This is a genomic window from Pseudomonas sp. AC136 (assembly GCF_979258585.1).
In genome coordinates this window covers 5,310,347-5,368,017 of sequence record NZ_OZ409865.1, presented here as the reverse complement: position 1 = coordinate 5,368,017, position 57,671 = coordinate 5,310,347, and the positions used below count along the sequence as shown (strand labels likewise).

General features: G+C 52.8%; 45 protein-coding genes (1 of these 45 cut by a window edge). 31 read left to right on the top strand and 14 right to left on the bottom strand.

Features of this window, described 5'->3' with window-relative positions; translation table 11 throughout:
- The first annotated feature begins 799 nt into the window (after window positions 1-799).
- From ACZZZU_RS24085 to ACZZZU_RS24060, 6 genes are all read left to right on the top strand, one after another.
- The gene (locus tag ACZZZU_RS24085) at window positions 800-3,709 is read left to right on the top strand and encodes a ribonucleoside-diphosphate reductase subunit alpha (RefSeq protein ID WP_463552079.1); all 2,910 of its coding nucleotides are present in this window, start codon (window positions 800-802) and stop codon (window positions 3,707-3,709) included.
- A gap of 379 nt (window positions 3,710-4,088) precedes the next feature.
- Window positions 4,089-5,336, top strand: a complete 1,248-nt coding sequence (locus ACZZZU_RS24080; RefSeq protein ID WP_122450433.1) for a ribonucleotide-diphosphate reductase subunit beta — start codon at window positions 4,089-4,091, stop codon at window positions 5,334-5,336.
- Window positions 5,337-5,645: 309 nt separating this feature from the next.
- Entirely contained in the window at window positions 5,646-10,535 is a 4,890-nt protein-coding gene (locus ACZZZU_RS24075) for a DEAD/DEAH box helicase (protein ID WP_463552078.1), read from the top strand.
- A gap of 537 nt (window positions 10,536-11,072) precedes the next feature.
- Window positions 11,073-14,366, top strand: a complete 3,294-nt coding sequence (locus ACZZZU_RS24070; protein ID WP_463552077.1) for a DEAD/DEAH box helicase — start codon at window positions 11,073-11,075, stop codon at window positions 14,364-14,366.
- A gap of 474 nt (window positions 14,367-14,840) precedes the next feature.
- Window positions 14,841-16,124 (top strand): antiviral reverse transcriptase Drt2, encoded by a 1,284-nt coding sequence (gene drt2 / locus ACZZZU_RS24065; RefSeq protein ID WP_463552076.1) that lies wholly within the window; start codon window positions 14,841-14,843, stop codon window positions 16,122-16,124.
- Window positions 16,125-16,154: 30 nt separating this feature from the next.
- The gene (locus tag ACZZZU_RS24060; protein ID WP_463552075.1) at window positions 16,155-17,099 is read left to right on the top strand and encodes a hypothetical protein; all 945 of its coding nucleotides are present in this window, start codon (window positions 16,155-16,157) and stop codon (window positions 17,097-17,099) included.
- Here ACZZZU_RS24060 and ACZZZU_RS24055 read toward each other — a convergent pair.
- Window positions 17,096-17,332, bottom strand: coding sequence for a hypothetical protein (locus tag ACZZZU_RS24055; protein WP_463552074.1), 237 nt, complete (start codon window positions 17,330-17,332; stop codon window positions 17,096-17,098). The two genes, ACZZZU_RS24060 and ACZZZU_RS24055, sit on opposite strands and share 4 nt — an antisense overlap.
- Before the next feature lie 261 nt (window positions 17,333-17,593).
- Here ACZZZU_RS24055 and ACZZZU_RS24050 point away from each other — a divergent pair, with 261 nt between their 5' ends.
- The 6 genes from ACZZZU_RS24050 to ACZZZU_RS24025 all read left to right on the top strand — a co-directional run bounded on the left by ACZZZU_RS24050 (window position 17,594) and on the right by ACZZZU_RS24025 (window position 24,207).
- Window positions 17,594-19,480, top strand: a complete 1,887-nt coding sequence (locus ACZZZU_RS24050) for a DUF262 domain-containing protein (RefSeq protein ID WP_463552073.1) — start codon at window positions 17,594-17,596, stop codon at window positions 19,478-19,480.
- 381 nt (window positions 19,481-19,861) lie between these two features.
- Window positions 19,862-20,047 (top strand): YhhA family cyclophane-containing RiPP, encoded by a 186-nt coding sequence (yhhA, locus tag ACZZZU_RS24045; protein WP_463552072.1) that lies wholly within the window; start codon window positions 19,862-19,864, stop codon window positions 20,045-20,047.
- A gap of 4 nt (window positions 20,048-20,051) precedes the next feature.
- On the top strand, window positions 20,052-22,187 hold the full coding sequence (gene yhhB / locus ACZZZU_RS24040; protein WP_463552071.1) for a cyclophane-forming radical SAM/SPASM peptide maturase YhhB: 2,136 nt from the start codon (window positions 20,052-20,054) through the stop codon (window positions 22,185-22,187).
- On the top strand, window positions 22,177-23,196 hold the full coding sequence (locus ACZZZU_RS24035; protein ID WP_463552070.1) for a hypothetical protein: 1,020 nt from the start codon (window positions 22,177-22,179) through the stop codon (window positions 23,194-23,196). Before yhhB ends, ACZZZU_RS24035 begins: the two co-directional genes overlap by 11 nt.
- Window positions 23,193-23,615, top strand: a complete 423-nt coding sequence (locus ACZZZU_RS24030; protein WP_463552069.1) for a hypothetical protein — start codon at window positions 23,193-23,195, stop codon at window positions 23,613-23,615. Before ACZZZU_RS24035 ends, ACZZZU_RS24030 begins: the two co-directional genes overlap by 4 nt.
- A gap of 4 nt (window positions 23,616-23,619) precedes the next feature.
- Window positions 23,620-24,207: a hypothetical protein gene (locus tag ACZZZU_RS24025; protein ID WP_463552068.1), complete on the top strand. Its 588-nt coding sequence runs from the start codon at window positions 23,620-23,622 to the stop codon at window positions 24,205-24,207.
- Window positions 24,208-24,512: 305 nt separating this feature from the next.
- Here the strand turns inward: ACZZZU_RS24025 and ACZZZU_RS24020 are convergent, their stop codons facing one another.
- Window positions 24,513-26,792 (bottom strand): ATP-dependent helicase, encoded by a 2,280-nt coding sequence (locus tag ACZZZU_RS24020; RefSeq protein ID WP_463552067.1) that lies wholly within the window; start codon window positions 26,790-26,792, stop codon window positions 24,513-24,515.
- A gap of 561 nt (window positions 26,793-27,353) precedes the next feature.
- On the opposite strand from ACZZZU_RS24020, the gene ACZZZU_RS24015 reads away from it, so the two are divergent.
- Together ACZZZU_RS24015 and ACZZZU_RS24010 are read left to right on the top strand one after the other, a co-directional pair.
- Window positions 27,354-29,315 carry a hypothetical protein gene (locus ACZZZU_RS24015; protein WP_463552066.1) on the top strand — a complete coding sequence of 654 codons (1,962 nt, stop codon included), beginning with the start codon at window positions 27,354-27,356 and terminating at the stop codon, window positions 29,313-29,315.
- A 43-nt stretch (window positions 29,316-29,358) separates the two neighbouring features.
- Window positions 29,359-30,153 carry an NYN domain-containing protein gene (locus ACZZZU_RS24010; protein WP_463552065.1) on the top strand — a complete coding sequence of 265 codons (795 nt, stop codon included), beginning with the start codon at window positions 29,359-29,361 and terminating at the stop codon, window positions 30,151-30,153.
- Window positions 30,154-30,315: 162 nt separating this feature from the next.
- Here the strand turns inward: ACZZZU_RS24010 and ACZZZU_RS24005 are convergent, their stop codons facing one another.
- From ACZZZU_RS24005 to ACZZZU_RS23980, 6 genes are all read right to left on the bottom strand, one after another.
- Window positions 30,316-31,482 (bottom strand): hypothetical protein, encoded by a 1,167-nt coding sequence (locus ACZZZU_RS24005; RefSeq protein ID WP_463552064.1) that lies wholly within the window; start codon window positions 31,480-31,482, stop codon window positions 30,316-30,318.
- A gap of 182 nt (window positions 31,483-31,664) precedes the next feature.
- On the bottom strand, window positions 31,665-31,898 hold the full coding sequence (locus tag ACZZZU_RS24000) for a type II toxin-antitoxin system Phd/YefM family antitoxin (protein ID WP_463552182.1): 234 nt from the start codon (window positions 31,896-31,898) through the stop codon (window positions 31,665-31,667).
- Between the two features lie 61 nt (window positions 31,899-31,959).
- Window positions 31,960-32,574 (bottom strand): antitoxin Xre/MbcA/ParS toxin-binding domain-containing protein, encoded by a 615-nt coding sequence (locus ACZZZU_RS23995; RefSeq protein WP_463552063.1) that lies wholly within the window; start codon window positions 32,572-32,574, stop codon window positions 31,960-31,962.
- 74 nt (window positions 32,575-32,648) lie between these two features.
- Window positions 32,649-32,873: a hypothetical protein gene (locus tag ACZZZU_RS23990; RefSeq protein ID WP_463552062.1), complete on the bottom strand. Its 225-nt coding sequence runs from the start codon at window positions 32,871-32,873 to the stop codon at window positions 32,649-32,651.
- A gap of 42 nt (window positions 32,874-32,915) precedes the next feature.
- The gene (locus ACZZZU_RS23985) at window positions 32,916-33,197 is read right to left on the bottom strand and encodes a hypothetical protein (protein WP_463552061.1); all 282 of its coding nucleotides are present in this window, start codon (window positions 33,195-33,197) and stop codon (window positions 32,916-32,918) included.
- 94 nt (window positions 33,198-33,291) lie between these two features.
- Entirely contained in the window at window positions 33,292-33,639 is a 348-nt protein-coding gene (locus ACZZZU_RS23980) for a hypothetical protein (RefSeq protein ID WP_463552060.1), read from the bottom strand.
- Window positions 33,640-33,758: 119 nt separating this feature from the next.
- Here ACZZZU_RS23980 and ACZZZU_RS23975 point away from each other — a divergent pair, with 119 nt between their 5' ends.
- The 8 genes from ACZZZU_RS23975 to ACZZZU_RS23940 all read left to right on the top strand — a co-directional run bounded on the left by ACZZZU_RS23975 (window position 33,759) and on the right by ACZZZU_RS23940 (window position 45,200).
- Window positions 33,759-34,076 (top strand): hypothetical protein, encoded by a 318-nt coding sequence (locus ACZZZU_RS23975; RefSeq protein WP_463552059.1) that lies wholly within the window; start codon window positions 33,759-33,761, stop codon window positions 34,074-34,076.
- Window positions 34,077-34,771: 695 nt separating this feature from the next.
- Window positions 34,772-35,422, top strand: coding sequence for a Tn7 transposase TnsA N-terminal domain-containing protein (locus ACZZZU_RS23970; RefSeq protein WP_463552058.1), 651 nt, complete (start codon window positions 34,772-34,774; stop codon window positions 35,420-35,422).
- A 3-nt stretch (window positions 35,423-35,425) separates the two neighbouring features.
- The gene (locus ACZZZU_RS23965) at window positions 35,426-37,354 is read left to right on the top strand and encodes a hypothetical protein (RefSeq protein ID WP_463552057.1); all 1,929 of its coding nucleotides are present in this window, start codon (window positions 35,426-35,428) and stop codon (window positions 37,352-37,354) included.
- Window positions 37,351-38,304 (top strand): TniB family NTP-binding protein, encoded by a 954-nt coding sequence (locus tag ACZZZU_RS23960; RefSeq protein WP_463552056.1) that lies wholly within the window; start codon window positions 37,351-37,353, stop codon window positions 38,302-38,304. Before ACZZZU_RS23965 ends, ACZZZU_RS23960 begins: the two co-directional genes overlap by 4 nt.
- Window positions 38,301-40,256, top strand: a complete 1,956-nt coding sequence (locus tag ACZZZU_RS23955) for a TniQ family protein (RefSeq protein WP_463552055.1) — start codon at window positions 38,301-38,303, stop codon at window positions 40,254-40,256. The genes ACZZZU_RS23960 and ACZZZU_RS23955 overlap by 4 nt, the downstream gene beginning before the upstream one ends.
- Before the next feature lie 248 nt (window positions 40,257-40,504).
- Window positions 40,505-42,886 carry a P-loop ATPase, Sll1717 family gene (locus ACZZZU_RS23950; protein WP_463552054.1) on the top strand — a complete coding sequence of 794 codons (2,382 nt, stop codon included), beginning with the start codon at window positions 40,505-40,507 and terminating at the stop codon, window positions 42,884-42,886.
- An 81-nt stretch (window positions 42,887-42,967) separates the two neighbouring features.
- A complete protein-coding gene (locus ACZZZU_RS23945) occupies window positions 42,968-43,780 on the top strand; it encodes a hypothetical protein (protein ID WP_463552053.1) in 813 nt (270 codons plus the stop codon).
- A gap of 154 nt (window positions 43,781-43,934) precedes the next feature.
- Window positions 43,935-45,200 (top strand): ComEC/Rec2 family competence protein, encoded by a 1,266-nt coding sequence (locus ACZZZU_RS23940; RefSeq protein ID WP_463552052.1) that lies wholly within the window; start codon window positions 43,935-43,937, stop codon window positions 45,198-45,200.
- A 263-nt stretch (window positions 45,201-45,463) separates the two neighbouring features.
- On the opposite strand, the gene ACZZZU_RS23935 is transcribed toward ACZZZU_RS23940, so the two are convergent.
- Window positions 45,464-45,931, bottom strand: coding sequence for a hypothetical protein (locus ACZZZU_RS23935; RefSeq protein WP_463552051.1), 468 nt, complete (start codon window positions 45,929-45,931; stop codon window positions 45,464-45,466).
- Between the two features lie 390 nt (window positions 45,932-46,321).
- Here ACZZZU_RS23935 and ACZZZU_RS23930 point away from each other — a divergent pair, with 390 nt between their 5' ends.
- The 4 genes from ACZZZU_RS23930 to ACZZZU_RS23915 all read left to right on the top strand — a co-directional run bounded on the left by ACZZZU_RS23930 (window position 46,322) and on the right by ACZZZU_RS23915 (window position 50,085).
- Window positions 46,322-46,762, top strand: coding sequence for a PAAR domain-containing protein (locus tag ACZZZU_RS23930; protein WP_463552050.1), 441 nt, complete (start codon window positions 46,322-46,324; stop codon window positions 46,760-46,762).
- A gap of 4 nt (window positions 46,763-46,766) precedes the next feature.
- Entirely contained in the window at window positions 46,767-48,182 is a 1,416-nt protein-coding gene (locus ACZZZU_RS23925; RefSeq protein WP_463552049.1) for a PAAR domain-containing protein, read from the top strand.
- 999 nt (window positions 48,183-49,181) lie between these two features.
- Window positions 49,182-49,568: a hypothetical protein gene (locus tag ACZZZU_RS23920; RefSeq protein WP_463552048.1), complete on the top strand. Its 387-nt coding sequence runs from the start codon at window positions 49,182-49,184 to the stop codon at window positions 49,566-49,568.
- Between the two features lie 133 nt (window positions 49,569-49,701).
- Window positions 49,702-50,085 carry a hypothetical protein gene (locus ACZZZU_RS23915; protein WP_463552047.1) on the top strand — a complete coding sequence of 128 codons (384 nt, stop codon included), beginning with the start codon at window positions 49,702-49,704 and terminating at the stop codon, window positions 50,083-50,085.
- A gap of 187 nt (window positions 50,086-50,272) precedes the next feature.
- Here the strand turns inward: ACZZZU_RS23915 and ACZZZU_RS23910 are convergent, their stop codons facing one another.
- Entirely contained in the window at window positions 50,273-50,635 is a 363-nt protein-coding gene (locus tag ACZZZU_RS23910; protein WP_463552046.1) for a winged helix-turn-helix transcriptional regulator, read from the bottom strand.
- Between the two features lie 97 nt (window positions 50,636-50,732).
- Between ACZZZU_RS23910 and ACZZZU_RS23905 the strand changes: the two genes are divergently transcribed.
- A complete protein-coding gene (locus tag ACZZZU_RS23905; RefSeq protein ID WP_463552045.1) occupies window positions 50,733-51,536 on the top strand; it encodes an alpha/beta fold hydrolase in 804 nt (267 codons plus the stop codon).
- 35 nt (window positions 51,537-51,571) lie between these two features.
- On the opposite strand, the gene ACZZZU_RS23900 is transcribed toward ACZZZU_RS23905, so the two are convergent.
- Window positions 51,572-52,318 carry a class I SAM-dependent DNA methyltransferase gene (locus ACZZZU_RS23900; protein WP_463552044.1) on the bottom strand — a complete coding sequence of 249 codons (747 nt, stop codon included), beginning with the start codon at window positions 52,316-52,318 and terminating at the stop codon, window positions 51,572-51,574.
- Between the two features lie 92 nt (window positions 52,319-52,410).
- On the opposite strand from ACZZZU_RS23900, the gene ACZZZU_RS23895 reads away from it, so the two are divergent.
- Both ACZZZU_RS23895 and ACZZZU_RS23890 read left to right on the top strand, forming a co-directional pair.
- Window positions 52,411-52,998, top strand: a complete 588-nt coding sequence (locus ACZZZU_RS23895) for a hypothetical protein (RefSeq protein WP_463552043.1) — start codon at window positions 52,411-52,413, stop codon at window positions 52,996-52,998.
- A gap of 268 nt (window positions 52,999-53,266) precedes the next feature.
- Window positions 53,267-53,830 (top strand): hypothetical protein, encoded by a 564-nt coding sequence (locus ACZZZU_RS23890; protein WP_463383102.1) that lies wholly within the window; start codon window positions 53,267-53,269, stop codon window positions 53,828-53,830.
- Between the two features lie 142 nt (window positions 53,831-53,972).
- Here ACZZZU_RS23890 and uraH read toward each other — a convergent pair whose 3' ends face one another.
- Complete coding sequence (gene uraH, locus ACZZZU_RS23885; protein ID WP_463552042.1) at window positions 53,973-54,383, bottom strand: hydroxyisourate hydrolase; 411 nt, start codon at window positions 54,381-54,383, stop codon at window positions 53,973-53,975.
- A 15-nt stretch (window positions 54,384-54,398) separates the two neighbouring features.
- A complete protein-coding gene (locus tag ACZZZU_RS23880; RefSeq protein ID WP_463552041.1) occupies window positions 54,399-54,902 on the bottom strand; it encodes a GlcG/HbpS family heme-binding protein in 504 nt (167 codons plus the stop codon).
- A gap of 138 nt (window positions 54,903-55,040) precedes the next feature.
- Here ACZZZU_RS23880 and ACZZZU_RS23875 point away from each other — a divergent pair, with 138 nt between their 5' ends.
- Together ACZZZU_RS23875 and ACZZZU_RS23870 are read left to right on the top strand one after the other, a co-directional pair.
- Complete coding sequence (locus tag ACZZZU_RS23875; RefSeq protein ID WP_463383109.1) at window positions 55,041-55,712, top strand: heavy metal response regulator transcription factor; 672 nt, start codon at window positions 55,041-55,043, stop codon at window positions 55,710-55,712.
- Window positions 55,709-57,073 (top strand): heavy metal sensor histidine kinase, encoded by a 1,365-nt coding sequence (locus ACZZZU_RS23870; protein WP_463552040.1) that lies wholly within the window; start codon window positions 55,709-55,711, stop codon window positions 57,071-57,073. The genes ACZZZU_RS23875 and ACZZZU_RS23870 overlap by 4 nt, the downstream gene beginning before the upstream one ends.
- A 254-nt stretch (window positions 57,074-57,327) precedes the next feature.
- Here ACZZZU_RS23870 and ycaC read toward each other — a convergent pair whose 3' ends face one another.
- On the bottom strand, window positions 57,328-57,671 hold the 3' portion of the coding sequence (ycaC, locus tag ACZZZU_RS23865; protein ID WP_122495088.1) for an isochorismate family cysteine hydrolase YcaC. It continues 289 nt past the right edge of the window; 344 of the gene's 633 nt are visible here — the last part of the coding sequence; the start codon falls outside the window, past its right edge; its stop codon occupies window positions 57,328-57,330.

Here is a 57,671-nt window from a genome sequence, read left to right as displayed (position 1 = left end):
ACCGCCCGCCGATCAATCCCCTCGCCCCTCGGGGAGAGGGCTAGGGAGAGGGGGGAACGCGCCAGCGCCGCACTCGACCAACCCCACGCATAAAGCCCCTATCCCCTGCAACAAAAAACACAACATATAGTGTTAGCCTCACCACCGCACGATGTAGGACTCGCCCTACAAAACCTGGCATTTCATCAGCGACGAATGGCGTAATCCGGTCAATCCCGCTGATGGTGCGGGCTCAGCGAAGTTACCCCAAAGTAACCCACAGCTTTATCCACAGGTTGTGTGTAACAGTCGCCTTGCAATGCGTCGGTGAGCGCTCTATCTTGTATCCCCATCGCGCCAAACACCTACATGTTGGGTTTTGACCCGTTACCGGACACTAGAAGAATGAAACGCAACGGCCCGTTCGCTGGCCTGCCGCCGGTGGCACTAGCGCTAAGAAATTCACCCAATTGCCGCCTCGGCAGCAGATGGGAAAGCTGGCCGAAATTATGCTCGACGAACGGCCCGCTTCGGTGTAAAGCCTCCAGGCACACACCACTAGGTATTGTGGTTACGTTTTAACCAACGAACGTTGCTTTTTGAGCCAGGGATGAGCTTGAGCAGTACCCCTCAGACCTGTTGAACGCCTTGCTGCCGGCCTCCCCTTACTCGGGCGCGCCAGGCGCAGGGCGATCTGTTTTGTGGCATGTGGTTATTTGAAATACCTGGCTTTGGGCCCTTGGGCTCTAAGACACACGGAATGAACGGCTTCACCAGACAGTGTCCAAAACTTAGATAAATGCAGAACACGGAGACATTCATGCAGACCGACCTCTCTCGCGAGACCCCCCAGGCCGTAGCGCCTCAAGTGCCTGACACCACTCAGGACCTGAACGCCACCGCCCCTGGCCAGCTGCGCGTGATCAAACGTAACGGCACCGTGGTGCCGTATACCGATGACAAAATCACCGTTGCCATCACCAAGGCCTTTCTCGCAGTTGAGGGCGGCACCGCTGCCGCTTCGTCGCGTATTCACGAGACCGTTGCACGCCTGACCGAACAAGTCAGCGCCACCTTCAAGCGCCGCATGCCGTCTGGCGGCACTATCCACATCGAAGAAATTCAGGACCAGGTTGAACTGGCCCTGATGCGTGCCGGCGAGCAGAAAGTGGCCCGCGACTACGTCATCTACCGCGACGCCCGCACCAAAGAGCGCGCCGTACGTGGCAGCAACGAACCGGCACAGCCGCACCCAAGCATTCGCGTGACCCACCCCGACGGCAGCGTGACGCCGCTGGACATGGGCCGACTGAACACCATCGTCACCGAAGCCTGCGAAGGCCTGGCTGAAGTGGACGGCGACCTGATCCAACGCGAAACCCTGAAAAACCTGTACGACGGCGTGGCCCAGAACGACGTCAACACCGCCCTGGTGATGACCGCCCGTACCCTGGTTGAGCGTGAGCCGAACTACTCCTACGTGACCGCCCGCCTGCTGATGGACAACATCCGCGCCGAAGGCCTGGGCTTCCTCGGTGTCGCCACCAGCGCCACCCACCACGAGATGGCCGACCTGTACGCCAAAGCGCTGCCGGCCTACATCGAAAAAGGCGTTGAGTTCGAACTGCTCAACCCCGTGCTGAAAGACTTCGACCTGGAAAAACTGGGCAAAGCTATCAACCACGAGCGCGACCAGCAGTTCACCTACCTGGGCCTGCAAACCCTGTACGACCGCTACTTCATTCACAAAGACGGCATCCGCTTCGAACTGCCGCAAGTGTTCTTCATGCGCGTGGCCATGGGCCTGGCGATTGAAGAGAAGCAGAAAGAAGACCGCGCCATCGAGTTCTACAACTTGCTGTCGTCGTTCGACTACATGAGCTCCACCCCTACCCTGTTCAACGCCGGTACCCTGCGTGCGCAGCTGAGCTCGTGCTACCTGACCACCGTGCCGGACGACCTGGGCGGCATCTACGACGCCATTCGCGACAACGCCCTGCTGAGCAAATTCGCCGGCGGCCTGGGCAACGACTGGACACCGGTTCGCTCGCTGGGCGCCTACATCAAAGGCACCAACGGCAAATCGCAAGGTGTTGTGCCGTTCCTCAAAGTAGTCAACGACACCGCCGTAGCGGTAAACCAGGGCGGCAAGCGCAAAGGCGCGGTGTGTGCCTACCTGGAAACCTGGCACATGGACATCGAAGAGTTCATCGAGCTGCGCAAGAACACCGGTGACGACCGTCGCCGCACCCACGACATGAACACTGCCAACTGGATTCCAGACCTGTTCATGAAGCGCGTCTTCGACGACGGCCCGTGGACCCTGTTCTCGCCAAGCGAAGTGCCAGACCTGCACGACCTCACCGGTAAAGCCTTCGAAGAGCGCTACGAGTACTACGAAGCCCTGACCCAGTACGGCGGCAAAATCAAACTGTTCAAGACCATCCAGGCCAAAGACCTGTGGCGCAAGATGCTCTCCATGCTGTTTGAAACCGGCCACCCATGGCTGACCTTCAAAGACCCATGCAACCTGCGCAGCCCGCAGCAGCACGTGGGCGTGGTTCACAGCTCGAACCTGTGCACCGAAATCACCTTGAACACCAACAAGGACGAAATCGCCGTTTGCAACCTGGGCTCCATCAACCTGCCGAACCACATCGTCGACGGCAAGCTGGACCTGGCCAAACTGCAACGCACCGTGAACACCGCCGTTCGCATGCTCGATAACGTTATCGACATCAACTACTACTCGGTGCCGCAAGCGCGTAACTCGAACTTCAAACACCGCCCGGTCGGCCTTGGCATCATGGGCTTCCAGGACGCGCTGTACCTGCAGCACATTCCATACGGCTCGGACGCTGCCGTGCAGTTCGCCGACAGCTCCATGGAAGCGGTCAGCTACTACGCCATCCAAGCCTCGTGCGACCTGGCCGATGAGCGTGGCGCCTACGAAACCTTCCAGGGCTCGCTGTGGAGCAAAGGCATTCTGCCGCTCGACTCGCAGCAAATCCTGATCGAGCAACGCGGCCAGAAATACATCGACGTCGACCTGGCCGAAAGCCTCGACTGGGCGCCGGTACGTGAGCGCGTACAGAAAGGCATCCGTAACTCCAACATCATGGCCATCGCACCGACCGCCACCATCGCCAACATCACCGGCGTGTCGCAGTCGATCGAACCGACCTACCAGAACCTGTACGTGAAATCGAACCTCTCGGGCGAGTTCACCGTGATCAACCCCTACTTGGTACGCGACCTCAAAGCCCGCGGCCTGTGGGACTCGGTCATGATCAACGACCTCAAGTACTACGACGGTTCGGTGCAACAGATCGAGCGTATTCCGCAAGAACTGAAAGACCTCTACGCCACCGCGTTTGAAGTCGACACCAAGTGGATCGTGGACGCCGCCAGCCGTCGCCAGAAATGGATCGACCAGGCCCAGTCCCTGAACCTCTACATCGCTGGCGCCAGCGGCAAGAAACTGGACGTGACCTACCGCATGGCTTGGTACCGTGGCCTGAAAACCACCTACTACCTCCGTGCCCTGGCCGCCACCAGCACCGAAAAATCCACCATCAACACCGGCAAACTGAACGCCGTGTCGAGCGGTGGTGGCGAAAGCCAAAGCGCGGCACCGGCCCAGTCGGCAGCACCAGCCCCACAAGCCGGCCCAGCACCAGTTCCGAAGGCCTGCGCCATCGACGAGCCGGATTGCGAAGCCTGCCAATAAAGTAGTACCGCGCGAGATACTGGATCCCGGCCTCCGCCGGGATGACGGAGATTTTGAAATTTCCACCGTCATTCCCGCGAAGGCGGTGGTCCGACATTTCGGAATCCAGAATCTCAAGCCAAGCCAAAGAAGGCGGCCCACCCCCGCCCTCCCGGCTACAAACAGCTAGCCCCCTCTCCCCACGGGAGAGGGTTGGGGTGAGGGGAAGCCCCAACACAAATCCCCACCAAACAACCCAACCCAACCCGGCAACCCATCGCCGGGCTGGAATAAAACCAAAAAGTCAGTCCCTGCTTTGCGTGCACAAGCATCGAACTAGACTAGAAACTCACAAAGGCCGCCCGCCCCAGGCGCACGGCCCAAAGCCGGGAGCAAACACATGCTGAGCTGGGATGAATTCGACAAAGAGGACAGCGCCGAAGCCGCTGCCCCGTCCACCAACGCCGCCGTCAACGACATGAGCCTCGACAAGCTCAACCAAGTCGGCGGTAACGCCGCCCTCGAAGCCCGCGCCGTAGACGCCAACGACTCCGACGCCGTGGCCCGCGCCAAATCCGCCCTGAACGACCTGGACATCCAGGAAGGCCTCGACGACCTGGCCGGCACCAGCGCCCGCGTACACGTGGGCGACAAGCAAATGATCAACGCCCGCGCCGACCTCAACCAACTCGTACCCTTCAAATACGACTGGGCCTGGCAGAAATACCTCGACGGCTGCGCCAACCACTGGATGCCGCAAGAAGTAAACATGAACGCCGACATTGCCCTGTGGAAGAGCAACGACGGCCTCAGCGAAGACGAGCGCCGCATCGTCATGCGCAACCTCGGCTTCTTCTCCACCGCCGACAGCCTGGTTGCCAACAACCTGGTACTGGCCGTGTACCGCCTGATCACCAACCCCGAATGCCGCCAGTACATCCTGCGCCAGGCCTTCGAAGAGGCGATTCACACCCACGCCTACCAGTACTGCATCGAATCGCTGGGCATGGACGAAGGCGAGATCTTCAACATGTACCACGAGATCCCATCGGTCGCTAAAAAAGCCAGCTGGGGCCTCAAATACACCCGCTCGATCTCCGACCCGAAATTCGAAACCGGCACCCCGGAAACCGACCGCCAATTCCTGCGCAACCTCATCGCCTACTACTGCGTACTGGAAGGCATCTTCTTCTACTGCGGCTTCACCCAGATTCTCTCCATGGGCCGCCGCAACAAAATGACCGGCACCGCCGAGCAGTTCCAATACATCCTGCGCGACGAAAGCATGCACCTGAACTTCGGCATCGACGTGATCAACCAGATCAAAATCGAAAACCCGAGCCTCTGGGACGCGCAGATGAAAGACGAAGCGACCCAAATGATCCTCCAGGGCACGCAGCTGGAAATCGAATACGCCCGCGACACCATGCCTCGCGGCGTACTCGGCATGAACGCCGCGATGATGGAGGACTACCTCAAATTCATCGCCAACCGTCGCCTGTCGCAGATTGGCTTGAAGGAAGAATACCCAGGGACTACTAACCCGTTCCCGTGGATGAGCGAGATTATGGATTTGAAGAAGGAGAAGAACTTCTTTGAGACCAGAGTGATCGAGTATCAGACTGGGGGGGCGTTGAGCTGGGATTGATGGCTCGCTAACGCTCAAAATCGCTATACCGTGAAAGTTTCTCGCTAAGCGTGAAACGGATGCGCCAAAAAGGGCTGCCATTGGGCAGCCCTTTTTTATTCTCCAAACACTCATGTCCATTTGATACGGAGCTAGTGGACCAATACGAGTTTCGGGCTAACTATGAATCGCCCCGTACTTCGTAGGCACTTGCCTGCTCGCCTCAGTGCCGCTAGCCCCTCAAAAGCTGTAGCAACGCTCTCCAATTGGTAGACTCCTCAGTTTGGTGCCCATGACGCACCAGTCGTGCCTAAAAGGAATTCCTCTTCAATGTCAGCCCTTCAATCCCTGCTCGACACCTATCGATCTACATCTGTCACCGAACGCGAAAAAGGCACCTACTTCGAAGAGCTGATCTGCGCCTACCTGCGCAACGAGGCCACATACAGTGACCTCTATGACAAGGTGTGGATGTACTCAGATTGGGCCAAGGAGGAAGGGCTCGACAGTCGAGACACAGGCATCGACCTGGTGGCACGCACCCAGGGCACAGGCGAGTACCATGCCATCCAGTGCAAGCTGTACGCCGAAGACTACAAAGTCCAGAAGAAGGACATCGACAGCTTCTTCACCGCCTCGGGTAAAGCTCCGTTCACTCACAGGATTATAGTTGCAACCACCAACAACTGGAGCGAACACGCCGAGGACGCATTGCAGGGCCAACACCAGACGATCAATAAGATCGACCTGCAAGCCCTGGAAGAAAGCCAAATCGACTGGGCTAAGTACCAACCCAACCAAGCCGTTGCGCTCAAGGCCAAGAAACAGCTGCGCGATCACCAGCAGACAGCACTAAACGCCACCGCTGCCGGCCTTAATGATGCCGAGCGCGGCAAATTGATCATGGCGTGCGGAACCGGCAAGACCTTCACCAGCCTGAAGATTGCCGAGCGTCTGGCAGGCAAGGGCAAGCGTGTCCTGTTCCTGGTGCCGAGCCTGTCCCTGTTATCGCAGACCCTCACCGAGTGGACACAGGAAAGCGCAACCCCGCTCCATAGCTTTGCCGTTTGCTCTGACAGCGACGTAGGCAAGAAGCGCAAGGCCGATGAAGACACCGTGCAGGTGTTCACTCACGAACTGCGCTACCCAGCCACCACCAAGGCAGATCGCCTCGCCGCCGAAATGCTCAAGCGCCACGATGCCGATCACATGAGTGTGGTCTTCTCCACCTATCACTCCATTGACGTAATCAGTCGCGCCCAGCACGAATACGACCTGGCGGCATTCGACCTGGTGATCTGCGACGAAGCGCATCGCACAACTGGCGCGACCTTCGACGACGATGACGAAAGCACTTTTGTGCGCATCCACGATGCAGACTACATCCGTGCAGCTAAACGCCTGTACATGACGGCCACCCCGCGCATCTACGGCGACAACGCCAAGATCAAGGCCGAGTCCGGTGAAGTCACCCTGTGCTCTATGGATGACGAAGTGCTGTATGGTAAAGAACTGTTTGTCATTAACTTCTCCGAGGCCGTTCAGCGCGGCCTACTCACCGATTACAAGGTTTTGGTACTCACTGTTGAAGAGAGCATTGTCAGTCGTCGGCTTCAGGAACTGCTGAAAGACGAAGACAACCAACTCAAGGTGGACGATGCCGCCAAAATCGTCGGCTGCTGGAAGGCCTTGGCTAAACAAGGGCTAGCAGAAAACCTGGTGGGTGATGATCAGCCCATGAAGCGTGCGGTAGCCTTCTGCCAAGTGATCTCGCCCAACTACAAGGGCACTAAGCACAAGGTCAGCTCGATCAACATCGCTAGCATGTTCAAGTCGGTGGTTGAGGCTTATCAAGAGTCCGAAAACATCGACGAGGCCTCGCGCATCACCTGCGAAGCTTCACACGTCGATGGCGGTATGAATGCCAGCCAGAAAGAAGCCAAGCTCAATTGGTTGAAAGAAGAACCACCTGCCAACACCTGCCGCATTCTCAGCAACGTGCGCTGCCTGTCCGAAGGTGTGGACGTGCCTGCGCTGGACGCTGTGCTCTTCCTGACCCCGCGTAACTCCCAGGTAGACGTGGTGCAGTCTGTAGGCCGAGTGATGCGCAACGCGCCGGGCAAGAAACGCGGCTATGTGGTACTGCCCGTGGTCATTCCGGCCGGTATGGAGCCGCACGAAGCACTCAACGACAACCAGACCTACAAGGTCGTTTGGCAGGTACTCCAGGCCCTGCGCTCGCATGACGACAGCTTCGACGCCATGGTCAACAAGCTTGATCTGATCGGCTCAGACCCCCGCAAGATGGAAGTTATAGCCATCACCGACAAGGCCGATAAGAAGGCGAAGAAAACCAGTGGCACGGGCAATGGTCAGGCCGGCAAAGGCCAATACGGCATCGGCGATAAGCGCCCGAGGCACGATGCAGAAGGCCAGATGACTCAGCAGGCCGAGCTAACTTACGAAGTGGGTGAAATCGAAAAGGCCATCTACGCCAAAATCGTCGAGAAGTGCGGCAATCGCCATCATTGGGAAGACTGGGCCAATGACATCGCCAAGATCGCCCGCACCCACATCGACCGCATTCAAGGAATCTTAGAGAACTCTGCCAATATCCAGGAAAAAGCCGCCTTCAACGCCTTCGCTGCCGAACTGCGCGACGACCTTAACGATAGCATCAGCGATGGCGAGATCGTCGAAATGCTCGCCCAGCACCTGGTAACCAAGCCGGTATTCGATGCGCTGTTCGATGAATACAGCTTCGCAAGTCACAACCCTATGTCCAAAGCGATGCAGGGCGTGCTGGATGCCCTCCATGAGCACCACCTGGCCAAGGAAGCGGACACCCTGGATAAGTTCTATGCCAGCGTGCGTCAACGCGCTGCCGGCATCAACAACGCTCAGGGCAAGCAGAAAATCATCGTCGAGCTGTACGAAAAGTTCTTCCGCAACGCATTCCCTAAGATGACTGAGCGCCTGGGCATCGTTTACACCCCTGTCGAGGTAGTTGATTTCATCCTTCACAGCGTCAATCACTTGCTGCAACAGGAGTTCAATCAGACCCTGGGTAGCAAAGGCGTACACATCATCGACCCGTTCACCGGCACCGGAACTTTCATCACCCGCTTGATCCAGTCAGGCCTGATCAAACCTGAAGAGCTGCCGCACAAGTACAAACACGAGATCCATGCGAACGAACTGGTACTACTGGCCTACTACATCGCCGCCATCAATATCGAAGCCGCCTACCACGGCGAAGTGATCGACGAGTACACCCCATTTGAAGGCATCTGCCTGACCGACACATTCCAGATGTATGAAAAAGACGATCTGGTAGACGCATTGCTTGTGGATAACAGCGCCCGACGCAAGAGGCAAAAGGCGCTAGACATTAGGGTGATCGTAGGCAACCCGCCATATTCAATTGGCCAGGGCAGCCAAAACGATAACAACCAAAATGTTAGTTACCCTGCGTTGGATAAACGCATCGAAGAATCCTACGTTGCCCGTTCCGAAGCAACCTTGTCCAAAGGGCTTTACGACAGCTACATACGAGCGATTCGTTGGGCTAGCGACCGCATCGGCAATGCGGGAGTGATCGGCTTTGTGACAAATGCTGGATTTGTTGAGGCCAATACCGCAGACGGCCTGAGAAAATGCCTGGCGGGTGAATTCTCCAGCCTCTATGTTTTCCACTTGCGGGGCAATCAGCGCACCAGCGGCGAAACATCGCGCAAGGAAGGAGGGAAGATTTTCGGTAGCGGTAGTCGTGCCCCTATTGCCATATCGATACTGGTCAAGAACCCAGAAGCCCACAAGCACGGGCAGATTCATTTCCACGATATTGGTGACTATCTCAGCCGTGAGGAGAAGCTGGAAAAAATTTCCGGGTATGCCAGCGTGGCCGGCATTGACCAGTGGCAACAGATTACTCCAGATGAGCACGGGGACTGGTTAAAGCAGCGTGACAATAGCTTTAGCCAATTCATGGTACTAGGTGACAAGAAGAGCGACGCGCCAAAACTGTTCGAAAATTTCTCGCTAGGGATCGTAACCAACCGCGATGCTTGGGCTTACAACGCTAGTAAGGAAAAACTTGCCGACAACATGACCAGCATGATCGACTTTTACAATGCCGAAGTCGTGCGCTTCAACGCTACCCATCCAGGTGCAGATAGCAAATTAAGGCAGGAGCGAGTGGGCGGCTTTATTAACACAGACCCCACTCGGATCAGCTGGACGGTCAATCTTAAACAAGAGCTAATAAGAAACCGGCAACACACATTCGAACCGGAACACATGGTACCCAGCCTATACCGACCATTTGCAAAGCAATGGCTCTATTTCAATCGAGTATTCAACGAGCGTGTTTTACAGATGCCGCGTATTTTCCCTGATGCGGCCAAGAAGAATCTAGTGATCTGTGTCCCATCTTCCGGGGGGACAGTCGCCTTCTCTACATTCATTTTTTCTTTCATTCCCGGCTTGAAGATCATGGGCGATGGTGGAACGCAATGCTTCCCCCTGTATCTATACGATGAAACCTCTCAGGAGGACGCGCACGACCTATTTGCGAATCAGCCGGCTAATGGTCTACATCGTCGATATGCCATCACTGATGAGGGACTGGAACATTTCATGTCGGCTTATCCTGGCGAAGAGATAAGCAAAGAAGACTTGTTCTACTACGTCTACGGCATTCTCCATTCCTCAGATTATCGAGAACGTTATGCTGACAACTTGGGCAAAGAGCTTCCGCGTATTCCAGCAGTAAAGACAGTCGCCGCTTTTTGGGCCTTCAGCAAAGCAGGCCGCGCCTTAGCCGAGCTGCATTTGAACTACGAATCTCTCCAGCCATATCCGCTAACTATCGAGGGCAAAGGCGCGCTCACCAACGCTGACTACCGCGTGGAAAAAATGAAATTCGCAAAAAAGGGAGATAAGACAGCCGTCATCTACAACAACAGAATCACACTTAAAGACATCCCTACGGCGGCATGGGAGTACGAGGTAAACGGGAAGTCCGCGCTGGACTGGGTAATGGATCGACAGAGTGTGAGAACCGACAAGGCCAGCGGCATTGTCAACGACGCCAACGACTGGGCTATCGAAACAATGAGCAATCCCAAATACCCGATGGAGCTGTTCCTTCGCGTGGTCACCCTCAGCCTAGAAACCGTCAAAATCGTTAGGGCACTCCCCCCCCTCGATCTCGCCTAGCGGTGGATGAAGACATGGTCTCTTCTAGCGCAGGCCATGTCGATCGAGGTTAACGCATCAACAATTCCTTGGTCTGTTTCACGACCAAACTCGTAGCGCTCATCCTCATGAGTGCCCGAGTTCAGATACGACCACTCCTTAGAGGCCCAATTAATACCTAGTAGCTGAGTTAGTGCAGCGAGTACGCGCGGCCGTCCCAACAGGAACCAGCTCGTGTAGTTTCTGGAAAATGATATTGGTCAGGCGTTTGATATCATCCTCAGGGGCCTGCCCAGCCAGCCAAGTTATAAAGCGCTCGTATTCCTTTAACACAGAGGAAATGACTCCCTGGTCCCCCGACACCTTCATCTTGAGCTGTCGCTTCAAGCGCATTGGAGCTGTAAACGAGAGCGCTAAAATTATTACTTAAGCACCCTTGTTCACACCAAAAGCGTGGCGCAGTGCCACCACTTCCGTTAAGTTAATTTTGTAATTTCGACTTAGTGCTGGGTAGCAGCACAACGAGCGGACAAGTCGCACGGCAGGGAGCTGAGACCCGTGATTGAGCCAGATCTGTTTGATGAAAACGGCATCCTTGCAGTTCCAAAATGCCTGGAGTTGTCAGGTGCCGTGTTGGGAAACCCGATCCTAGGCTATAGGCATCTCGCCTATGCGAAGAAAGTGCGAATAACCCCCTACCTCAATCGAGGGCTCCATGGATTTCTTGCGCAAGATGACACTGGCTGCATTTTCATTTCTCCCCGCTCGACGGCTCTGACAGGCCCCGCTGACACAAGCCTACTGATGCGGGACGTCGTAGAGCCTAAAGACTGCCTCGACGCTGAGCGGCAAAACGCAGCAACTTGGATCAACCCGCGTCCGATCAACACAAAGAATGAATCCATGGAGGACAGTGAGGCTCGGTGCACAGAGATCCTGAACAGCTGGGGGAGTAGCTTCGAGTTTCGACAAGAGAATCGCGACGCAGGCAAGAAAGGATTACGGCGTCCTCAGATTGGCGCACTGTATGCCGCCCTTGCTCATTGGAGTACCACAGAAGCACCGGCAACTATCGTTATGCCCACGGGAACTGGCAAAACAGAAACAATGCTGGCTCTTTTAGTAAGTGCTCAGCTCCCACGTCTTCTGGTCGTTGTACCCAACTCAGCGCTTCGGGATCAAATTGCCCTCAAGTTCACTACTTTAGGAAAGCTGGTGGAATGTGGCTGTGTACCGCAAACGATCAGGCCTCCAGTCGTGGCGAAGCTTCTTCATCGCCCCAAGACATCAGAGGAGGTAGATCTAGTCTTCCGGCGTGCAAACGTCATAGTCACGAGTATGAGTGTGGCTGGGCAGTGCGAGCCAGAAGTACAGGAGCGGATGGCCGAGTTATGCTCGCATCTGTTCATTGATGAGGCCCATCACATTGCAGCCCGAACATGGAGCGAATTCAAGCGTCAGTTCGAGAGCAAAAAACCTATTCTTCAATTCACCGCAACTCCTTTTAGAACCGACGGGAAACGTGTCGACGGGCGCTTCATCTATTCTTATCCGTTGTCTCGCGCTCAGAGTGAAGGCTACTTTCGACCGGTCAAGCTGTTGTCCGTTGAGGAATACACCACCGGCGAAGCAGATTTGGCCATTGCGCGACGTGCCGTCGGGCAGCTCAATACTGATCTACATCTAGGGTTTGATCATCTGCTCATGGCTAGAACAGATGATATCAGCCGGGCTGCGAATATCGAGGCGATCTATCGCAGGGAATTTCCTGCGTACGCGCCCGTGGTCATTCATAGCAAACTGTCCCGCCAGGAACGAGACACCCGCCTGAAAGCCCTATTACAACGGCAGAGCCGTATCCTCATCTGCGTTGATATGTTCGGTGAAGGATTTGATCTACCCCAACTTAAGATCGCAGCCCTACATGATCGTCACAAAAGCCTCGCAATCACGCTTCAATTCGTCGGGCGCTTTACGCGGGACTATCCCCAGAATGTCGGTAATGCCCATGTCGTTGCCAACGTTGCAGACGACGTCACCAGCAATGCACTCCGCAACCTTTACGCTGAGGATGCCGACTGGAACTTCTTACTAAAAATGCTCAGTGAAGCAACCACAGGGAGAGCCCAGAAGCGTAATGAAATGTTGGAAGGGTTTACTGGCAGCCTACACGACATTCCTTTGCAGACTCTATTTCCTAGGATGAGCGCGGTTATCTATCGTACGGCCTGCGACCAGTGGGATCCGCTTAAAGTGATTGATGAAGTACAGGGTACCCGGCTCCATGCCGGCCCGGTGGTTAACCCCGATAGCAACGTCGCAATCTTTATCACCCGTGACGAGGAGCCTGTGCGCTGGGGTGAGGTAAAGCAAATTCAGAACGTCGAATGGAACTTGCATGTACTTCATTGGAGCGATGAGAGGAAACTCTTGTTTATAAATAGTTCGAGTAAAGACTTCCACGAAAAAATTGCTGAGGCTGTATGCGGCGAGACTGAACGGATCGCGGGCAAAGACATTTTCAGAGTCTTGGGCGGGGTGAATAGGTTACTACTCAGCAACCTAGGGGTCAGTCACGCCTTCGGAAAAAACATCCGATACACCATGTTCATGGGATCTGACATTGCTGCCGGACTTGGTATGGCGTCGCTATCTAACCGAAAAATGTCGAATGTATTTGGACTTGGCTATGAGGATGGAGACCGAACCACCATTGGGTGCTCGTTCAAAGGCCGTATTTGGTCTCACAAAACAGCTTACGATTTATCCGAATGGGTGGACTGGTGTGCCCACATCGGGTCCAAACTGTTGGATGCATCAATCGAAATCGATGCAATTTTCAACCGTCTTATAAAAGCGCGCCGGCTCTCTGATCGCCCCGAATTGGCACCTATAATGATCGTCTGGCCAGAAGACTTTCAAGCCGAACCTGAAGACCGCCTAGACATCGAGATTGGTGACTCTAAAGCTCCACTCTTCGATTGTAATCTGAGCCTGTCTAACCACTCGGATAAAGGGCCTCTGTCATTCAAAATTGAAACAGATCATGCCAGCGCGGAATTCCGATACATATTTTCTGACGATAGGGCAGTTATTGAACAAGTTAGTGGCGGTGAAGCTTTCGCCACCATGAGGAATAAGCGCAAGACCTTGGCCGAGTGGTTCAATGAAGACCCTCCAATCATTCACTTTTCCACTGGGGACTTCCTGGTCTTTAACGAGTTGTTCGAGTTACCCAAGGGCACTGAGCGAAACAGCTTTGATTTGAGCAAAATTACGGCTTGGAGCTGGGCTGATGTCGACTTGAAAATTGAATCTCAAGGACCAGAGAAGAAGGCCTTTTCGATTCAGCGGCGCGTCATCGAGTCAACGCTCGCAGACCCATATGATTTTGATCTGATTTTTGATGGCGATGGCAAAGGAGAGGTAGCAGACGTACTGGCCTTGAAAAAGCTGGACGAAAAAATTGTGGTGCGTCTTTTCCACTGTAAATATTCAAGTTCTGAAAAGCCTGGCGCTCGAATTGACGACTTCTATGAAGTCTGTGGTCAGGCGCAAAAAAGCGTGCAGTGGAGAGAGAATCCTCGACGCATGCTTAAACATCTGATGCACCAAGAAGACAATCGTGTGCAGGCCGGAAAGCCTAGTCGTATAGAGCGTGGCACGCGGGGACAGTTGCAAAAACTGTTCAATATTGCCCGAACAATGGCATTCGAATACGAAGTGGTAATTGTCCAGCCTGGCCTAAAGCTGTCGCATATTGCACCTGCATTCTTGGACGTGCTAGGAGCAACAGAGACGTTCCTGAAAGAGACCTTCGCCATTCCGCTGAGCGTAATTGTCCATGAATAACCCCCACCGCACCTTGCTAAAAGCTCGGTCGCTAGCAGATGAGAGCATTGCGTCTGAGACTCACGCCATCCTATCCAACGCGTAGCTAGCTACGCGTAAGAAAGGTAATAACTTCCCTTGTTTAGGCAGAGTCGCGGGCTACCGTTTCGCTTCCAGTTTATGCTAGCCTGAAAACGCTTTGGATAAAGATCCAAAGGTGCATTACAAGCTGTCAAGCCCCAAGGCGGCATCCCAGGTGTAACAACCAAAGGTGACCAGCAATGCGGCCAGCAGCCCTCGGATACTTAGCTTCATAGGTACTCCAAGTGTAACGCTGACATTATACGTCGATCCTAGCAATCGCGGCGAAATCGGTAGGGGTGACCGTACCTGATTGGATGATGTGAGGAGCATTAGGGTTTATCCGGCCAGGTGGCTTGAGGATTGCCGCCATCCTAAGCCTGGCCGGTTGGCTCGAAACAAGGATATGTTTTCATGGCGCTTGATTGGTACAAGTCTCGGGGTTATCTGCACTTTGATCGTCCGATCAACCAGGCTGCGGCGTTAGAGATCGTATCAAGCCCTAAGACTGTTTCTAAACATGCCTTTTACCCGTTCATTCGTTATGTCGCGCAAACACAGAAAGTGTTCTTCGACAAAAGCATTGGGAAAGTCGCCAAAAAAGCCCCAAAGGAACGGCCAATTTCCTACGCCGCGCACGTCGACAGCCACATTTATTCGTACTACTGCGAACTGCTGAATCGGGCCTACGAGGACCACCTGGGGATGGTGCCGTGGTCCTCCGCCATTTTGGCATTCAGAGCACTCAAGAAAAGCAATATCGATTTTGCTCGCGATGCGTTCCTGGATATCGCCACGCGAGACTCTTGCTGCGTCATCGCCATCGACATCAAGGGCTTCTTTGACAACCTAGACCATGCGCACCTGAAAACTGCCTGGCAGGTACTGCTAGGCAGCAGCCAGTTGCCCGACGATCACTACGCGGTGTATCGATCCCTCACCAAGTATTCGTTCGTCTACAGGGATCAAGTCTACGAAGCGCTTGGGCTCTCCAAGAACAACCCCAAGCACGGTCGTAAGCGGGTTTGCGAACCACACGAGTTCCGTGCCAAGGTGCGTGATGGCGACCTGATCGAAACCAACAAAGACAAGAAAGGTATCCCTCAAGGCTCCCCTATCAGCGCCATGCTGTCCAACGTGTACATGATGGGCTTCGATGAGCAGATCCACGCGTATGTCCAATCCTGCGGTGGCGCTTACTACAGGTACTGCGATGATGTGCTGCTGATAGTCCCGCTGGAGAAGGAAGCGGAGGCCAAGGCCCTAGTCGACCTACAGGTCAATAAAATCGGCCTTGAAATCCAGGCCGCCAAAACAGAGACGTGTAAGTTCACGCGGTCGGCCAGGGGCTTGAGGTCCGACCGACCGCTGCAATATCTGGGCTTTATCTTCGATGGGGCCAACATTTACCTGCGCTCATCCTCATTGTCTCGCTACCAAGATCGCGTAAACAGGGGCATCGGGCTGGCGGGAAAATGCATGGACAAGGTCAATGCCAAACGGATTGCCAGAGGGCAGTTGCCCCGCTCGATGTTCCTGAAGAAGCTATATAAGCGCTACTCCTACCTGGGCCGGAGAAACTTCATCTCCTATGGCTACCGGGCCGCCAGGATCATGGACTCCCCTTCGATCAAGAAGCAGCTCAAGCCGCACTGGCACAGACTGCGCGAACGCATTTCTGCCGCCCAAGGCGAATGACTGCCCCTTGAAGGATTGAGAGAGCGAAACATGGCGATGAAATTTGGCCGCGCATTTTGCGCAGAACGCGAAGAATTGCTGTCCCCCTATAGGGCGCGCGAATTGTTCACCGACGAAGTCGGCGAGCACTATGCACAAGAACTGACCTTTCTCTGCGAGGACCAGCACTGCCGTGCTCTACTCACTCCCGTCGGCATCTACATGGCGCGCAAATCCAAACGGGCGCTGCACTTTCGCACCAAGGTTGAGCATGCGCCGAACTGTGGTTTTTTGCAGCCGGGCACGGCGGGCGGTATCACCCGCTCTCCGATTGAACAGGAAGACGACTACAAACCCAGCATCTTTCCGACCGAACTAAAGCTGACGCCTCCAACACGCAAAGGGAATGGCGGCGGCGCAACCACGACCAGTGGGAGTGATGACGAGGCCTTCGGCGGCGGGTCGGAACCCTCAAGCGGTGGCAATAGACGAAAAACCAGCACCCGGACACGCTATCTGGACTTGGTGGTGGATTGCTATCTGTCCGATGATGACGCCAGCAAAAACCAGCCTTTTACTATCGCGGATAAGACCAAGGTCTTCGCACGCTTCTTCAAGAAGATCCAGTACTTCCAGGATGAAACCGGACTGATCTACCACGGCCGGATTGATGGATTGAGGCTGTACACTGGCAAAGGCGTGGGCCTGCGTTTTGCTGAGTCCGTGTGGGTGGACAAGAAGCGATACCGTGTCTGGGCGCATGTGCCGCAGGAGCGCATCGACGAGTCCCGACGCCGCAAAGCCTTCCTTACGGAAATGGATGAGTTGGAGAAAGCCGTCAAAGCAGGGGAACAGGTGCATGCCTTCTTTGTTGGTGCCTATCCGGTCAAAAGTACGGTGGAGCAGAAAGACGGCAGCCAGTTTGAGGTGTACCGAGCCGAGCTGCTGAGCATCGATCATCTCTCGCTGGTATTTGCCGAACCCAACCGAAGCTAAAACTCCACGCTCAAACTGCGGATGCCCACCGTCTCGCAAAACCGCCCCAGCGCGGTAAGGCTCGCCCACGTCCTGACCGGCTCCCGGCGCGAACGCACCGGTAACCAAAATCGACCCAGCCGCGTGCTCAAACTCCAACCCTCGCCACCCGGCCCGCGCGTCGCCCTAAACTCCCGCGCCGCCCTGCTCTCGATCAGCGCCACCAGCGTGTCCTGTTCAACAGCCTTCTTCATTTTTTCTAGCCCCAACCGCCCGCTCTCAAACAGATCAGGCTAGTGGGCAATAGAGGTGTAAACCAGCTGGCCTACTTCCGGTCGACCAGCGACCGGGGTCGTGGTCACCAGTCCAAGTTGGGACTCTCGCCAGACATGGGTGAAAAGAGGGGGTCGATTGACCATAAGGCCAAAATACGCGCAGCGCTGCTGCTGCCAATGCATGCCCCGAGTGACGCCGCGCGTCACACACGCCAGAATGCACAGAAAAAAGGGAATGCCATGAAATCCGAAACGCTCACCGTGCGCCAGATTTTCCAGGACCGGCGCCAGTACTGTGTACCGTTCTACCAGCGCGCCTATGTGTGGACGCAGCGGAATCAATGGACCGCCTTGTGGCAGGACATCCAGGAGAAAGCCCAGGCACGGGTCTCGGGCATGAACATCACGCCGCACTTCCTGGGTGCAGTGGTCCTGGAGCCTCAAGCCAAAGAAGGGTTGATGGGCGTGGACACCTTGCACATCATCGATGGCCAGCAACGTTTGACCACGCTCCAGTACGTGTTGGCCTCGCTCCTGCTTGCCTTGCGTGCCACCGGCATCCCAGCCTTTGAGCCCAGCGTGATCGGCTGCATGCAGAACAACAACGAAGAAACGATGCGCGACCCGAAGATGGAGCGCTACAAGCTGTGGCCGACCTTCCGTGACCGTCCCCACTTCATCAAAACGCTAGGCATCGAGCGCCTGGAGGATTTCCGCAGCGAATATCCGGCCCACTTCACTCAGCACGGCAGCCTGCGCAAGCACCATGATCATCCGCCATCACTGGCCGCGATCTGGTTCTTTGCCCATGAATTCACCCAATGGATTCGCTCAGGCAACGAGCTGGCCTCCGCGTATGCGGAAAGCCTCATCATGGCGGTCCTGCAAGACCTAAAGCTGGTCAGCATTTCGCTGGAAGTTGAAGACGATGCCCAGGTGATTTTTGAAACACTCAACGGACGTGGCGCGGAGCTGCATGCCACGGACTTGATCCGCAACTACATCTTCATGCGCGCCGACCAAGACAAGGTGGACGCCAAAGCGCTCTACGACACCCAGTGGATACCGTTCGAAGACGAATACTGGTCCACCAAGCAGCGACGTGGGCGCATTAACAAACCGCGCCTAGAGTGGCTGATCCATGCCACATTGCAAGCCGAAATGGGTAGCGAGGTGGATCTCTCCCGTTTGTACAACGAATACCGCCGCTACGCTGCCGACAACCCACCTAAAAGCGCCGACAGTCAACTGGCGACCCTGACCCAATACGCGGAGCACTATCGCGAATTGATCAGCATGTCCGGCTCGACCCTCATCGCTCGTCTGGGGCGCCGTATCGCTGCGTATGACGTCACGACGCTGTATCCCCTGGCCTTACTGATTTCGACAGCGAATGCGTCCGAGGACGACAAGGCCCGCATGTTCAGCGACCTCGTGTCCTATGTAGTGCGCCGCGCCGTATGCGGGCTCACGCCCAAAAACTACAACAACATATTCCTCACTTTATTACGCCACCTAGCCAAGACAGGCATCTCAAGCGGGTCACTCCGAGACTACCTGGGCACACTCAAGGGTGATGCCTCCCGGTGGCCGGATGACGCAGAGTTCCGCAATGCCTGCGTCAGCGCCCCCCTTTATCCAGGCCGGCTCGATGCAGCAAAAATGCGGTCAGTGCTGACTGAACTTGAAGGCAGTCTAAGATTCTCAGTCAAAAGCGAGGAGCCTGAGTTGCCGAACCTATCCGCCCTCGATATCGACCACATTCTGCCGCGCAGCTGGCACACCCATTGGCCGTTAAAAGACGGCAGCACGGCAGCAGACACCGACGAGTCGGATATTCAAACGGCCGTGCGCGCCGGCGGTACACTTACACCTTGGCAACAACTGATTCGGGACCGACTTGAGAGTATTTCAACGCTAGGAAACTTGACGCTCTTAAATCTAAGCGTGAACAGGTCAGCCCAGCACTGCGACTTTTTGGTAAAACGAGAAAAACTAATTGCCAATACTATCCTACGCCTCAACGTACCTCTTATTGCCAAGATGGAGTGGCATGAGGCTGAGATTTCGAACCGGGGCAATTTGCTAGCTGCTGAAGCTTTGAAGGTCTGGTCAAAAAATACTTAAGCATCGAACGTAACTATGGATCCCAGGCGTGGAAAGTGGCCGCTAATGCAAGCTTGCTAAATACGAAGACGACATCAACTAAAATGTTACTGGCTCGTGCTTACTAAACCGCCCTGTTGACTCGGCGAGGCAACGACCGTCCGAGCAGCACCCTATTGCCATCGGCCAGCTGATAGATGCGCTGGCCGACGTGCCTCCTCGACACATAGGAGCCAAAACCCGCTGGACACAAGAGTGCGCCTGGTTTCAAGGTGAATACATATCGGTTTTTCGGAGAAATTTTTCTCAGAATTTTTGGTCGTGGGACGCCAATCAAGGACTGGCAGAGCCGGCCAGTTCGCAATAGAATCAGGGTGCCACTACTTAGCGCAAGGAAAGCCAATGTCAACGCAAACCCAAGCTCCTAGCACTGAAACTTCGCAGCAAATGTTGCGGGAAGCCTTAGTTCGAGGAACCGTTGAGAATCCAGCCTTACAGCGGTTGAAAGTGCGTATTCTCACTGAAACCAAGCCAAGCGAAGTTATTACAAGCTTCGACCGTATGCACCACCGCCATAACCGCTCCTAAGCTTGTGATTAATAGCCCAGTTAGACTAACAGCGTTTCTAATCAAGATTGCATCTCGGTGCAATCTTGATTGTGACTATTGCTACATGTATCACCATGCCGACCAGAGCTGGAGATCAATGCCACGGTTTTTGAGTGAGAGCCACCAAGGAGCCTTCTCTGAAAAACTTGGCTTATATCTTAGATCATCAGGCTTAAAGAGAGCTGTAGTTGTTTTTCATGGTGGAGAGCCGCTTTTAATTGGTGCAAGAGCGATCGTTGAATATGCGTCGAAATTAAGAGAAGACGCAGGCACCAATATTATTCTGGACATCGGAATACAAACCAATGGCCTATTATTGGACGAAGAAGCTATAGCGCTATTTGAAGAAGCTTCAATTGACATATCTCTAAGCCTTGATGGGCCTCGGGAAGCCAACGACCTTCATCGAACGACGCGAAAAGGCCGGTCTAGCTTCGACAGAGTTATGACCGCATTGCAACTATTGAAAAGTAAACCTAAGGTATTTGCAGGCGTCATAGCTGTTATTGATACTAAAACCTCCCCATTAGCTCTGCTAGAGTTCTTCTCCCAACAAGAAGTACCAAAGCTAGATTTTTTGCTCCCTGATGCAAATCACCTTCGACAGCCTCCAGGGCGGTCTAATGCACCGGCACTTTATCAAGACTGGCTCATCCAAGCTTTCGATGCTTGGCTTGATCATTACCCAAACCTAGCAATTCGCACATTTGAATCGTTACTTGACTCAATATCAGGATTACCGTCAAGAACTGATGCATTTGGATATGGTGATGTGAGCCTAATAACTATTGAGAGTGATGGTTCATATCATGACCTTGACGTCCTTAAAATCACACATGAAGGCGCTTCTAGGATTACTGGAACGGTTTTAGACACGTCCATATCAGAAATTGCGAACTCGCAACAACTGAAAGCACATCGAACGCTGCTACAAAAAAGCGGCCTGTGCCCAAAGTGTCAGCAATGCTCGGTTGTAGAGATTTGTGGGGGGGGGTCAGTGCCTCATCGATACGGTGAAAACGGTTTCAACAATCCCACCGTTTATTGTCATGAAATGTTTTCGTTGGTTACACACGTAAAATCACGCCTTGAAGTCCTATTGAATAGCACTCCCTCAGAAGATACTGCCATCGATTTTAATTTAGACAGCTATGAGCTTGCTGAGGATGCTGAAGCTCTCGTGAAAAGTCTGTGCACTGACTCATCATTGAAATCTACCGCTCAATTTAAGGCGGTACTGGAGCACATTGCTCGTCAGAATAATAAAGAGAGCGCGTCAGCATCGAAACTACTCAATGGACCACACAATGTTATTGAGAGAATGGCCAGTTGGCCTGGAACGATCGCTTGGGCAAAAGCTTATGAAGAAGGCCTCAATGGACGGCCTGTTCTGGCGATAGATGGCAGTCAAATTTTTCCAGGCTCAAATTACCTAGATCACTTAACAGTACATCTTGTAGAGCCTGTAAGCGGGCTTTTGATTGGCGTAAAAGATGAATGGCTTAAAGCCCCCTTTGGGAGCGCCATCAGATTCGTTGCGGAAGAAGACATTTCAGACGCCAAAAAAGTTGCATTGGAGGCACTAAAAATCATCGAGGCTTGGCGCCCTAAACTATATACCGAAATCAGCGCATCTTGCCGGACGATACAGTTCGTCGAAGACCCTACAGCCGACCCCGACAAGATAATATCTTTTAGTGATGACTCTGTACCCGGTGCACTATATGTTTCGATACGCCAAGGGGAGCGTTTTATCGACTCATACGACCTGGCTGACTCTATAATTCACGAACACCGTCATCAAAAGCTTTATTTGTTAGAGCGGCTATCACAAACAGTTTTACCCTATTACAAAAAGGTTCCCTCCCCATGGCGTGAGGAGCTTCGGCCCCCATCTGGGTTAATGCATGCTGTTTTTGTATTTATTGAACTACGTCGATATTGGAAATATATAATCCAAAGCGGCCCGAGCAGATTAGCATCACGGGCAAACAATCAAATCCAAATTACTAACGAACGCTTAGTCACCGCGTTCGCTACTCTCAGACAATGCCCGTTATCTAACACCGGAATCGCACTTCTAGATACGTTGGAGCGGGCCTTCCACCGTGAAAAATGAAATAGTACTTCCTCATAGCAGCCTTCCGTCCTCGCCACATGATAGACATGCCTTTCTGCGTGAATATTTCTGCGACAAAGATGCAACTGCCACTCGCACAGAAGAAGGCTGGAGGCTTGAGCTGTACTGGCCGGGTGGAGCTGATCGACATATAGATACTAGAATCAACGAAGGGCTAGAATGGTGGGGCGAAGACGTTACTCTGCCTATGATGGCTAAAGCACGCAGACGGAAAGGAATTATTTTAGAAACTCTTTATGACACCTGGACACTGCATAGCTGGAGCCAGTGGATCGAAAAAAACCCACTTTCAAACTCCAATTTTCTAATACTACACATCGATGATCATCGCGATTTAGCTTCACCTAGATTGCTAATCAAAAATAATAATTTCACAGATGCTATAAGCGGGGAAATTTTCGATCTTAAAAATCCCGACTCAGTGGAATCAGGAATATTGTCGGGAGCTGTGGGAATGGGAAGTTTTATAACTCCATTTCTCCACGCATATCCAAATTCAGAGTTGAGACATTTGTGCCAGCCTCCAAAGGTCTCAAAAACTTCGAATTACAAAATAACATTAAACACAAAGATAGACAATTTTTTGCATCGCGGCCACGAGCGTCCCAGCATTGATATTTCTCCGCTAACAGCAGGAGCAACCTTTGGAAATGGATGTTACCGCAGCAGTTCAAACATGGAAGATTGGCTCTCGGACTTACACCCCGATGACAAGCGACCTGTATTTCTACACATTGACATGGATTATTTCAACAATCGCTTTGATGGAGATAGTGACTGGCGCACACACCCTTCAAGACTAGACCCTTCTAATGACCACATCATAAAAGAGATCGAAAAGCTTACAGAGACTATAATTAATTCAAATATAGCCCCTAGAATTGTAGACGTAGTTATTGCATTTTCACCTGGTTTCTTTCCCGCTGAGCACTGGCAACTTTCATCTTCAAAAATCCTTGAAGGTCTTAATTTGGCAGGGGTTCAATGACCCCTACAACGCCGAAAATACCTAAAACTCTTGTTTCAGGGGATGACATTAACCTCATTAGAACCAAAGGCACCGCAGGCAGAGGCGGCGGCTCGGGAGGCGAGTGCTGGCGGATTGAAGTTAACGAAAAACGAGTAGGCACTGTATTTATTAACCTCATCGATCAGCCCCCAATCGGTGTACATCCGTCTATTCAGATATATTTGAATGCAAAAAATATCAATATCGGCATAGGCCGCGTGGCCTATGCACTTGCCTGCAAGAATAGCCAATACCACTCTATTTATGCTCACATACGAAAATCGAATTTCGCATCCATAAAATCAGCACAGCACGCCGGATTCGTCGACGAAACACCCTATTCCTATAAACAAAAAATTTTGCGCTGGAGTCGCCCGGCCCAGCTGGTTGAGACTTAGCATCATGACGACCATTCGCTTAACATTTGACCGGAAAACTGAAGACATTCTTATTTGGAATGGTCAAGTTGTAATGTCGCGGACCGAAGAGAAATATTTCAGTGAGATCTTTTCAAAGCTCTCATATTTAGATACCGCCAAGGTTTTAGAAATAGGTTTCGGCCTAGGAATATCTGCAAGATTAATACAAGTTCACTTCTCCCCTGTGCAACATGACATATATGAAATTGAAGAAACTATATTTAAAGATTTAGAATTATTCGCGAGCAGGCACCCAAGCGTACAAGCCTATCTTGCAGATTGGCTTAAATCAGAAATTACTGAAACTTATGACTTTATATTCTACGATCCCTACGACTACAGCCCCGACAATACGAACTACAAGTCCAACGTCTGCACAGCCGATCGCTTGAGGTCAATGCTTGCCCCAACCGGCGTGCTATGCCACCCCCACTTTGGCGATGGCGACGTCCCAGATATTGTCGGATTTGACACTTTCATCGTGAAACGACTTAAAGTTGATCAGATTAAAATGTTCGATGGATCTATTTGTGAAGACGTCGCAATTGTTTTTCATCGCCCTAGAAAATAATATTTAAAATCTAGCTATTTAACAGTGCACCTATCTAATCCTCGACAATAATCAATTCAATATTTTAATTTCGACTTTCCTGCGAATTAGAAGTGCATACCCTGCGCTCAAATCTAGCATCGCGCTGATCAATTACACGTAAATAATCACCCCTAAAACTAGAAAATTTAGGGGTAGCACTCAAACATCACGTAACAATCCAGTACTCCCCCCAGGCCCTAACTGGGATGAATTCAGCTGGAGGACTTGTGTAACAGCTGCAACGTTCGAAGCCGAACGTATTGAATTTGAGGCTTGAACCGAGATCAGTTAGTAATAACAGTCAAGGGCGCCAGCTGAGCGACAAGCATCCGAGTATCGCCTCCATCAAATACTATCCGCACAACGCGCTGATCAACCCACCGTTCAACAGTACCAGGTCCAAAAACTTCATGGCGTATCAACGTTCCCGGTGGCATCCCATTGGGATCGGACAAGCTGGCCACCTCACCTTTCCGAGCCTCCGGAAACGCCGTATAAAACCACTCCGTGGATTCGGAGAAACGTTTGAAATAGGTATTCGCGATATGAGGTCTCTCAACCGTTGCTGAAGTAAATGGCCCTCCTGATTCGACGGCCAATCCTGCGTGTCTGCTTAACGCTAAATCCATCTCCCAAACGAAACGTGATACTGGACTTAGCGCCGAACGTCGCACGGTCGACTCAACGCTTTGAGTTGAGTTTGTAAATTCCTGTTCGTAGGGGTGCGCCAGAAAAAGCTTGTCCGATGCTCGTGTTGTGGCCACGTAAAAAAGACGACGCTCAGCCTCAATTTCGGCATTAGTCAGTTTGTCTCGGGGGAAGACATCGGTCACCAGCCCCGGCACAAAGACGATTGGCCATTGAGCGCCTTTCGCCCTATGTATTGAACCGATCCATATGTGCGGCTTGCGCGGTGGCTCCATCTTCGATGAGTCGATTAGAGGATCAAGGTCCTCAAGAAATGACGCGATGGAGCCTTGATGGTTGCTCGCAATGCGCTTGAAAGCCTCAACATTGGAAAGGATCGCCTGTGCAGACTCCAACGTCGGAGCCTGCTTCTCGATCTGCTTCGCAAAGCTAGTACCTTGCAGATATCGCTCTAGCACATCGATGACCTTCTCGTGCGGCTCGGTGCAGTTTGCGATGATCTCTAAGAGATCCGCGCGATCACGAATCTGATCCGCATGGAAAGGTTTAGTTTGTGGTGTTATTGCGGAGCGAATAGCGTGTGAGAGCATATTCGGCTGGGCAATAACCGCTTGGATAACTTTATCAACAGCCGACCTGTCCAGATATAAACCAGGACGCTGTAGTAGGCATTTCAGGGTAAAACTGAGTTCATCTGTACCAAGGTCCTTCCAACGCCCGCTGGCGAGCTGGAGTACACCTATCAGCGCGCTGATTTCAGCGATGCGGCTCAAGGGGGGGCGGCCATATACAAAATAAGGCAGCCCCATCTGATGAAGCTCTAGCTCTAGAGAAACGCTCATGCTGTAGGTACGCACCAGCACCGCAATGTCGCTCGGAGGAGTTTCCGGAGACAACAGGTCACGAATATGATCGGCCAATCCCGACAATCCAAGGGCCAAACTCAAGCAGTGAATACGCGTGTTGGGAGTACCTTTCGCTGAGATACTGATCTTGGCGTTCCTGTTGGTGTTTCTACTGATGCTATAACTGGCCGCCAGGGAGAGGGTGTGGCCGAATCGGAACGTATGGGGAAGCGTGTAGCGGGTGGCCCCGCTGAAATCTCGCTCAAATCCTCGGGTTAGGTAATCCGGATCAGCCCCACGCCACTCATAGATAGCCTGATCCTCATCGCCAACCAGCATTACCTTGGCACGGGTGCCCGCTAAAATTCGCAGCAGCGCTATTTGAATGCGATTTACATCCTGAGCCTCATCCACGATTAGATGGTCGACTCTATTGGCTACCAGCCGTTGCGTCTCTGGTTTACGAAGCATGAGTCGGACGGGGTCGTAAAGTTGGTCCTCGAAGAACCGCAGCTTCAAGCGTTTCCGCTCCTCCTCATAAAGACGGAACGCATCCGGATAGCCCTTGGTGTTCTGGCCGTATCGTCCGCGGTCATAGATTTCCTCAGCACTAAGAACGTCTGACTTGACCAAAAGGAGAAATGAGACAAACCCGTCAATCAAGTCCTTCTCAGGTGTCATACCCTCCCCATTTAGTCCTTTGAAGACACGCGTGAAGGCATCTTTGGCAATCTTGGTACGGCGGTAATCAGCTTCAACAATCGTCGCATTCGGCAACAACCCATGCTGCACGAAGTAGTTGACGATCTTATTCCCCATCGAATTGAACGTTCGTATCTCTGGGGGTGTGCCAATACCTGCCTGTTCAAAGCGACGCTGAAACGACTCCCGCGCATCGCGGTTAAACATGACGACCGCAATCTGATTCGGACTGTGATCACGCAAAAGATGGCGTACGCGGCCGACCATCGTTTCGGTTTTTCCGGAGCCTGCCACCGCAGCGACAACAGCATGGCCTCCTTCGTGCGCGATGACCTGGAGTTGCTCGTCGGTGTACGTTTTTTCTGCCAAGTGTCACGTCCTGCGCGGGCTACGCCTCTTTAGTGGAGGCAGATAAACCTGATGACTTCCAACCTGCCATGTTCATGTACTGGGCTCGAATCCCTAACGTCTGAGCTGGCGCCACGTTGGTATCTCAAGGTCGTTACTTAGTCTTGAACAGTATTCCAATGACAAAGTCGTCTTGAATCTTCAGCATGATCTCAAAGAGCCATACTCACACGATATGGGGTGATACGAAGGAATGTCCATATCCACAGCGGTCACGCACTCTTGCCAGTGACCCTCTGTGACATTGCTTCTGCTGCTTCAGTAAAAACGCTTTTCTGCACTGAGTGCACTTTTACGCTGGCCACTCAATCCATCAGAAAGGTACGTCTCTATGAGCCAGCCCAACCATCCTGCTAACCAAAAGAACCCGAACAACCCAGCGCATCGCTCGTCCACGAACAATCATGCAAACCAACTGAATCCCAACAACCCCGCGTACAAGGCTAGCCGTGAAGGTGGCAAGAAAGGGAAGTGAAATACTCGCCGGGAGATGAGTCTCCCGGTTTCCAGGAGAAGCCACATATGGCAAGAAAACCAGATTCGAATGGCGTGATAGGCACATTGCGCCGGTTGTTCAGAAATGAGGACGACCGTAGCTTGCTGAGCAAGTTTGCCGACAGGGAGCCGTTGAAAAAACATCGCGTAGATCCCGAAGGCACCCAAGTCTTCAAACGCTCTGAAGAGTGCGACAACCTCATCAAAAATCTTCTGGCATTGGACGCTGTATTCAACAGCCAAGACTTCGTGTGTGACCTTGCAAACGGGAGCGTTCCTCCAAAAAAATTGGAGCAGGAAATCCAAAATGCAAAAGCACGACTTGAAAAAAAAATCTCTGCATACGGTTATTGGGCAAATCGGCTGACCTCGTTGGAGGCGCTGCTACGCGAAAGGCCTTCGCTGGAAGAGCAGGCTTTGGAGGACTGCCTTCAGATTGATGAAAGAGAACAAAAAGGGAGAGACGATCCTTACGCACTGAGAGCTGTGCGACTGCTGGAAAAGGTCGAAGAACACGGTCGACTATCCACACTCAGTCCTGGGCGGCTAAGCGAAAAAGCTTGGGCGCTACATAGATTGGGCCTCTATGAGCAGGCGGACCAAGCAGCTCGCCAAGCAGTTGAAATAGATCCTCAGCATGCAGAGGCCTGGATGCTTCTCGCCATCCAAAGCATGGATGAAAAACGGACGGCCCAACGTGAGGCCGGGCGCTATCAAATGGAACGAGAGAACGCCGACGCCATGTCATCGCATGAGCGGTGGGCCGAAGAAATGCAGGACATGGCTGAGTCCCGAATAATGTCCGCTTTGGAAAGACATCGCTCCGTAGTATTTCCCGCGCTGCTGTACTGGCCCCTCGACAAAGAAAATATCCATCGCAGGTATCGCTACAGAGAGAACTACGAGCTTGTCCGAAATTGGTGTATCGATTGGCTATTTTCACTCGTACAGCCTGAAGGGACCAGTGCTTCGACTGGCATCGATTTGCAGCGCAACTATGCGATCAATGGACTAGCTCCCGAATTTGAATGGCAACCTACGTATTATTTTTATCAAAAGTGGGGGCCCAGGGGCACCAGTGCTCATGGACTCTCAGCGCTAGAGATTGAGGTCGCGAAGAAAATTTGCTCAGAGTGGGTTGGGCTTGTCGAAAAGCATGAAGGGTTTGGCTTTTTCCAAACGTCGTTCCTCGAGCCTCAGGGCTCCTTCATCAGGCTCAAGCTGCTGCATTTAACTTTTACTCTGGGCGTTCAAGGCTACGAACTGCTCCATAAACAATTCATTAGTGAGCTTCGCTATCTGCGCCCAGAAGAACTGCTCGCAATCGTTCATCAAAATGCGCTTTTCAGGACGTTCACCACTCATTGTGCTGCCAACGGTAGCGAGCAACTAGGATCCCACTTTGATCAGATCGTAGAGCTAGTGAGAAAGGAACGACAATCCGAGTTTCTGCTTCTGAAAAGCAACCTGCTACGCAGGACTTACGACCACTCATTTGTCCGTCGCCATTTTGATCACTGCATTCGCATTGCCCACGAAGGCCAGTCATTGAGCGAAGGCACTACCTACTCCCGCCCCTACCAGACCGGACTGGATCATGAGCAAAACAGTGCCAACCTATCTTTAAAACACTGGAAGTACCTAGAGCTTCGAGCCGCAGTGGAGATTGCCGGCGCGTCCAAGACGGCTCAGCAATCGCTACTTTCAGTAGCGAACCCAACCGAGTACTTTCATGACGATGCTGACTACCTAATTCTTGAAGAGGGTGACATTGAAGGAGCAGAATTTAGTTGGTATTCCGCGCCATTTGGGGCTTCGATACTGGCCTCAGGGCAATGGCTCCAATCCTTGAAGCGGCTGCTTGAGCAAGAGGCATATTTAGGTCCAGAAAAAGACAGGGCACTGCAAGTCATTGACCAGCTATCTCCCTTAGTCGAGCAACCGATGACGAGAGATAACCCAGAGTGGTGGCTTAGAAGTTTTTTCTGAGCACCAAGAGCCTTTATGGAAGAAGAATCACAAGGAGTTCCAGATGGCGGGTCACCCTCAGAATCTGAATGTCGCAGTTTTCATTGATGCGGATAACGCGCCGAGCCGGAAGATTGGAGATGTTTTGGCCGAGCTAGCATCCTTTGGCGCTGTCTCTATTCGTCGAGCGTATGGAAACTGGAAGAATCCGACGCTAGATGCGTGGGGCAAGGTGCTGCATGAGCACGCGATACAACCCATTCAGCAGTTCGACTTAATTAAAGGTAAAAACGCCACGGATATGGCAATGGCTGTGGATGCGATGGACGTTCTGTTCAACAAACCAGTGGATGTATTTTGCCTAGTATCTTCCGACTGCGACTTCACGCCGCTTGTCATGCGCCTCAGGGCAGAAGGTAAACAAGTCATTGGCTTCGGTGAGCGGAAAGCACCAGAGCCATTCGTGAACGCCTGCTCACGCTTTCTGTATTTCGATCAACCTACAGTCACTAGCGATCAGTCGCTTATACAAGTCCCGCAGGTCGAGAAGCTTTTGATCGCGGAAGATGTTGGTCAGAGAGCTTCTCTCGCGAAAAAAACGTGCAAAGAGCTGAAGTGCGACACGAAACTGATGAATCTGTTGCGCAACGCAGTCGAGTACGCGGAGCATGAAGATGGTTGGGCAAACCTAAGCACCGTGGGTAGCCGTATCGGGAACCAAGCGTCGTTTGACGCTAGAAACTATGGTTATCCGAGGCTTGTGGAGCTATTTGCAGCTATCGATCTTTTCGAGATGAAATGGGTGAACAATCACCCTCAGGTCCGATATACAAGACGATCCTCAATACCCACCGTATAACGGGACTGCTGCTTAGGCTCCTAGTACCTTCTGCAAATCGCTCTGCAAGGCGGAGCACTGAGGTCAGAAGCTTATGCAGCTCTTCATGAAATTGGCCAAACTGGAAAAGGCCAACTCACGCTATGGCCCACTCGACCATTGCTGAGCTTGGCTTTCAACAACCTAGCGCCAGTATTCGGCATAGGGAATATCGATCAGCTCATCCAAAAGAGAATCCTTGGCGGAAACTAGAGGATCCAACCAGTCAGCCTTTGCTCGCCCCCATCTAATCGCCTCAGCCAGTTCCGGAGCTATTCCGCCTTTCTCGATAAAGTACCGTTCTCTCGCATCGAGATACTCTCGAAGCAACCTCGCGCGCTGCCACTGCTTTGCTTCTCGAAGTATGCTCATCATGCGTTTACGCTCAGCGTCCTGAATTTTCTTTTTCTCCAGAGCCAGCTCCCGCTTCCGTCTCCGCTCCTCGCGCTCAACAGCAGCTTCCTCGCGCTCGACCAAGAACCTCACAGCCCTTCGCGCCATCTGGCAGACGACTTCATTGAGTCGTTCTTCCACCAAAGCCTCAATGCCGTCGACGATCTCCCCACCGTAGCCACTGTCAGCGCTCACCTGAAGCTTTCCACTGGGGTGATGCTGCCATTTTGGAATCCAAACCCATTCATCCCTCGCGACTTTCTTCTTCTCGGCTTCAGTAGGTACGTAGGGGGTGCGTTTGGCTGACTCGAAAAATGCGAAGCTAACTTGAATGCCCAAGATATCTACGTGGGTCGACTGTTTCCCCGGAATGACTGTGTAGCCTCGCTGGTCCAACGCTTTCACCAGGGCGTCAGCCACCCGTAACGCACGAGCTTGCATTGACTCTGATACTCGGATGTCCAGGACATCGCCGGGGGCTCGTGGAAAGTCGCGCTGATCTTTGAATGGTTCTTTGAACGCTTTCTGAGTTTTGATCGTGAGGGCATGCGGATCGCGCAAGCGCTCAGGTACCACGATGTGATTCACGGGATTAGCTTCGAAATCCAAAATGGTTTGGAGACGAGGGTCCATCGGTTTGGGCGGCAGTGGAGGCTGTTTCGCAATACTGCTCGGCGGGACGTACGGCTTGTAAAGATGCGTGGCCGGCCCGGTGTAATTCCTCAGTTTCGGAGTGGGCTCTACACGCTTGCCTGCTTTGAGTTTCGCCCAATATCCCCGTGACGGACTGGGGATTTGCAGACGTGAACAGAGCTTTTTCAAGCCCACATCTGACACTCCATAGCGTGGCGCTACTGTCGTCATGGGTTCAGACCACACTTCCTTGAGCAGTAGCGCCCGGTCGTATTGCTCTCTCATCAGCGGCTCCTGCTGTGATGGAAAACCAATAATCGTAGATAGCTCTGCTACGGCTGCCTGAATTTTTTCACTGTCCTATCGCCATACTTCTCAGCCTTGAACTGCATGTGACAGACATCCCCCGAGGCTGAAGACCACCATGCTGCGTCAGAAGTTACGAACGTCCATTATGAATGTTCTCTCTATTTCGGATCGTCCGAGGTGGTCCCAAGAGTGTCGTCTAACTCAAGTTGGACTGGTTCACGCATACCGGGCACAGGCAACAAATACAACGTTTCCTGGATAGCTGCCCAGTCATCCAGCGACACCAAAACCGCATTTTTTCTGCGCCCCAAAATCAATATGGGGTGGTGTGTCCCCGCCAGCTGGCTAATCAATCGACTGAGCTTCGAACGAGCTTTCTTTGCCGTCAGCATTAGTAACGGGGCGCTCTCTGCACTCAGCGGTTGTATAAAGCTGGCACCCGCCATCTTGGCACTACGAAAGAACCCCGTACTCAAGACGCTCGATTAGCGTCAGCACCTGCTGCTGCCCTTCGACAGCTCCTAATAGGGCCAGCGGAGCGATGTTTCCCAACGCCAAAACCGGATGAGTCAACCAGCGAGCAGCAGCCCCGCTATCCAGGTCAAAGAACTCAAGCGCTGCGCCCAACACCTCCCCCATCGGAGGAGCGAGCAAAACGCACTCTCTCACCACAGCTAGAACCGGCTCCTCATAAACAGCGGCCTTCGCATGTTCAGGGCAACGTGTCTGCATCCAGCCGGAGAGCGCGACGCCATTACCCAGCCGTCCGCAAAGTTCGCAGAGGTGCTCTGAAAGCGAGTCGACTAGTCTCGTAACTGTAAACGCGTGATCGCTGCCGTTCCGGTAGTAAAAACGCAGCCCACCAAATTTTTCTTTTACCTGCGTCGCAACGAGCTGCTGAGCGCCCGTCTTTTCGATATGGCGCTGGATCAACTCACACGTCGCATCGATCAGGGGGAACCAACCGTCACCGCACTCAAAGCCGAACAACGGCTGCGCGTCCGAGGAATCGTCTGAAAAAATCGAGGGGTATCGCTGACACAGCAGCGCATCAAGCTGTTTGTGCATAGGTGCTAACTCCTGGGGCTTAGTGATGACGATGGGGCGTGCGGTGAATGCCAGCGTCGTGCAACTGCAAAAACTCATGCCAGTCCGCTCTGACATGTCGATGCCCCCCCCCCAACGCAGGACGCGGCGATGAACTGCACCTGCGTGAGAAACGCCGTCACCGGCTCGTTGTAGGGATGGGAAAACGCCCGTTTCAGTTGTTTCTGCTCAATTGCAGATGGCTCATAGCGCCATGATTCATCCCGCCGCTCAAGCAACACCGTTCTAGGTTCCAGCTCCTGGTCATCGTCATGGCCCATATTCCGCTTCCTCTTAGTCAACCGTCCTGTCACCGAGGTGAGTCACGACTCACCCCAAAAATCATCTGCCGCCACGCGACCAAACACTTGTTCATCTGTTGGCGGAGCGTCAGCAAACATCGTGGCGCCGCGGCGCTCTTGCCGCAGATAAGCGAGCGTTCCGAAAAAACATGTTTCGCAGAGATGAACGCGATAGCGCTCGCCGTCATGTTGTGAGCCAAACCCCCAGAGCGCCTCCAAAGTGCCGTATTGCTGGCCATACTCGGCGACACGCGTGTGCGTACCGCACACTGCGCAAAAAATCTCGATAGCTGATTTGTTCATGGCGTCCTCTCGGTGACGGTAAGTCAGCGGTTCGGCAACGGTTCGAGCGGCTTTTTACTGAAACGGTGTTATGCGCACCGCGTTCGACTCTCCCTCACTGCACGCAGTACCGCGATCCCGTCAGAGCGGCGCTGGTGAACCGGTCTGTCAAAATCTCCATCGATTGACGCCCGCCCCAGGAATGGAAATTCACTATCAACAACCGCTCACCATCGGCCGTTTCAATCAGGTACCGCCTGGGACGGGTATCGAACTCGGTCACCTTGCTGATGTTTTCGGTCAGCATCAGCCCGCCTTGCGGGTATTCAGCATGTTTGTAAATGCGCCCGGTAGCGCAATAGTCGTGAATGCTGACATCCATGAGATATCCGGTTAGCACGTAGTCGGGGTATTCCTCTGTCATGGCTTTGACGAGCAGAACTGCTTTATACGGGCTGATCACAATGCGGCACTCTTCTAAAGTTCAACCACAAAAAAACAGCTCGACGCCCAAACTCAGAAAACCAACCTATTCTATTAACAACGTCGGTTTTCAAAGAAAATCAGGATAAACACCATAAAATGCGCGACGCCTTGCACTGCCACCAACGACTACTGAAACAAGAAAAAGAAACTTTCCGAAAGTGTGTAAAACCCTGCATGACCATCGAAAAGTTACACAGGATCTCATCACAAGTGTTCATCACGCCGTCCCGAGTAGCGAAGCCGCTAACTACACGCCACTTGCCCGTGCGTAAAACACCGGCGACCCTGATCGCGGCCTGCGAAGTAAACACCTCTGGAATTGATAAAACAGTCGAAGCGCAGACGTCGGGCGCGCCGAACCGCCCTCGCAGTGTTCGCTCGAAAAACTTCGGATATGCCGATATAGGCAACTAACCTAGCCCACCATAATTTGGTGTCAATACCCAAGTGGATAAAAAAGTGGCGAGACGGCATTCATTATGTTGTTTGTCATTAACGCGCGAAACGGTGAGCAGTTTTCAAACGACTTGCGGGCAAGCGAACTGTCTGAAAACGGACCGATGCCGCCCCAGCAGGACACCAAACGCTCTGAGCACGGGCTTTGTAGCCGCTTCACGGGAAGGCAGACCGGCCATCCCACCTCAAGCCAAGTTAACCTGACAGCAACTTGGCTATTGACTTTTCGGAAAAGAATTGTTAACGTCCGCAGGCATCAGGTTAATTCGACCTGCCATGCGAAGGTTCACATGCAACAACTCTGCCTCTCCCCCCTCTCCTTATTACGCCTCTTCTGATTTTCCATTAGGGAAGATCGGTCGCTTTCGGCCGTTCTCTATTATCCAAACTTTCTAACTTCCAATCAGCACGAATGAGCTGAAGCGCTTTTGCGTGTCCGCTCGTCGGAATTAGAAACTGGAAATTCCCTATGGAACAACAAAGAAAGTGCAAGCCTAAGTTATTGATTAACTTGCATTGAGCGCAAAACTGTCAATATAGCAAACGCTTAAACCAAGGGGACTTCATGATGTTACGCCAATTACGCCAGTGACCCAATTGACAAGCCGAAAATCGGCTACCAATCTCTGACCCACTCTACGCGAGCAAACATCATGAAAAAACTCCGAAACCAAAACGGCGGCACCCCTGCGCCTGTACGAAACATCAAGCGAAGCAAATTCGGAAAACAAACGACATTCTTTCCCTCGAAAAAAAATGGATTGCAGATAGTTTGCGAAGTTCGTCTTGAAGCAGACGCATGTTTCTATTGGGAGCAAGACAAGAACGTTGTTAGTTACCGTGAACAGCCCGAATGCCTTGAACTAAAAGTTGGTAAGAAGTCCCACAAATATACCCCTGATTTTGAACTTCGCTATGCAAACGGTTCGAGGAAGTTTGTCGAAGTCAAACCTGAGAACGTATACCGCAAGCCCAAGTACCTGGCCTTGTATCGCGCTGCGCGCAAATTCCTTCGCGACCGTGGTGACCATTTTGCGCTGTTTACCGACGACCAAATTCGCCAGCAGCCACGGCTGGACAACCTGATCAAGACATACAGCCAGGCACGTGGTGCAACACCTCTGGAGCGAGCTTACCTGCGCGATCAGCTCAGCCAGCTGAAGTCCCCTATGAGAATTCGCGATCTTCTGAATCTGCCCGCTCCGCCTTCGCCCGCATCGTTGTCAGCGGCGCTCTTCGAGCTGGAGCTGCGTTGTGATTGGACAAAGCCCATTTCGATCAACAGCCACGTGTTCTGGGAGTAAATCATGCTTCGGAAACACGAAGTGATGCCCGGCGGCCGTTACGAACTGAATGGTGATCTGGTCGATGTCATTAGCATCGATCATGGATGCGTTTTTATGCGCGGTGTCATTCACAAGGGCCCAATATATCTACCCGAGGCAGAAGTGGATCTGCTGCTACGCCAGGGCCGTTTGATCCCTATTTCTAACGCACTGATTGATGAACGCAAAGCGCTGGAATTGGTAAGGGCGGCGCCCGCCACATTGCTCAAGCTGGACCGGGATGTTTACTACGTAAAAAGACTCCTGGAGATGTTCCATGGGGCCCTCCCGCGTGAAAAAACCGTAGCTGCGGTAGAGAAGTTGGCGGCCGAATTGGGAGATACGAAACCGCCAAAATACACAAAGATTTACATGCTCTCAAAACGCTTTTTGAGTAACGGTCAAAACATCTTTGCACTAATGGACGCTTCAACAGGTAAGAGGCTCCGAGCAAAACGCCTGTGCCAGGAGTCGCTCGCGGTGATGCAAGACTACATCCGCAATGAGTACCTGAAGAGCACCTGCCCCCCGGGCAGCATGATCTACAAATGGTACGTGGCGCACCTTGAAGAATTGAATCGCCAGTCCGTCTGCAAGCTAGATATCCCTTCCGCATCGACTTTTTACCGTGCGCTGAAAGCGCTTAATAGCTACGACGTGGCTGTCGCCCGACATGGTCGACGCGCCGCAGCCAAAACACACGGTTTCGGGAAAGGGATCCATTGTCCTGACAGGCTTCTCGCCCGGGTAGAAGCAGATACACAGGAAGTCGACGTCCAAGTAGTCGGAGTAGATGGCGTCTATGTATCTCGTCCTTACCTCACTGTTCTGATCGAGGTGCTCACAAGTTCAGTGATTGGCTGGTGCCTTTCTTTTACTCCCCCGTGTTTCGAAAAAACCGCCAGTGCGCTGCGTCATGCCCTGACAAAGCGCGACGACGGAAGCCCTGCCGGACTCATGGAAGAGCTGGTGGTGGACAACGGCGCTGAGTTTTACAACTCATCGTTTCTATCTATCGCTAACCGCCTGGGCTTTACCGTCCGCTTTTGCACCGGAGGTGAACCCAATCAGAAGCCATTCGTCGAGTCGTTCTTCAAGACTTTGAACCAGCAACTTATTCATGGAATGGATGGGACTACTAAGTCGAATCCGGCGATGCGAGGTGATTACGACTCCGAGGGCGAGGCGGTAATGACGCTGAATGAGTTGCGCGGTGTGGTCGAGGACTGGATTCAAAACTACTACAACAAAGTCGCGCACGGCGACCGCCACATACCCTCTAACGAACTGTGGAAACGTAAGTTGGACCCCATGAATCCACCCAGGGTATTTACCGAGAACGACGTACGCTTTATCTGCATGGCGACACACTTCTGCACCATTAATCGCGGCCGCCTTCGGTTCAAAAATCTGGCGTGGAGCGGTACCGCCGTATCAATGATTCAAGGCAAATTGAAGGTAGGTCAAAAAGTAGAGGTGCTGTATGACCGGACCGATCTGGGTGTTGCCTATGTGCGTGATCCTTTCACCGAGGTTTTTCATCAGGTAGATGCGACGGACCAATACCAGTACGGCCTGTCGATGTACGAGCACGAGTTGGTTCAGCAAAAGCTAAAGGAAGATGGGAAATTTTTCACCGGAGAAGAGGCGCGGCAGACGTTGCTTCGCATCTTTAATCAGCTGAGTGAGTTCAGGACGAAGAACGCGCGGCGTAAACGTGCCCACCTTCACGATATCCAAAATCAACAGAGCCAAGCCATCACATCGCCCATCGGTGAGATAGCTCCCACGTCCTACATTGGCGAAGACAATCAACTTCCAGAGGAAATCGATTTTGGACTTATTAACCAGGCAATTGACGACGTCAGCGACGATTACGAAACCTACCAACTACCGAGTAAAGATTCATGAGCAGCCGAATCCACGAAATCACAACAAAGTGCAAAGAATTTTCCTCAGTAATTATTGGTCACCCTGAGTATACCGATGCAGTTGAAAGCATCTTTCGCGCCGTTGAGGCTACTAAGATGCGGGGAGAGCCGGCCTCGGCACTGGTGACTGGCGAACCAGGTACGGGAAAATCGACAGTGGCGAAGATCGCCATGAGTCATTTTGGGCAGAACAAGATTGTCACGACAGATGCCGGAACAACCGAAATCATCCCATCCATTTACTGCTCACTGCTGTCTGTTGACACCATCAAGAGCCTGACGATCAACATGTTGCAGGAACTGGGAGCGAGCAATCTATCTGGCGATAGCGCGACCCTTTTCAAACGTCTAGTCACTTTGCTTAAAACCTGCCAGACCCAGGTTATCGCTCTCGACGAGTTTGACAAGCTTCTAGCGAAGGGCGCGGAGAAGTCTCGCCGACAAGTGTGCGACTGGTTGAGGACACTGCTGAACGAGACGCTGATCCCCGTTGTCGTTGTGGGCGTCCCCCAGTGCGAAGAAATCATCAATGCAAATCCGCAGCTGTCCCGCAGATACACCTATCGCCATACGATGAACCACTTTTCGTACTCTGCTCTAGATCCTGCGTCAACTTACAGCAAAACCTTGCGCGGACTAAGTGCGGCGATCAAGCGTATCGGCGAATTCGATGATTGCTTGATGGTGAATACGGAGCAGCCGCTTAAGGCGATGTATCTTGCAACCGGCGGGAACATGAGTGGAATGCGCCACATCCTCAACGACGCCTTCAGGATCGCCTTGGTCCGTAACGACGGAACTTTCGGTCTACGCGATCTAATCGATGCCACTGACCTTTCTATTATCTCGACCGCTTACTACAAGAAAAATGCCTTCCGACTGAGCAATGAATCGCTCAATAAGTTGATCTCCGGAGCGCAGGCTAAATGAATATTTTTCACCTCGCTCACTCACTTCAAGAAGAAAGCCCTCGAAGCGTGCTGATTCGTACGGCTTTCGCAAATGGGTTCGGCTCAGTGTCTGCCATGGCAAGAGCCTTTGGGGCAAAGGAATCGCTTCAACCTTTCGCTTGGCAAATGAAGCATTCGAAACTTGTCACCAAACTGGCAGGACATGAGTACCTTAATGGCCACCGGTTCCACGCAAGTTTTTACACCCAGCTCGGACGTACAAGCGAAAGCCCAGTAGAGATGAGGGGATTGGTCGTGCCCGCTGCATACATCCGAACGGATGCGTTCAGCTTTTGTCCGGACTGCATTAAGGCAGGCACCCATTCATCAGTGACGGACCTCTGTTGGCTAACCAGCTGCCCCGAGCACGATTGCAGACTAGAGCCGGCGTGCCCCGCATGTGACCGGAAAATTCGTTGGACTCAGCTATCAGGTACCCATTGCATGTGTGGGTTTGATTTGACCAAAACGCCAAAAACCTTCGCGTACTCCGAAAGCTCGCATCGGCTGCTCCACATCTTCAGAACGAAAGATCAGCAAGCGTTGGACCGATTCATTTTTTCACTGCGGGCGCTCCGCTACAAACGCCATCCGGACCGAACTTCGGACATCCTAGACCAAGCCGCTCTTATCGCTGAGCGTGACGAAAAAATATTCGAAGATTTGGTCCAGACCTACAAGCAGCAGTATCCATGCCTCTCCCTCCGTCCGCTGCTGGCGCCGTGGTTGGTCTCTCAAGATCAGTGGATCAGCCTAAAAATCCAACACTTGGTTCATTCCGAAGTAGACAAGCCAGACGAGCCAGACGAGCATGCAGCGTGCAGGTGCTCTGCGCTTGAGCTTTATCAGGAAGAAATTATTTCAGCCCTAAAAATTTCGCCGACCAAGCTCCGTTCGCTTCTGACTCGGGATCTGATTCAGCGCGAAAAAGGTGATGAAACTCGCTGGAAGTACTCTGCAAAGAAGCTCTGCAAGCTGCGTGAATCGTCTAAGGAATCTGCCTCTCCATCAAGTGCTGTAGCTATTAGCCGGTTTTCGGACCAAGACTCCAGCTCTTACCTCACCCTCCAAGAGGCCGCGATTACTCTGGGTGTGTATTCGGAAGCGGTTCGCAGTGCGTGCTCGCTCGGCCTTTTCCATCCGGGTGCAGTTATAGGTCCGAATGGCAGAACTTTGCTTCATGTGGATGCGATTAAGGGGTTCTCGGAGAACTTCGTGTTCGTGGGTCAGCTTTCTTCAGATCTCGATCTTCCAAGAACGACTCTTTCAGCGAAGCTACTTCACCTTGAAGTCATCCCCGTTTCAGGTCCCGCAGTAGATGGGGGTCTTGTGACTATCTACCGCAGATCAGACATCGATATCCAGGTTCGAGAATCGCTACGAAATCTGACGCACTACAAATCGAAAGCCGGCAGGCGACGGAAAGCTTGTCTCGCCCCCTCGGCGGACGAATCTACATCGAGTTCGAACGCCGCGCGAAAACTTGGGGTCGTTCTTCACGACTTGAAGCACTTGGAGCAACTGGGATTCATCACCAGAGCGCAAACGTCTAAAAGTGGCCGTCATTTCACCAACGACTCAGTGGCCGATGCCGAAACTCGGCTTAAGAAAATGGCTTCGCTGAAGGAACTTTCAGCCCTGCTCGGCATGGCACCACAAACCTTTTCGAGGCGATTTATTCAAAGCAATTTTCTATCGTACGTTCGCTTTGGCAGCAGGACACTTATACCCATAGAGGACATGGAACGGTGCAAGCACCATCGGAAGCTATTCATGACTTTTTGCGAAGCCGATGAATTCTTTGGCGCCTCAAATGGGCATGCCGCCAACCTAGTACGTTTGAAAAAAATTAGTCCTTTGAGGCCTCGTGATTTTGGATACGTTTCAACCGTTCGCCTTCTTCATCGACATGACGTCGACGCACTAAATTAAGACCTCGCCCTCGTAAAAACCAGTAGCGTCCTGCTACTGGAAATTCACATTTTAAAAGTCAAAAAACCGTTTCAGAAATTAGTGCGAAAAAAGTTAATAAATTCAGGAATTAACGAAAACAAAATTTCAGACTAAGTGACAAGACCCTCTACAGGCCTAGTCATTCGGGCCTCCGATTTCACGGCTTAATGAAATTGAGCGGCTAACATCAGAGTATGTTCACCCAACACCTGCCATGGATGTTGGGGATGAAGCTAAAAAAGCCCCGCCTAGTGCGGGGCTTTTTTCTAGATTTCAAGGGCCTCATTATGGAAGATATAAAGTCTGGCTTTTTTGCTTATGCAGCATCGCCTAAAGAAGTAGGGGACACTATTGAAGAAGCGATATCCATAGCAAATAACAAAGACCAAAGCATTAAAATAAAATCCTGGACATCGCTGGACATAATAGGTCACTTCATCGCACAACAGGTAATAGCTGGTATAGAAGCCGCAGATTTTTTGCTTGCAGACATTACCGTCCTAAACTTCAACGTAACTTACGAAATCGGATATGCGATCGGAAGAGGAAAGCGAATTCTACTGACAAGAAATTCGAGCTTTCGAGAGAAACCTCCAACGATAAACGAGGTCGGCATATTCGACACACTAGGATATAAAAACTATCAAAACTCAAAAGAGCTAGGAGCATACATCAATGAAGCACAAACCAAAGATCCTTTAGAGCTTCCAACAAAGAAAAATGCAAGTGCCCCTGTGTATCTACTCGAAGGTAGATATAAAACTGACTGGGCATCTAGAATAGTTTCTAGAATTAAGAAAGCGAAGTATATTTTTAGATCATTCGACCCCAACGAACAACCTAGGCTTTCCGCGAACGACGCCATCAAACAAATCTCAGAATCATACGGCGTTGTTGTGCCTTTAATCGCGTCCTCAGCAGAGGGGTCTGAAGTTCACAATATGCGCGGTGCATTCTTGGCTGGACTGGCCGATGGAATGAATATTGCCCTTTGCATATTGCAGAACGGAGAAGAGCCCGTACCTCTGGATTATAGAGACTTTGTTCACTCTACGAGACACCCCAATGAAGTGAACGAACATATCGCAGACTTTGCCGGGCAAGTAGCCGAAGCATTCCAACAAAGTTCGGACTTGAAAATAATATCACCTCAAAGCTATCTACAAAAACTTGATCTTGGTGCAACTTCCGCGGAAAACGAAATGCGGACTCTTCAGAAATATTATCTTACCACCGACCAATTTCTCAAATCGCTTAGAGGAGAGGCCAACATAGTCGTTGGTCGAAAAGGCTCCGGTAAATCTGCCATATTTTTGCAAATAAGAGACCGAGAAAGAAACAAAAGTAACAACATTGTGCTGGACCTCAAGCCGGACGGTTATAAGCTCATAAAATTCAAGGAACTAATACTCGATTTCCTAGAGGAAGGCACATTCCAGCACACCATAATGGCGTTTTGGGAATACATCCTACTACTTGAAATTTGCTATAAAATTCTAGAGAAAGACCGTGAAAGACATATTCACGACCACAGTATCTACGATAGCTATCGAAAGTTAAATGATCTATACCATGCGGACGAATACGTAACCGAAGGTGACTTCTCTGAACGAATGAGCATTCTGATGGAGAAAATCACCACCGAATACTCTTCCAAGTATGGACAAGAAACCAAAGTTCGGCTTTCCGTCCCACAGCTCACCCAAATGCTGTACAGCCATAACGTGAGAGAACTTTCCGAACATGTTATTGAATACATGAAAAACAAAGGAACTCTCTGGCTTTTATTTGACAACATTGACAAAGGCTGGCCTACCTCGGGATTAACACATGAGGACATGCTAATCGTAAGAGCTTTAATCGATGCAACTCGAAAAATCGAGCGACAATTTGACAGAGCAAAAATAAACGTAAATAGCATCGTATTTTTGCGGAATGATGTTTACGAACTTTTAGTTAAAGAAACTTCAGACAGAGGGAAAGAAGCAAAAGTTCTTCTTGACTGGACAGATCCCGACCTATTAAGAGAATTGGTGAGGCTACGGATAGTCGCAAACAACGGAAACACAGATGAACACTTTAACGTGATCTGGCCTAGAATTTGCGCGAGCCATTACAACGGAGAGGAAAGCTCACAATATCTAATAGATCGAAGCCTAATGCGGCCTAGATTCCTCCTCAACCTACTAAACCAATGCAAAAGCTTTGCAATAAACTTAAACCACGAAAAAATCCTTATTGAAGACATTGAAAAAGGTCTAACAGCTTATTCAACTGACCTGCTTGCAGACATCGGCTATGAAATAAATGATATCGCGAATAATGGAAATGACATTTTGTATGCGTTCATTAGCTGCAAGAGCAAACTGACCAAAGGCGAAATAATCGCCACCCTACTGGATTTCGGACTTGAAGCAGAATCCATTGAAAACATAATCGAGTTACTACTCTGGTACGGTTTTATCGGCATAGAAATAGGTAACGATCCAAAATACATATACGACTTCAACTACAGCATGCAGTTGCTAAGCGGCATAATAAAGAAAACAAAAGAGCCTTTCTACATCATAAACCCAGCATTTTGGCCATCATTAATGATTGAACAGTAAGTTATAAACGCAAATACTAACCTAATGAAAGCAAAAAAAATCTTCTGACAGGACTTCCACACTAATCACAAGGATATTGCGATGAGAAACCCGTTAAAAGAGATTACCAACCTACGCACTTATATCGCATCTACAGTAATTTTTCTCTTGGGCGTTACATTTTTAATTGCAAGCGAGCAGCTTGAATTTGGCGACGGATATTTTTGGGCAAAATCCACAATGTCAAATTTCGGAGCATTGTTAATAGCTTCCGTCTCGATTGCAATGTTGTGGGAGCTATTTTCAAAACGGTCGTTTCTTGACGAGCTCTTGGCAAAAACTGGATTAGCCGAGGATATCCGTACAGTTGGTATAACGGGAGTTTCCTTAAACCCCGTAAGAGGCCCTGACTTTTCAAAAATCATCAGATCATCTGAACGGCTTGACATTTTTGTCTGCTACGCAAACACATGGAGAGCAATGTACGAAGAGGATTTAAAGTTTTTAGCTTCAAAGAAAAACTGCCGAATCAGACTAATCGTGCCGGATCCGGACAATAAAGAAATAATGAAGGATCTAGCCAAACGCTTTAATGCAAATGAAGCTATGGAAGGAAGAATTAGACAAGCCATCGTCGAATACAAAGCTTTATTTACATCCATCACAAACCAAAGCCTTGATTTCAGCGTATGGATACATGATGAAACACCGGTTTCAAGCTTCTATCGTTTTGATCGATGCGCAGTAATTACTCTGTATAAGCACGCTAAGGGCAGAGGAAATGCCCCGACAATTGTTGCAGAACGAGGAGGCTCTCTTTACACCTACATAGAGAATGAAATCGACTCAATGGTGAAGGGAATTGAACCTTATAAACAATTAGCTCGCAAAATATTTCCAGAGCAAATAGCTTAACTTGGATCAGGAAGGGGCGGACAAAAAGATCGGCTCACCCGCGACCACTCTAACACTTAAAAATAATCAACTTAACGCCTTAAAAGAATCGCGGCCACATCATGAAACTACAGCCAATGTAGTCCATAAATATTAACGAAAATTAAGTATTAAAATGGAAGAAAAAATAGCTCCAGAAAAACCAAAAAACGACGATGGTGTTCTTATGCCTGAATCAAAATTATTCGCCAGGATAGATAACCCGTATGCGGTTCAAGACTATCTCCCAAGGAGGCAATGCATACGATTTGTTGGAATAAGAACAGAGGACTTCAGCAGTATCGCTTACAACGCCGACACCAGCATCCAGACATTTATAATAGACATAAGCCTTGATGATGCTTTCGCAACCAAAGGTTATTTACACAACGAAAATTCAGACCACATCTACCCCGGTGAAAAATTTGAAAATCTACCTAACGAATATTGGTTTGAAATTCAATATGTAAAATCTTCAATATCAACCAGAAGCTATGGTTATGCGGCCTTTACTGGAAGTGAACCTGAATACCTAAAAATCTTATCTATTTGTCTAGACTTCAATCCAGGTTTAATTGGTCACAACGCCTCGCATTTTATACCGAAATATGATCTTGAATCCATATCGACACAGAATGTTTTCTCTTTAATTTCATTTCACGTAGGCCAAGGGATGTGTTCACTTTTCACCAATGGGGTCATTGGGTATTTACTTGATGCCGGCGCTGGAGTACCGGTCTCCCGAGACGCATATCGCAGAAAAATTGCAGGGTGTTCAAACTTCATCAACGATCTAAAATTTTTTACTGACGATCTTATAGAGCTTTCAGCAATCATCTCTCACCCTGATTCTGATCACTGGCGCCTACTTGAGTGGGACATAGCGCTCCTATCGAAGATTGACAACATATATCTTCCTACCGGAAAACCAGCCTTAGCATTTAAGGCCCCTAACATATACAAAAAAGTAAAGGAACTTTCCGACCAAAATATACAACTAGCTTACAATTCATCTTTGTCGGTTTTCCGCTCCAAACCTTACAAAAGCGATAGCAATGGAGAGTGCTTAGTTGTAGAGGTAAAGCGCGGAAAAGAAAATGCCCTTTTATCTGGAGACTATATTTATAAAAGGATGCAGCGTGACAGAAATCAAGAAATCCAACGCCTTACTAAGAAATCCTACGATGCGGTTGTGGTACCTCATCATGGTGACCATGCAAGCTCAAATTTCATTCCCGCAGCTAAGCGTCCAGGTAGCTCCGTAGCATTTTTTTCAGCTGGTACACATATGTATTATCGACATCCCCGCCCATCATCGTTAAAAGCCCACCAACAGCGCGGATACAGTTTGGTCAACAAGAATACCGAAGACCAAATCCGGGCATTTTATCTAATTGAATGATGGAATAGATTTTAAACAAAAGCAGCCGGAATCGGGACAGCTTTATCTTTTGTGATCTAACGAAAAAGGGGACAGATTTATTAAGTGGCTCTAAATCCGAGCGACCCAACAAATCCGCCCCCTTTCCTTTAGATAACGAGTGTCCCGCCCCACCCGAACCCCTACGGACAATCCACCCCTCTTCGAGACTGATGTTTAGTCCACAACCCCCGACCATTAATCCGCCCCTCAGACCAAGACTCCGTTAACCGAGCGAACAGCCGTCACCCGCCCAGCACCTTCGAGTTCATCTCCACCAACCCACTCAACCCATCCGCCAACTCCCCCACCGTGGCCAAGAGCTTCCCAATATCCTGCTCGGGATCCACATAGAAGTAGTCGATAACAAACCGAAGCGTTGTCCCAAACTGGTCGCCAATCGGCGGAAGCGCGAGTGCGCGGATCTGTATCGGATTACCGCCGCGTGCACTGTCGTGCACCCACCAGGCGATAAATTCGAGGGCGTCGAGGCCCTTGGCGTCGCGGGAAATGCCGAAGTTCACGGCGATCAACACTTCGTCCGGCGTGCCGCCTTGGGTGCGGCGTAGCGCGCCCAATGGCAGGTCGCCGTAGGGAGGCAGGCTGAAGAGGCTTTCGGGAATATCGGAAAGGTCGACCTTTTCCACCACGGCATCGGTGACGCCTGGAATGGATTCGATGGCGTCTTGCAGCTTTTGCACTTCGGGGGGCATATCAGCTCCGACGGGTGGGTGAGAGATAGAACTGCGCTGTCGCGCTACAAAAAAACAAACAGAACGCGCCGCCCCGGCCAGAGAGGCGTAGGCGGCCGCCTTGAGTTGGCGCTTGCAGAGGGTAACTGATCCCATACCGACAACTCCCGTGCGCGTCCTAGCAACCCCTGCATTTCGCAGCACGATTCCCGCGTTCATGTAGCTAATTGCATCCCAGCATTCGGCCATTGAGCAGCTCGTTTCCAAGAAGCATCTGATTCGTCCAACGCAGCGTTTAACGCAAGGTGGTGGTCCGTTCTGCACCGCCCAATTTCGACGAAATACGCGCTACGCGTGTTCCGGGGCTGAGCAGCAACCCAGTAACGCCAAACCAAGGATCAGGACGCTTACATGCACGCCTACTCGCCTTTGCTTTTCACCAACACCGTTTCCTCCGATTACCTGCGTAGGTTGGGCGAGGCGGTACACGCCGACGATCAATCTGCAGGCCGCCATCCAAAACCCGCCCTCGCTATTTACCGGATCGCCGTCGAAGGCAGCAAAACGCGGCAAGGCGGCGTTGTTATGCGCGGTTCATCAGTGCTGAGATTCGATCTCGGCGACGGCCACAAAGTAGGCGCCGCGTGTAAAGGGGATTTCGTGGAATACGCCGATGGCAGCACGGCCACGATCATCACCACTGCGGGGAAAACCAACAGTTTTATCGCTGTCGTGGGAAGTCGGCTAAGCAATGGTGACGAAATCGTCGCCACGCCCCTGGAGGGAGCTTTGTACGTAGCGCGCGAAGACAAACCACTGCCCGAAGACTTCCTTACCGACGTGGAGGCGTAATCCAATGAGCGAGGGTTTCTTCATAGGCCGCGGCGATAAAACCAGCTGTGGCGGGCAAGTGCTCGACGGCGATGCGCGTATCAACCTTTTCGGGCTGCTACATGCACGCGAAGGCGACCGGGTTACCTGTGGAAAGGATGGAAAAATCTACCGAATCGTCGGCGGTATTTCCCACATGGAAAGCCACGGCAAGCTCATGGCGGGTACGCTTGATAGCCGGAGCAGTTGCCCGTGTAACGCCACGCTGATCCCCTCAATCCATACCGCTCGCTATCACAACGAAGCCCCGGCACCGCGGGCGGCAGGCGCTTTCGCCGAATCGCCGGCCTCGGTTCCAAACAGCGGCTACACAGCGCCGCGCCAGTCTGCGTTTGCCTCTCCAGTGCCGCCGGCCTCCCCCATCGTCACCGACGACGAACCTCAGGAACCGGGTTTCTATGTGGTGACCAAAAGTACGAGCCGCCAAGCGCTGGAAGCCACGCTGTTCCCCCAACCGGATCCGGCGGTGATGCGCAAGTTCAGAGCCCTGAACCCTGGAGTGGGTGACTTTAAGGCGGGCTCGATGATCGTATTGAGCGATCCGAGAAACTATCTGTGCATGCGTGAAGAAGCGCTTCTGATGGAGGCAGCGCAGCAAATCAGCAACGATCTGGAACCGCTGACACCGGACGAAGCTGACTTCATGCAACGACACGGCGCCGAGATCGCCGGTTTTACTGGCGAAACCTCGACATGGCTCGGCGTTAGTGCCGCGGTTATGGAAAGACACATCGCAGGCATGCGCGACACTCTCCTTGCCATTGAGCGGTTGCACCATGACACCTATCGACAGCACGGACATTTGAAAACGCCTGAATTCCACGCCGAACGGAAACGCCTTCTCGCTCAACTGGACGCACGCCTGCTGAACTCGACGCAACTTCGGGGTTTCACAAGCTTGGGCGACCACCCCAAGTTAAAAACATCGCTTGGCCTATCGACCAAGAGCCTCGTGCACCGCTGGGACAAAGCAGGAGCACCCAGCCAGATTCCGGGTTACGCAACGCACGTAAGCGCTGCAAGCCGAGCTGCCAAATACATGTCCGCCGGTGGCTATATCGCTATCGGACTCGGTGGGGTTTCGTCTTTGCTGGCCATACAGGAAGTCTGCAGCGAGGAGCCAGGGGCCGCGTGCGAGAAAGTGAAGTTTGTAGAAGGAGGAAAGTTTTCTGGTGCAACTGCTGGGGGCATGCTCGGCGGCTGGGCAGGCGGAGCTGCGGCTGGCTCGATTTGTCTGGCTATTGGGGCGTCAACCGCCGGTATCGGGGGAGTTGTGTGTGTCGGAGTTCTTATAGGAACAGGGGCATGGGTCGGTACTACCATTGGCGGCAAAACGGGAGAGAAAATTGGTGAACGGTTATATCAGAATACACAGCCGTGATTAATGATGGGTATTTCTGGGCATCGCTTGCCTACAATATCGCACCATTCGCACTTGCTTTCGCGGGGATTCTTTACAACTTGTATTTAATATATTTCGACCTAGATAAAATATTAGCGGCGTTGAGCAACAGTCGCTACAGCTATACGTGGGCGCCTGCACTCCGCCGACAGGGTTGGCTGGGATCCATGCTTTTAACAGCCCACCTATCGGGGATGATACTTATACCCGGCCCAGCTTTAAGGCGCGGAGAGCTAAGTGCTGTGGATTTAAAGGCCTTCCCGCCCCGTCTTAAAACCAAAATTAAAGTTGTAGCGTCGTTGATGATCGGGGGCTTTATCTGGCTCATCAGCACGTCGATATTTCCCATGTGAGCAAATTAAATGCAACGTACTTGTAATCGCCCCCAATTTAGTAACTAGCCTTGCGGGCGTCGCAGCTCCATCGTAGCGTGCCAGAAATTTAATAAATACAAACAAGCAGTTCGTCGAAGGGCCTGCAATGGCGGAGCGGAGCAAAAATATATGAGGCAACCAAATTTGACCGTCATAGAGAAAGTCTTCCTCACTGCAGCAATGTTCGACTTAGCAGGACTAGTAATTTGGATCGGCGTTTGCCTGCATTTGGCATATACAAAGATGGAGCTGATACTCGACTGCCTACGAAACTGTGCTGCAATAAAAGTGAGAGCGCCTCTTAGACACGCCGGCCCCTGGGGAAAGTTAATACTAATCGGCGGCATATCTGGGATTGTTACATTCCCTGACTCGCACTTGAAACGCGGGCAACTGAGCAGGGCGGATTTGGAAAACCTGCCCCTACCCATCAAACATAAGCTAGTTATAATTCAATGGACCGTGATCTGGTTATTACTACTGATGGCCTTGATAGGAGTGCCGATTCAGTTCGGTCTATTATGAGGTCGCCCTCACCGAAAGACACAATATCCCACTGGCAGTTGAGCAATTCGGCCATCACGCAAAATATACGCGAAACGAAATGAGTACATCTGATTACATCATCGGCTATTCACTCGGGGTGGTGATTTTATCCCTTATTATTTGGAATGGTATAGCCCTGCGAATCGGCTATACGCAAATGGATTTAATGCTCAGTCATTTAAAGAAAAGCTCTGCGGTTACGGCTCTGGCGTCGCTACGGCACGGGGGCCCATGGGGTGTATTGCTACTGGTAGGGGGCATTGCAGGATTCGTAGCATTCCCGAACTTCTATATCAAACGCGAAACAATCGATGCTGACGACATCAACAACTTTCCAGCCAAGCTAAAAATAAAATTAACGAGACTGTATCGGACCGTAATCCTGTTACTAAGCTGTATGGCCATTTTATTGATTATAAAGTACGCCATTAACCTTGATCTTTAAGGCAACCACGCATCGGGTGGTAGTTAACTGCCGAGCAAAAATCCTAGGAATGCTTTGCGTTCATGCGAAACCCATAGAACAAAAAAACAGATCAAGCTTTTCACCCCTTTTTTTTGCAGAAGGTAAATCGTTAATGAATACCGCCGAGCAAATTCTCGGTACTCTCTGCGGATTAGTACTCCTGGCACAAGCCATCTGGTTAGGTATCGCATTGCATATAGGCTATACAAAAATGGACTTGATGCTTGCCCACCTTAAAAATAGCCCGATAATTGTAGCTCTCGCTCCGATACGGTTTGGAGGCGTCTGGGGAACGCTAATCGTCGTCGGAGGAATATCGAGCGTGGTTACCTTTCCTAACTTCTACCTCAAACGCCGCCATGTTGACGAAGAGGACATTAGGCTCTTCCCCATTTCCCTCAAGAGAAAACTAGCTTTTTTCCAGTGGAACATACTATGTCTACTCGGCGCGATGACGGTGTTCACTATCATAATCAAATCGGAAGTTCTTAAGTAGTGAGCACTTCAACTTCAGATCGCGAACTGCATAAAAATGATCAATGATGTTTTTTGGCGATTTATATTCGGCATTGCCTTCCTCTTAGGCCCGTTTGTAATGATGACCATAGGCCTTACTTACAATTTTTAACTAATCGTCACCCTACCCGAAAGCACCCCGCCTTCCAGCATCTTTGCCAGCCCGTCTAGCCCTCTATCGCAACATCCTCCCCTTCCCACTTAACCGCCAAGCCCCTCAGCGCCTTAATCACTACCTGCATTTCTTCCAACCGCTGCGCTGGCGAGTACGTCACTTCTGACGGCACCTGGTCCGTGGCGTGGCGGTTAATAAAGCCGCGCGCTTCAAGCATTCGCAGGCGCACGGTGAGCAGCCGGGCGGAGATGCCGTCGATGTGCCGTTTGAGTTCGCCAAAGCGCATCGGCCCGTTGATGGCCAATGAGCAGAGGATATGCAGGGTCCAGGGCCCGGAGAGCAGTTCGAGCAGGCCGTGCATTTGGCAGGCTTCGCCGGGTTGCTCGAAATGCGGAGCTGGGGTTACAGGTGGCATGGCGGCCTCGTGGCGGGGTTACTTCAAAGTGCCTACTTACGTCCTTGGGCGGCGCGCGCTTAGCATGCTCGCTCACCCGGAAAAGGAGGTTTATTCAATGCATTTATCCATCGGCAGTCAACGCGATAGCACCGGGCTTAATTGGCGCAGAACGGGGTTGTCGGGCGCCGGCACGGTGTTGTTGATTCACCCGGTGGGTTACGACTTAGCGTGGTGGGATGAGCAGGTTCAGGCGCTGGCGCCGCATTTTCAGGTGGTGGCGTTCGACCTCCCCGGCCATGGCGGTTCGGTTGCGCGGGCGGATGGGTTTAGCTTTGCGGCTATCAGTGCCCAGGTGGCGCAGCTGATCGAGCACCTGGGCAACGGTGCCGTGCATGTGGTGGGGATTTCGGTGGGCGGTATGGTGGCGCAAACGTTGGCGTTGGCTTATCCCGCGCGGGTGCGCTCGTTGTGCCTGATCGCTACGGCTGCCAGCTTTGCCGATGCGGCGCGCGAGGGCATGCGCGCCCGGGCGCTGGCGGTGGAACACGACGGAATGGCGGCCGTGGTGCAGTCCAGCCTGGAGCGGTGGTTTAGCGCGCAAACCCGGCGCGAACGCACCGAGCTGATGGCCCGCGTGACGGCCATGTTGCTGGCGGACGACCCAACCGTGCACGCGGCCATGTGGCGGATGATTGCGACCTTTGATGTCGAGAAGCGGCTCGGGGAAATCGCCTGCCCTACCCTCGTTGTGGTGGGCGACCTGGACCCCAGCACACCGCCCGCCGCGGCGGCGGTAATCGCGCAAAACATTGCGGGGGCGCAGATGGTGGTGCTGGCCGATACGTCGCATATCGCCATGGTGGAGTCACCGGGCGCGGTGAATGCAGCGCTGCTCCAATTTTTGCGGGCGATTGAGTAGCTATCTTTTGACCCGCGCTTTGGTAACGCTCTTCTTCAAGCCTTCACACATACAAACAACGCATTCCCCACCACGCCATCCCACTCCACCAACTTCTGATAATCGTGCGCCATCACCCGCACCTCGAAGTACCGCTCCAACAACCCGCGCAGCTCAGCAAAGCTCACCGCCACCATCGCGTGCTCGTCGTGCCACACCTGCGTCGCGCCCTTGCCCACGGTCCGTTCAATGCGCAGTTTCAGCGATTGCCGCTCCCCTTCTCCGGGGTAGCTCCACGACGAGCTGAAGCTGAACAGGCTGTCGTCGTGCTGGGCGGTGTGGGAGACGAAGGAGGCGTTGTCGATGTGGTTTTTGTCCACGGCGTTGAAGCAGAACACGCCGCCTGCGGCCAGGGCGTTGTGGGCGGCGGCGATGCAGGCGGTGAGGCGCTCGAGGGTGGCGCTGTAGTGGATGGAGTACAGAAAGCAGGTGATGAGGTCGACCGGTTCGGCCACGGTGAAAGCGCACATATCTTGGGCGCTGAAGTGCGCTTCGGGGCAGCGCAGTCGGGCTTTGTCGAGCATGGGTGGGTTGATGTCGAGGCCGGCGCTTTGGTAGCCGGCGTCGAGGAAGTGGCGCACATGGGGGCCGGTGCCGCAGGCGAGGTCGAGGTGGCGCTTGCCGGCGTTGCCGAAAAGTTGGTGCAGACGATGGGCGCTGTGGCTTTGGGCGCGGTAGTCGATGTCGGCGCACATCAGGTCGTAGTAGCCGGACAGGTCGGTATAAAGGGCGTTGCCGGGCATGATGACCTGCGCGTGCGGTGGGCATTAAGGGGCGCGGATGATAGCCGAAGCGTCCCGCTCGCCGGGAAAAATAGGCGCCAGGCCACAGTTTGATGACATGGCTGCGCAGGGCTGACGGTTGTCTGTTCCAATCGCCGTTCGCTTGTTTTTTCGCTGTGCTCGCCTCAGGAAGCCGCCCCATGGATCTGCGCTTACTTACCCTTTCCGAGTTTCATAAGGTGTATTTCTATCGCCTGATTACCCTGTTGCTGCTGGTAATGATGAGCGGCATGACGGTGATGGCGCTGCTCAAAACGCCCAACGGCGAAGCCAAGGTGTTCGCGCTGTTTATGCTGCTGATAACGGGGCGTTTCGCGGTTGAGTGGTTTTGGGTGAAACGCAGCCTGCCCGTGTTAGTACATGGCGACGAGCTGATGGTGACCGGCCTGGAACACCGCCGCATCCCGCTCACGCAGGTGCGCTCGGTAACTTCGCGACACGCGATTTTTATGACGCGGCGTTATCGCTCTTGGTCCGAGCATCTGGCGTTTATCGAGTTCACCTTGAGCAATGGCGAACGGGTGACGACGCTCTCGGAAAGCGGCGTGTTTGATTTTCCGGCGGGCAAGGAAACGTTGGCGACGTTGCGGGCGATGGTATTGGACGCTAAGACCAAGAGCCTTTCTGCCTCGGCTCGTTGATGTTGTGCTGGTGGACGTGGCTGAAGTTTCTGTAGGCCGCGCGACAGAGCGTTTCCATGCTTCTACAGCAACCGCACGGGCCCCGTTGCTTAGGGCCTGATCGCGGGTGGATATGAGCAAATTAGCTGGCGCAATGCCTGCGTTGCCTCTCGATTAACACCTCTTTATTTTCCCGCCCGGTGCTTAAGAACACGATCCACGCAGCGGACCTTCCGTGCATCAACAAATTGCCCGGTGCACCCCGCGCCTTAAATATCCAGGACGACTAATGGAAAACATTTATCAGCCCCCGGCCGCTTCCTTGTTGGAGAAGAAAGAGCAAGAGACGTTCTTTGTCACCTCGATTGCCAAGATGATAATTATGTTTATCGGGACCCTCGGAGCGTATCAAGTCTATTGGGGTTACAAACAGTGGAGCACTCAGCGCGGCAGCATGCCGAAAAGAATCTGGCCATTTTTCCGAGGCCTGTTTTCGGTATTTTTCGTGCATGCGTTGTCTCGACGAATGAACCATCTGCTCGATGCTCGGAAAATAGTTACCCGGCGCTATAACGATGCGCCGTTCTGGTTCGTAATTATCGCCGTGATGGGCACGCTGCTTGGTCGAAGTACGATTCCGTGGGAAATACCGAAAGCGATGGCCATTGGGTTGGATCTTTTCGGCTTGCTCTGCTTGATCCCCTTAATCGGCTTACAACGCAAAGCTAACCAGGCGAGCGGCGATTCGACAGGTGCCCGCAATTCTCGACTGTCGTTCTCTAACTACCTATGCCTGGCGTTCGGTTTGATGTTCTGGGTCGTTCTGGTTTGGGGGTACGCGTCATTTCTGTAGAGCAGGTTGACGACGGCGCTTGGTCGGAGGACTGAGTTCGCGCCCTGTTGGGCTTCGCTGCGCTCAACCGCAACCTACGAGTGTGTTCGTCGCTGTGGCTCAGTCATAAAAAGCCCCGCTTCCGCGGGGCTTTTTGCTTCCATCAATTCCCGCGATACGTCGAAAACCCATACGGGCTCAACAACAACGGAATGTGGTAATGCGCCACCGCACCGTCGACGGCGAAGATCACTGGCACTTCGGGGAAGAAGGTGGCGGCGTTGTGGCTGCGGAACCAGTCGCCGGTTTTGAAGGTGACGCGGTAGGTGCCCTTTTCCAGTTTTTTGCCTTCGGGGTACAGGGCGGGAATGCGGCCTTGTTCGTTGGTGGTGCCGCTGTTGAGCAGCGTCCAGGTGGCGCCGGTTTGTTGTTCCAGGGTGACGCGCACGTCGGAGGATGGCAGGCCGTCTTGCAGGTTGAGTACGTGCACGCTCAAAGGGTTGTCGGCGGCGTTGGCAAGGCTGGCGACGGCGCTGAGGGCCAGGCTGGCGAGCAAGGTGGTGAGGCGTTTCATGGGTGAGCTCCTGGGTTATGGCTGGGTAGGTAGGTGTTGGCTGATGGCTTTCTGGGCGCAGCCTTCGTCGTTGGCGCTGCCGCCCGCGCCGGCGACGCCGATGGCGCCGATCACTTGGTCGCCGACGCGCAAGGGCAGTCCGCCGCCGAGTAACAGCAGCTCGCCAACGGTGGTGAGGTTGGCGGCATCGGGGTTGCTGCGGGCGCGTTCGGCGAGGGTGCTGGTGGCGGTTTTGGTCGACAGTGCGGTGAAGGCTTTGCGTTGCGCGGCCAGGGTGTTGTGCGGGCCGACGTTGTCGTCACGTTGCACCGCCACCAGGTTGCCGCCGCGATCCACTACGGCCGCCACGGCGGTTTGGCCGAGGGCGTGACAGGTGGCGAGCGTGGTGTCGAGCAGTTGGTTGGCCAGGGCCAGGGTGACGTCGGCGCGTTGGGCAACCGGCGCGGCAGACGGGGCGGCCATGACGGTGGCGCTAAAGGCGAGGGTGAGCAGTGTGAGTGAGGCGATTCGGCTAAGCATGGCGTTTTCCGGTCGGTGACAAGTGACCGCCATGGTGTGCCGCCCTGCCCCACGGGCCGATTACGCCTGCATTACGAATTTGTAATGGGACAACGGCGCGCAAACGCCTAGCCTTATGCGCCTGTGGTGGAGGAACCCATGCGTATCTTGCTGGTGGAAGACGAAGTGAAAACGGCCGATTACTTGCGTAAGGGGCTGAGTGAGTCGGGCTATTTGGTGGAGGTGGCGCACAACGGCCTGGACGGCCAGCACCTGGCGCAAGAAGAAACGTTCGATCTGATCATTCTGGATGTGCAGTTGCCCGGCATCGACGGCTGGCAGTTGCTGCAGATCATCCGCCGCAAGCAGCAAACCCCGGTGCTGTTCTTGACCGCGCGCGATGCGGTGGAAGACCGGGTAAAAGGCCTGGAGCTGGGCGCTGACGATTATCTGGTGAAGCCATTTTCCTATGCCGAATTGCTGGCACGGGTGCGTACCTTGCTGCGCCGAGGTCCGCCGCGTGAGGTGGAGCAGTTCTTGGTGGCGGACTTGCACCTCGACCTGCTGCGCCGCCAGGTCACGCGCCAGGGCCAGCGTTTAACGCTGACCAACAAGGAATTCGCCCTCCTGCATTTGTTGCTTAGCCGCGAGGGCGAAGTGTTGTCGCGGGCGCAAATTGCTTCGCAGGTGTGGCAGATGAATTTCGACAGCGACACCAATGTAGTGGACGTCGCCATCCGCCGCCTGCGCGCCAAGGTGGACGACCCGTTCACCTGCAAGCTCATCCACACCGTGCGCGGCATGGGCTACACGCTGGCGGTGCAACCGTGAAGCGCTGGGCGCCGCGTGCGCTGAGTGTGCGGCTGGCGCTGATGTTTGCGTTGGTCAGCGCGCTGCTGTTGGGCGCGATCGGCTTTTACCTGTACCACTCGCTGCAACGGGAAATTGCCTGGCGCGATGACCAGGCGCTGCTCGGCCGGGTGCAGCGTATGCAGGCGATTCTGAGCGACAGCCAGAGCATCGAGGCGCTGCGTGAACGGCCGCAGTTGTACGAGAACATGTTGGGCAATCGCGACAATCTGCTGTGGGTCGTGGACGACGCCGGCCGCGTGCTCATCGAAATCAACCCGCCCGGTTTGCCCCGCCCTGCTCTGCCCGCCGCCGCCTCGGCCCAGCTCGGCGACGACCCGGCGGGCAATCCGCTGCGTCTGGCCTGGCAAAGCATGCCCCGCGGTGACCAACAGCTCACGCTGATTGCCGGCAAGCTGCTCACCGAGCGTGAACAGATGCTGGCGGCGTATCGGCTGAAACTGTGGCTGGCCCTGGGCGCCGGCATGGTCCTGGCGTTCGGCCTGGGCTGGCTGGTGAGTCAACGCGGGCTGCGGCCTGTGCGGGAATTGGCGCAGCGCACGGCGGCGATCGACAGCCAGCATTTGCACCTGCGTCTGGATGAATTTCAGACCACGGCGGAATTGCAGACGCTGAGCCAGGCGCTCAATCACATGCTCGCGCGTCTTGAAGGCGGCTTCGGCCAACTGTCGCGGTTCTGCGAAGACTTGGCCCACGAAATGCGTACGCCGCTGAGTAACCTGATGGGCCACACCCAGCAAACCTTGCAACGTGAGCGCACGGTGGCGGAGTACGAAGATTTACTGGTGTCGAACCAGGAAGAATACGAACGGCTGGCGCGCATGATCGACAGCATGTTGTTTCTGGCGCGCACCGAGCAGGCGGTGATCAATCGTCAGCCGGTGGACCTGCACGCACTGGGCGAGCAGTTGTGCGAATACTTCGAAGGCATGGCCGAGGAGCGCGAGGTGCTGTTGCGCAATGATGCCCAGGGCACCGTGCTCGCCGACCCGGATTTATTGCGCCGTGCGCTGGCGAACTTGCTGGCGAATGCCTTGCGCTATGGCGAAGTGGGTCAGCCGATTACGTTGCGTTCCCGCGCGGTTGGCGCTGAGGTTGAAGTGAGCGTGCACAACCTGGGGCCGGCGATTGCGGCCGAGCATGTGCCGCATCTGTTTGAGCGCTTCTACCGCTGCGATCCATCGCGCGCGCAGCCGGGGGATTCGGGCGGGTTGGGGTTGGCAATTGTGCGTTCGATTATGCAGGCCCATGGCGGCGAGGTTCGGGTGCGCAGTGATGTGGGAGGCACGGTGTTTTCGTTGGTGTTTTTGGCTGAGGGCTAGATGTAAAGATCAAGTGCCCCTCACCCCAGCCCTCTCGCCTGTCCGGCCGACCTAGCGGGAGAGGGAGCCGACCGGAGTGTGGGGCTGGAACAACGCCACCCAAACAAACGTCACCCCTCGCCCGCTAGGTCGGCCGGATAGGCGAGAGGGGCTGGGGGTGAGGGCCGAAGCACACATAAACGTCCCCGCCTTCACACATCCAACAAACAAAAAAACCGGAGCCTAAGCCCCGGTTTGTTCGTAACCCGCCCTCCTTATTTCTTGGCCGTCAGCGCGTTGTAGCTGGTGAACAGATTGCGGTAGTCCGGAATGTGGTTGGCGCACAAGGTGCCCAAGCCTTCGATGTCGTTGCGCCAGTCGCGGTGCAGCTCGCAAGCCACGCCAAACCAGTTCATCAGTTGCGCACCGGCGGCAGACATACGGTCCCAGGCGGCGTCGCGGGTCATTTCGTTGAAGGTGCCGGAAGCGTCGGTAACCACGAACACGTCGAAGCCTTCTTCGATGGCCGACAGGGCCGGGAACGCTACGCACACTTCGGTTACCACGCCGGCGATGATCAGTTGTTTCTTGCCGGTGGCTTTGATGGCTTTAACGAAAT

Coding starts and splice junctions, on each gene's coding strand:
- ACZZZU_RS24085 (WP_463552079.1), top strand. CDS start 800: ATGCAGACCGACCTCTCTCGCGAGACCCCCCAGGCCGTAGCGCCTCAA.
- ACZZZU_RS24080 (WP_122450433.1), top strand. CDS start 4,089: ATGCTGAGCTGGGATGAATTCGACAAAGAGGACAGCGCCGAAGCCGCT.
- ACZZZU_RS24075 (WP_463552078.1), top strand. CDS start 5,646: ATGTCAGCCCTTCAATCCCTGCTCGACACCTATCGATCTACATCTGTC.
- drt2 (WP_463552076.1), top strand. CDS start 14,841: ATGGCGCTTGATTGGTACAAGTCTCGGGGTTATCTGCACTTTGATCGT.
- ACZZZU_RS24060 (WP_463552075.1), top strand. CDS start 16,155: ATGGCGATGAAATTTGGCCGCGCATTTTGCGCAGAACGCGAAGAATTG.
- ACZZZU_RS24055 (WP_463552074.1), bottom strand. CDS start 17,332: ATGAAGAAGGCTGTTGAACAGGACACGCTGGTGGCGCTGATCGAGAGC.
- ACZZZU_RS24050 (WP_463552073.1), top strand. CDS start 17,594: ATGAAATCCGAAACGCTCACCGTGCGCCAGATTTTCCAGGACCGGCGC.
- yhhA (WP_463552072.1), top strand. CDS start 19,862: ATGTCAACGCAAACCCAAGCTCCTAGCACTGAAACTTCGCAGCAAATG.
- ACZZZU_RS24030 (WP_463552069.1), top strand. CDS start 23,193: ATGACCCCTACAACGCCGAAAATACCTAAAACTCTTGTTTCAGGGGAT.
- ACZZZU_RS24025 (WP_463552068.1), top strand. CDS start 23,620: ATGACGACCATTCGCTTAACATTTGACCGGAAAACTGAAGACATTCTT.
- ACZZZU_RS24015 (WP_463552066.1), top strand. CDS start 27,354: ATGGCAAGAAAACCAGATTCGAATGGCGTGATAGGCACATTGCGCCGG.
- ACZZZU_RS24010 (WP_463552065.1), top strand. CDS start 29,359: ATGGCGGGTCACCCTCAGAATCTGAATGTCGCAGTTTTCATTGATGCG.
- ACZZZU_RS24005 (WP_463552064.1), bottom strand. CDS start 31,482: ATGAGAGAGCAATACGACCGGGCGCTACTGCTCAAGGAAGTGTGGTCT.
- ACZZZU_RS24000 (WP_463552182.1), bottom strand. CDS start 31,898: ATGCTGACGGCAAAGAAAGCTCGTTCGAAGCTCAGTCGATTGATTAGC.
- ACZZZU_RS23995 (WP_463552063.1), bottom strand. CDS start 32,574: ATGCACAAACAGCTTGATGCGCTGCTGTGTCAGCGATACCCCTCGATT.
- ACZZZU_RS23990 (WP_463552062.1), bottom strand. CDS start 32,873: ATGGGCCATGACGATGACCAGGAGCTGGAACCTAGAACGGTGTTGCTT.
- ACZZZU_RS23985 (WP_463552061.1), bottom strand. CDS start 33,197: ATGAACAAATCAGCTATCGAGATTTTTTGCGCAGTGTGCGGTACGCAC.
- ACZZZU_RS23975 (WP_463552059.1), top strand. CDS start 33,759: ATGCGCGACGCCTTGCACTGCCACCAACGACTACTGAAACAAGAAAAA.
- ACZZZU_RS23970 (WP_463552058.1), top strand. CDS start 34,772: ATGAAAAAACTCCGAAACCAAAACGGCGGCACCCCTGCGCCTGTACGA.
- ACZZZU_RS23965 (WP_463552057.1), top strand. CDS start 35,426: ATGCTTCGGAAACACGAAGTGATGCCCGGCGGCCGTTACGAACTGAAT.
- ACZZZU_RS23960 (WP_463552056.1), top strand. CDS start 37,351: ATGAGCAGCCGAATCCACGAAATCACAACAAAGTGCAAAGAATTTTCC.
- ACZZZU_RS23955 (WP_463552055.1), top strand. CDS start 38,301: ATGAATATTTTTCACCTCGCTCACTCACTTCAAGAAGAAAGCCCTCGA.
- ACZZZU_RS23950 (WP_463552054.1), top strand. CDS start 40,505: ATGAAGCTAAAAAAGCCCCGCCTAGTGCGGGGCTTTTTTCTAGATTTC.
- ACZZZU_RS23945 (WP_463552053.1), top strand. CDS start 42,968: ATGAGAAACCCGTTAAAAGAGATTACCAACCTACGCACTTATATCGCA.
- ACZZZU_RS23940 (WP_463552052.1), top strand. CDS start 43,935: ATGGAAGAAAAAATAGCTCCAGAAAAACCAAAAAACGACGATGGTGTT.
- ACZZZU_RS23935 (WP_463552051.1), bottom strand. CDS start 45,931: ATGCCCCCCGAAGTGCAAAAGCTGCAAGACGCCATCGAATCCATTCCA.
- ACZZZU_RS23930 (WP_463552050.1), top strand. CDS start 46,322: ATGCACGCCTACTCGCCTTTGCTTTTCACCAACACCGTTTCCTCCGAT.
- ACZZZU_RS23925 (WP_463552049.1), top strand. CDS start 46,767: ATGAGCGAGGGTTTCTTCATAGGCCGCGGCGATAAAACCAGCTGTGGC.
- ACZZZU_RS23920 (WP_463552048.1), top strand. CDS start 49,182: ATGAGTACATCTGATTACATCATCGGCTATTCACTCGGGGTGGTGATT.
- ACZZZU_RS23915 (WP_463552047.1), top strand. CDS start 49,702: ATGAATACCGCCGAGCAAATTCTCGGTACTCTCTGCGGATTAGTACTC.
- ACZZZU_RS23910 (WP_463552046.1), bottom strand. CDS start 50,635: ATGCCACCTGTAACCCCAGCTCCGCATTTCGAGCAACCCGGCGAAGCC.
- ACZZZU_RS23905 (WP_463552045.1), top strand. CDS start 50,733: ATGCATTTATCCATCGGCAGTCAACGCGATAGCACCGGGCTTAATTGG.
- ACZZZU_RS23900 (WP_463552044.1), bottom strand. CDS start 52,318: ATGCCCGGCAACGCCCTTTATACCGACCTGTCCGGCTACTACGACCTG.
- ACZZZU_RS23895 (WP_463552043.1), top strand. CDS start 52,411: ATGACATGGCTGCGCAGGGCTGACGGTTGTCTGTTCCAATCGCCGTTC.
- ACZZZU_RS23890 (WP_463383102.1), top strand. CDS start 53,267: ATGGAAAACATTTATCAGCCCCCGGCCGCTTCCTTGTTGGAGAAGAAA.
- uraH (WP_463552042.1), bottom strand. CDS start 54,383: ATGAAACGCCTCACCACCTTGCTCGCCAGCCTGGCCCTCAGCGCCGTC.
- ACZZZU_RS23880 (WP_463552041.1), bottom strand. CDS start 54,902: ATGCTTAGCCGAATCGCCTCACTCACACTGCTCACCCTCGCCTTTAGC.
- ACZZZU_RS23875 (WP_463383109.1), top strand. CDS start 55,041: ATGCGTATCTTGCTGGTGGAAGACGAAGTGAAAACGGCCGATTACTTG.